This window comes from Nocardioides sp. SRI_004 (assembly GCF_057586415.1).
Map to the genome: position 1 here is coordinate 1 of NZ_JBYCZV010000019.1, position 56,250 is coordinate 56,250.

Here is a 56,250-nt window from a genome sequence, read left to right on the forward strand (position 1 = left end):
CGCTCGTCGGCTGCGGCGCGGACGGGGCGACCGGGACCGCCGGGACGCTGGTCGGCTCGTCGAGCTGGGATGGGCCCGGCATGGGCGGGGGCGGGGCCGGGGCGCTGGGCGTGGCCGACGCGTCGTCGTACTGCTCGGCGGGGACGACCATCAGCTCCGCGCCTGGCGCGGGCGGACCACAGCGGACGGCGATCCGGCGGTCCACGGCGTGCTCCGTGATCCGCTCGCCGTCGACGAAGGTGCCGAACTGGCTGCCGGCGTCGACCAGGACCCACGCCCCGTCGACGAGGCGGATCTCCGCGTGCTGCCGGGACACGGACCCGGCCGTCAGCACGACGTCGGCCTCGATGGCACGACCGATGCGGTACGACGACTTGCCGTCCAGTCGGAGGACGCGGCCGTCGACCTCGACCACGAGAGCAGACATGGCGGTCACCCTATGCGTTCGGTGCGGCGGCGGACGCGCTCGGGCGACGCACCTGCACGGTGGAATTCCGGATCTGGATGCGCGCGCCCTCGACCAGCTCGATCGTGCGGTCGGGCTCGAGCAGGAAGTTCTGTCCGCCGGGATAGGCGATGGGCCACGAGAAGTCGGAGGCGTTGTGCAGACCCCAGCGGTCCGGGGCGTCGGGGTGCTGCCGGACGCGGGCCAGGACGGTCGGGTGGTCGGTGCCCGAGGTGAGGTGGTCGGAGCGGATCGTGCTCTGCGGGCCGACCGCGATGGTGCGCCGCCCGACCTGCAGGAGGTACGGCGGCCGGAACTCCGTGCCGTCCTGCCAGCAGGTCACCGTGTCGTCGCCCGGCGCCCAGAAGTTCGTGGTGCCGCAGGTCGGGCAGGCGAGGATGCCGTCGCGCAGCCGGTCCATCGCCTTGATCCACTGGCCCTCGGTGACCCGCGCACCCGGCTGGTCGATGCCGTCGACGAACGCCTGCACGAACAGGTCGCGCAGGAACTGCGGGTAGATGTTCCAGTACTGCTGCACGATCTGCGCCGGCCGGTTGTCGGTGCGCGTCGGGTGCATGCAGAAGAGCGGGTCGGTGCCGAAGTGGGTCATCAGCCAGTGCGCGTCGCGCATGCCCGCGTCGGTGCGTGCTCCTTCGAGCGGGTGGCCGAGGAAGAGCGAGTAGAAGAGCAGGACGGCCAGCGAGTGCCGGTCGGTGTCGGTGTTGGGCAGCGTGCGGTAGGTCGTGTCGCGCACCACCTCCGGCGCCATGAAGTACGGCGTGCCGAGCACCCGCCCGGTCCCGTTGTCGATCCCGACGTTGTCGTTGTCGCAGATCAGCACGTCGCCGTTGCCGGGGTCGAAGAAGACGTTGCCGAAGGAGATGTCGCGGTAGCACAGGCCCCGCGCGTGCAGGCGCAGGAAGCTGTAGCTCAGCTGGCGGCACAGCTCGATGATCGACGAGAAGGACACGTCGAGCGGCTTGCCGTCGCGGTCGGCGTTGAGCAGCAGGTAGCTGAGCTCGAGGAAGCGCTGGTGCCGCAGGTGCATGACATAGCCGAAGCTGGGCTCGGTCGGGACCCGCGCCATGCTCAACGGCCACAGGAACCGCTGGTGCGGGGAGCCGATCTCGACCAGCTGCTGCATCTCGTCGTACTGCTGGGCGGTCGCGCTCTCGGGCTTGTACCACTTCAGCGCCAAGGGCTCACCGGAGTCGCGACGCACCTCGAAGACGTAGCCCTGGCCTCCCTGCCCGAGCAGCGACATCACCCGGGCTCGCCCCAACGGGCCGAGGTCGACCTCGACACCCTCTGCCAGCACCATCGGTGTGTCCGACCTCCGTTATCGCGTTCCTTGACCCGTGACAGGCTATAACCTCGACAGATCGGGGATAGTTGAAACCAACGACCCTGCCAACCCCGGCCGTCCGAAGGAGGCGCGATGAGTGACCGGCTCGGTGGCGCGCTCGCGCGCAAGCCCCTGCACTTCATCTTCGTGCTCGACGTGTCGGGCTCGATGCTGCGCGGCGGCCGCATCCAGGCGCTGAACAACGCCATCACCGAGGTGCTCCCCCACCTCAAGGACGAGGCGCGCGCCAACCCGCACGCCGAGCTCCTGGTCCGCGTCCTCGCGTTCGCCAACGAGCCGCAGTGGATCATCGAGGAGCCCACGCCGGTGGACCAGATCCACTGGAAGCGCCTCGAGGCGGTGCCGCGGGGCTTCACCGAGCTCGGCAGCGCGCTGCAGACGCTCGCCGAGGCGCTCGACCACCTCGACGAGAGCAACAGCGCCTTCCCGCCCGCGATCATCCTCGTCTCCGACGGCCGCCCGACGCAGAGCAGCGGCATCTCCTTCGCGGAGGGCCTCCAGACGCTGCTCAACAACCGCTGGGGCGCGACCGCGGTCCGTCTCGCGCTCGGCGTCGGCCGTGACGCGGACATGCACTCGATGCGCCGCTTCATCGGCGACGAGGACGTGCCGCTGCTGCGCGCGGACAACCCCGAGCAGCTCGTCGAGTACATCGTCTGGGCGTCCAAGGCCGCCAGCAAGGTCGCCTCCCGTCCCGTCGTCGGGCCGGGCAGCGGAGTCAATGCGGCACCCCCGAGCCCGATCGGTGACCCGATCTGGAGCACCCTCGGATGACCGTTCGCTGGACCACGCTGTCCGGCTCCTCGATCGGGTCCGTGCACGTCCGTGACGAGCTCCCCCTGCAGGACGCCGTCTTGACCTGGACCGACCCCGAGGGCGGCCACGCCGTCGTGGCGGTGGCCGACGGCCACGGCCACAAGCTCCACTTCCGCAGCGACACAGGCGCCGCGCTCGCCGTCGTCAGCGCCGTCGAGGAGCTGCGCCGGATCCTGCCCGACGTGGCGGCGAAGGCGGACCACGCCGCGGCCGAGGAGCTGCTCCGCACGGCGGCCGAGGGCCTGGTCGACACCTGGACCGCGAAGGTGCGCCACCACCTCGAGGCCAACCCGTACTCCGAGGCCGAGCTGGCGCTCGGCGCCGGGGAGGACCCCCTGCGCGCCTACGGTACGACGATCCTGGCCGCCGCCGCGGTCGCCGACCTCGTGCTCTTCCTCCAGATCGGCGACGGCGACTCGGTGCTGGTCTCGGCGCACGGCGAGGCCGTCCGGCCGCTGCCCGACGACCCCGACCTCGACGGCCTGCACACCAGCTCGCTGTGCCAGCCCCGCCCCCTGGAGGCGCTGCGGACGGCCGTGGTGGACGCCCAGGTCGACGACGTGGCGCTGGCGTTCCTGTGCACCGACGGCTTCGGCCGCCCCCGTGTCGACAGCGACGGCTGGTGGCGCCAGACTGGCGAGCAGCTGCTGGAGTTCAGCCGCAGCCGCGGCCTGAACTGGATCCGCGAGCAGCTGCCGGACTGGCTCGCCGAGCCGGCCCAGGTCGGCGGCGACGACACGACGATGGCGCTGCTGGTGCGCTCCGACATCGCCGGCGTCAGCCGCCCGGACCTCGCCGACACGGTGCCGGTGCCGGAGGGCTAGGAGCCCGGGCCGACGGTCACTCGCCCTCGCCGGGCCACCAGTCCTCGAGCTTCTTCAGCTTCCCCTCGAAGCTCCACGCGATGCCGTAGCAGTAGCAGTCGGACTTGTTCCAGTCCCAGTACAGCGCGGCCGTGCCGTCGTCGAGGTAGGCGTAGTAGGCGCCCTCGCCCTTGCCCTCGCCGAAGCGCCACGTGCCGCCGCCGCCCTGGGTCGCGGCCTCGTCGTACTTGCCCTTGTAGTACTTGCGGTCCTCGACCATGCCCTTGCGGGTGTTGTAGCGCCCGACGTTGACGACGATGCCCTCGACGTCGGCCTTGCAGGAGCTCTCCTCGGTCTCGCCCTCGAAGAAGGTGCGCTGCCGCTCGCATCCGGCCACGTCCATGTTGATGTCGATGAACTCCCGCAGCACCGGGTGGGCGGGAGCGGTCGGCACGGCGACGCGCGGCGAGGTGGCGTCGTACAGGGTGGTCAGGGCGTCGATCTTGGCGCTGCCCGAGGCGGTCAGCGTCGCCGACTGCAGGGCCGTCGTGCTGTCCCAGTAGACGACGGCGGGGTCGCTGGTCCCACCGCGCTCAGGGTCGAACTCGTAGAGCGCCGTCGAACCGTTGTCGGCCGTCATCGTGCCCGAGCGGTAGTCGAGCCGCGACGTGCGCGCCGCCTCGGCCGCGGCCTGGTCGGCGTAGGTGACCAGCCGCAGGGTCCCGGCGTTGACCGTGCACTCGACGACCTCCTTCTCGCCGGACGAGGCGGTCGCCGCCTTGCAGTCGCTCGCGCCCTCGGTGATCTTCGAGGCCAGCGCGTCGTAGCGGCCGTCGATGGCGGCCGGATCGACGTCGACCTCGGGGGACTTCGGGCCGGACTTCTCGTCCGACTTCTTCCCCGGGTCGTCGTCGCCGCTCGACGCCAGTACGACGCCGGCGATGACGCCGCCGACGACGACGATGCCCGCCACCGCGGCGGCGGCCCACACGACCGGGCCCTTGCCCTTGCGGGGCGGCGGGGAGCTGAAGCCCGGCGCCGCCGGATAGCCCGTGTACGGCGCCGGCGCGACCGGCTGCGGCGCGGAGCCGTAGCCCGGCGTGACCGACGGGGCAGGCTGCCCCTGCCCGGGCCACACCGTGGGCGGCGGCGACTGCACGGGCGGCGCCGGCGGGGTCGTGGGCGGCGTGCTCGGCGGCGGCAGGTGGCTCGGCGGGCGCTGCGAGCGGTAGCGCAGCACGATCGCCTCGGGCACCTTGCCGAGCGCGTAGCCGAGCACGGCTGCGGCCCAGCTCGCGGCGGCCGAGTCGTCCCCACCCCGCTCACGGGCCAGCCGCGCACCGGCCTCCTCGACGGCGCGGGAGACGTCGGCGCCGCTGTCGATCATGGCGACCAGCGGCGACATCACGTCGAAGCGGACGGCGTCGACGAGCAGGTTGATGTCACCCGTCGTCGCCTGGTCCTCCTCCAACACGTCGTCGAGGACACCCCGGAAGCCGGCGCCGTCCGACAGCATCGCGCTGCCGTGCTGGACGACGACGGAGCGGATCGCGTCGTGGAGCTCCATCACACCGTGGTGCCGAGCTCGGCGAGGATGCCCGAGATCCGGTCGGCGACCTCGGCGGCGGTGCGGGGACGGACGGCGACGTCGGTGGCCAGCGACGCCTCGACCAGTTCGCGCGCGCTCGCCGGCAGCTGGTCGGAGATGGTCGGCTGCGAGGCGAGGATCGAGCGGACCAGGAGCAGCGGCTCGGTGCCCTTCAGGTCGCCGTAGACCCCCTTGCCCGCGATCGCGAAGTGCAGCGAGGCGCCCAGCGACCAGATGTCGCTGGCCCGCGACGCCTGAGCGCCGAGCATGATCGCCGGATCGGTGAACTCCAGGCCGATCTGGCCCAGGCCCGTCGTCACCATGCCCGGCGAGAGCAGCTGCGAGAGGCCGAGGTCGGACAGCCGGCCGCCGTCCTCGGCGAGCAGGATGTTGGCCGGCTTGATGTCGCGGTGGGCGATGCCGCGCTCGTGCAGCGCGTGGGCGGCCAGGGCCGCGTCGCGGACGGCGGCCACGCGGGCCGCCGTACCGAACTCACCGTGGGGCTTCTCCAGCGAGCCGAGCGGGAGGAACTCCATCGCGTAGTAGAACGCGCCTCCGTGGCGGCCGGCGTCGTAGACCGCGACGAGGCGGTCCGAGTCGGCGACGCTGAAGTGCTTGAGCTCGCGCGTCGCGCGGCGGAAGGCGTCGTCGGACGTCGGGCCGGCGATCACCTTCACGACCACCTCGCCGGCACCGATCCCGAGCCGTGCGGGCGCCTTGGCGAGATAGTTGGTCCCGTAGTTCGACTCGCCCAGGGGGCGGACGAACTCGTAGTCAGCGATTCCCTGCACAGGGTCCTCCGTGGTGTCGGTCGGGCCGGTGGCCAAGTCCCAGCATGGCACGTTGCCACCCCTTCTCCACCCGGAAACCCTCCACTCGATCCGCTGGTGGTGCAAGGATTCATGGGGCGCGACCCCGGGTAGCCGGTGTAGCGTTCCGGACGCCATCAGCGACCCAGGAGGCACCGTTGATCGACCCCTCGGCGGCATCAGTCGTCCCCACCACCGATCCGTCCACGTACCTGCCGGCGCAGCCGATCACCGGCGACCTCACCGACCAGATGCTGCAGACGGACTTCTGGACCGACGAGCTCGTCGCGGCCGCGGGCATCCCTATCGTCGACGTCCCCTTCGTGACGGTCGGCGGCGGCATCGGCAGCTTCGTCACGGTCGACTACCTGCGCATCGCGGGCGTGCCGACCTCGCAGATGCGGGTCCTGAGCACCCTCGACTTCCCGTGGCAGACCTACGAGTACCTCACCCGGGTCTCGCAGGTGCCGCGCCCCGAGCGGATCCGCTCCGACTCGGCGTCGCGTCCCGACAACATCTGGGGCTTCCCGTCGTACGGCTTCGCCGAGGGCGTCAAGAAGTTCAACCTCAAGGTGCTCTGGGGCCTGTTCAGCGAGCCGATCTTCTCCGACTACTACACCCCGAAGGCCGGCAACGTCTTCGAGCAGCTCGAGCGCGAGTCCAAGCGGATCAACTACGACGAGATGCTCGTCAAGGGCCTGGTCCGGATCGTGCGCCGTCGGTACGGCGGCGGGTACTTCACGATCCTGACCCCGCCCGAGGGCGCGTCGGCCACCAAGCGCGTCGCGTTCCGCTCGCAGTACGTCCACCTCGCGGTGGGCTACCCGGGCCTTAAGTTCCTGCCGGAGCTGCAGCGCTACCGCACCGAGAACAACGACTACCAGCACATCGTCAACGCCTACGAGGCCCACGAGCACGTCTACGAGCGGCTCGTGCAGAAGCCCAGCACCGTGCTCGTGCGCGGCGGTGGCATCGTCGCCTCCCGCATCCTGCAGCGGCTGATGGACGACCGCGAGAAGTTCGGCGCGCAGACCAACATCGTCCACCTCTTCCGGACCTACATCAACGGCACCAACGACGGCTACGGCAACGAGTCCGACCCGCGTCCCGGTGGCGGCAGGACCCGGGTCACGATGCGCCGCCGCGGCGGCAACGGCTGGGCCTACCAGGGCTTCAACTACCCGAAGTCGGTGTGGGGCGGCCAGCTCAAGGCCCAGGTGCGCAACCTGGAGGGCGAGGAGCGCGCGGAGCTCTACAAGCGGATGGGTGGCACCAACACCCCGTGGCGCAAGAGCTGGCAGCGGCAGATGAACCAGGGCCGCCGCGAGGGCTGGTACAACTGCGTGGTGGGCACGGTCGATGCCATGGAGCCGAGCGGCTCGCGGATCCTCAACCAGGTCCGTACGGCGCAGGGCGTCGTGCCGCTCGAGGTCGACTTCGTGATCGACTGCACCGGCCTCGAGGCCGACATCGCCGAGCACCGGCTGCTCAAGGACCTGCTCGACCACGGCGGCGCCAGCCGCAACCCGGTCGGCCGGCTCAACGTGGACCGCAACTTCGAGCTGATCGGCACGGCCTCGGGCGGCGGCGCCATGTACGCCTCCGGCGCGACCACGCTGGGCGGCTACTTCCCCGGCGTCGACACCTTCCTCGGCCTGCAGGTCGCGGCGCAGGAGATCTACGGCGACCTCAACAAGCGCGGGTTCTGCAAGAGGATCGGACCGGTGCGCTCGACCGTGCAGTGGTGGAAGTGGCTCGCGGGGAGCAACCCGTGAGCGCCCGCCCCGTCCTGACCGCCTCGACCACCGGAGCGCGCTGATGCTGCCCACCCTCAACGGACGGATCCAGACCCGGATCTTCATGCTCGTCGTCTTCGGCGGGCTGATCACGCTGGCCCTGACGCCGATCCTGCCCGGCGACCCGGACTACCGGACGACGTACATCATCCTGGCGGCGGTGCTGGTGCTCGGCATCGTCTGGGAGCTGATCTACCACGTCATCCAGCAGTTCCGGTGGGAGAAGGACTGGCCGACGATGTTCGGCCTGATCACCGCGATCAACGAGGGCGCGCTGGTCTGGCTGCTGCTCGACCTCGAGCTCGTCCCCGGCATCGACTACCCCTCCGACGGCGTGCCCTTCTGGGCGTTCTTCATCGACTTCGCCGTCATCTGGTTCGTCATCTGGGTCTGGACCAACGGCCCGATGCGCGTTCCGTTCATTCGCTGGCGCTTCTTCGGTGGAAGGATCGTGTGACGCCATGGCTGCCACTACTGCTGACGACTGGTCCCGCGCGAGCATCGTGCCCGGCCCCGGCGAGGGCACCCTCGCCCGGATCGGGTCCGTGGTGCTCCTCGTCGGGTCGAGCGACCCGGAGGTCGTGAAGCCCTATCTCGAGCACGCCGAGATCGTCGCGGCCAACGGTGGCCAGGGCCGCCAGCTGGTCCGCGGCTACGCGCTGATGCTGTCGACCGCGGTCGACCAGTCCCCCGGCTTCGCCGCCATCGCGCCCCACACCACGGGCCTGGCGGTCTTCGTCGACGGCGACGTCACGGTCACCGTCGACGGCGACTCCTTCAGCGGCGCCGACTCGCTGGCCTGGGTCGAGCGGCTGATCCCCTGGCCGGTCGAGTCCGTCAGCGTGACGCTGGCGGGCGCTGCCGCGCCGGCCGACGGGTCGTCGTACCGACTCGACGGTGGGGTGATCCCCGCGGGCTCGTTCGCCCTCGGCTCCGGCACGGCCGCTGCCGTCATGGCGCCGGCCGAGCCGGCGATGGCGGAGGCGCCCGAGGCGGCGCCGGAGGCCGTGCACGACCACGAGCACGGGCACGACCACGGGCACGGGCACACCGCCCACCGGCCGCCCGCCGCCGAGCCCGAGGCTCCCGAGCCCGACACGGCGCCCGAGCCGGTCGTGGCCGCACCGCCGGCCCCGCCCGCTCCCCCGGCGCCGGTCCCGCCCGTGGCGGGACGCCCGCTGCCGCCGCAGCCCGCGGACGAGCAGGTCAGCTTCCAGTCCGTGCTCATCGACGACGTCGACGAGGACATGGACGACTTCGAGCCGCTCCCCATCGTCGAGGACGCCTCACAGGTCGTCGACGAGGCGGCGCAGGAGCAGGTCCGCGGCGTCTACTGCAAGAACCGCCACTTCAACGACCCGCGCGTGCTCTTCTGCGCAGTCTGCGGCATCAACATGGTCCAGCAGACGCCGGTGCTGGTGAACGGACCACGGCCGCCGCTGGGCGTGATCGTGCTCGACGACGGCGCGGTGTTCCAGCTGGACACCCCCTACCTCCTGGGCCGCGACCCGAACGCCGACCCGCGGATCGGGTCGGGCGAGTTCCGGCCGCTGCCGATCATCGACCAGTCCAACCAGGTCTCCCGCGTGCACGCACGCCTCGAGATGCGGGGCTGGGACGTCGTGCTGATCGACAACAACTCGACCAACGGCACCTTCGTGCACGTCCCGAAGACCCCGGACTGGGTGCGCATGCCGCCCGGCACCGAGCAGGTCCTCGTGCAGGGCACGCGGGTCCGGATCGGGCACCGCACGCTGGCGTTCAACACGCACGCCGGCGCTTCCAGCTGATGCATCGATGACCACGGCGGCTCGGTACGGCTGGGTCGTCGACGTCGTCGGCGACGTCGCCGCCTGCATCACGGTGGTCGGGGGGCTGCCGCCGGCCAGGCTCATGGAGCTGTTCGGCGCGGATCCCGACGAGCCGGTCGACGAGGACGAGCTCCAGGACATCGCTGCCTTCCACCGCCTGCTCGGCGGTGGATCGCTGACGGTCGAGCCCAACGGCTACCAGGGCAACCGCCCGGAGGTCCTGGTGCCGGCGTCGTTCGCCGCGCCGAACGGCCGCGCCGCGTCGGTCTACTGGAACGAGAACGTCGGCATCCGCTTCGCCTGCGCGGAGGCGGGCCGGATGGTGGCCTCGATGGAGCTCCCGCCGTACGACGACGAGGAGTTGGGCGACCTCCCACCCGACGTCCGGGCGCTCGTCCTTCCCCACGTGGACGACGAGGAGGTCGACCCGATCGCGCTCGGGTCGGCGATGGTCCACCTCTTCACCGGCGTGGCCTTCGGGCGGCACGACGTCGACAGGACGGACGTCGTGAGGATCAACCCGATGCCGGCGTCCGTGGAGGCCGACACCACCTCATCGACGGCGCTCGCCCGCGAGTACCCGGAGCTGGTCACCGCGCTCGCTGCGCTGCCCGCGCCGACCCAGCGCGAGGTGGTGGCGTGGTCGGTGGACCAGGTGCTCGCCGCGAGCGGGCTCGCCGACGATCCCGACTTCCGCTGCGTGGTCGAGCTACTCAGGTCCGCGTCGCCCGCTCCGCTGCCCGAGCAGGCTCGCAAGCGCTTCGGTGCGATCGATCGCGCGATCTCCGAGGAGAACCTCAAGGAGCACGAGGACGACTGGCAGGAGATCGTGGGCTACGGGGACGATGACGACGAGGACGGCGAGAGCTGGGCTGTGAACGTCAACGTCGTGGTGTCCAGCGACGCCGAGGGCGGGACCGCATCCGCGCGATCGGTCGGTCCCGGCGACCCGGAGTGGGACGAGATCGTCCGCCACCTCGAGGAGAGCCCCGAGTTCCGGGCCCTGCGCGACGGCAGCCTCGCCGAGGAGCTCGACGACTGGGACGCCCCGGACGACGAGACGGATCCGGACCACATGTTCTCGGAGAGCCGCTACCGGACCCTGAACGTCCAGCAGTGGGCATCGGGCACCTGCGAGGCTGCCGTGCATCCTGACGCCACCACCTCGGTCTGGCGGACGGTCCACGCGGCCTTCGGCACCATGGACGCGGTCAGCCGGCTGGAGGGCGGGACCCGACGCGAGCAGTTCTCCGCCGAGCTGGTCCGGCGCTTCCTCGCCGCCCATCCGTCGGGATCGGCCCTGATGGTGCCCAGGCTGGAGGCCCACGAGGCCGCCCGCACCCTCGCGCCGGCACGTCAACGGCAACTGGCGGAGTGGGTGGCCACCTTCCTCGCCCGCGCGGCCGGCGTCGACCAGGACCCCGACTTCGCCGTGACGTTGGGACAGTTCGGGCGGGGTGCGGTGGCCACCATGACGCCGGCCACCGCGGCTCGGCTCGCGCAGGCCGAGGCAGCGCTCGAGGCCGAGAGCCGACGACGGCAGCAGGACCACGAACCCGCTCCCCAGCAGGAGGTCGACCACCTCGTCATGCTGTCAACGGTGGCGAGCGCCATCGAGAACGCCTGCCATGCCGACCCCGGGCACGCCGCCGCCCGTGCCGTGCTCCGCGCCGACATGGACCTCGTCCACGTCGCCCTCGCCCGGCAGGCCGACGTCGACCAGTCGTTCTGGACCACGCTCTCCGAGCGCTTCGGCATCACCCGCTGACGGCGTCAGGCCGGGGCGGCGACCTCGCCGAGGGTGACCGTCGCGAAGTCGGTCGGCGCGGCGTCCAGCTCGGCCCGCACGGTGATCCCGCCCTGCCCCGCGGACGCGGCCGACAGGACGAGGGGCGCGGCGGCCAGTGGTCCGGCGTCCTCGGCGGCGTCGACCACCCGCACGCCCCGCGCGGCCAGCGCCGTGCGGGCTGCCGTGGTGCGGCGACCGTCGCCGCGGACCTCCAGGGTCGTCCCGCGCACGAGGGCCAGGCGCGCGCCGAGCACGATCGCAGCGTCGCCGTCCGTGTCATTGCTCCCGTGTACGACGACCGGCGCGTCCGCGTCCGGGACCGGGGTCCCCGCTGGAGCCACCACGACGGGCGACTCGTTGGCCGCGACGACGGCGTCGAGCGACGGGTCGTCGGACCAGGCCACCAGGCCCTGGGGCTGCAGCACCCCGACGAGCTCGACGAGGTCCTCCTGGACGTCCGCCGAGGGGTGGGCGATGACCCGCACCGGGACGCCCTGGCCCTCACCGTGGTGGACCAGGACCTGTTGGCGCTCCATGGCCGCGGCCATCTCGGCGAGGTCGAGCGACATGCCGCTGCCGACCTCGAGGGCGCGGCCCTGCGGGGTCAGGTCCGCGATCACGATCTCGGCCGGACGGGCGCCCCCGAGCGCGCCGATGGCCAGGTCGACGAGCAGCCGGTTGTCCTGGCCGTCGTGGGCGAGGACGAGGATCCGGTCGACGGCCTCCTCGCCGAGCGCGGCCCGCTCGGCCTCGGCGATGTCGCGCGCGACCCGGCGCTGCGGGTAGGTGAAGCCGAGCAACGGGCCGGTCATCACCGTGGTGACCAGGGCCATGATCACCATGAGCGTGAACAGCTCCGGCGACAGCAGGCCCTTCTCCAGGCCGACGTTGAGGATGATCAGCTCCGTCAGGCCGCGGGTGTTCATCAGCAGGCCGAGCGAGCTGGCCTGCCAGTGCGGGACCTTCTGCAACCGCGCACCGACGTAGGCGCCGACGTACTTGCCGACGATCGCCACGGCCAGGATCGCCAGCAGCGGCACGATGTGCTCGGTGCCGAGGCCCTGGATGTTGACCTTGAGGCCGGAGATCAGGAAGAACACGGGCAGGAGCAGGAGCACCGAGATCTGCTCGAGCCGGACCAGGATCTCGTGGCGGAGGGCGGCGGCCTGCTCGTGCGGGATGATCGCGCCGAAGAGGAACGCGCCGAAGATGTAGTGGATGCCGAGCACCTCGGTGGTGGCCGCGAACAGCAGCATCCCGACCAGCACGACCGAGAGGATCGTCGGCGTCAGCTCGCCGGCCCGGTGGTAGGCCCGGGTGAGCCAGGTGAGCGCGGGCCGGACCACGAAGATCGCCAGCAGCACGAACGGGATCGCGAGGTAGATCGCCCAGCTCGGGAGGTGTCCGTGGCCGCCGTCGACGCCTGCGATCGCGAGCACGACGGCCAGCAGGGTCCAGGCGATGATGTCGTCGGTCGCCGCGCAGGCCAGCGCGAGGCCTCCGGTCTCCGTGCGGTGCATCCGGCGGTCGGTGAGGATCCGGGCGAGGACGGGGAAGGCGGTGATGGACATCGCCGCGCCCATGAAGAGCGCGAACGGCCAGAAGTCCGCGCCCTCGGGCTTGAGCGCCTTGGTGGCGTCGCTGGTGACGAACAGGTGGGCCAGCCCGATGCCGAGCGAGAACGGCAGGATGATCGAGCAGACCGACACCGCCCCGGCGACCTTCTCGCGGCCCTTGATCAGCTTCAGGTCGAGCTCGAGCCCGACCACGAACATGAACAGCACCAGGCCGACGCGGGCGAGCACGTCGAGGAAGCCTCGCTGGTCGGTCGGGAAGAGGTCGTTGCTGAGCTCCATCCCGAGCAGGCTCGGGCCCAGCAGCACACCGGCGGCGATCTCCCCGACGACGGGCGGGATGCCGACCTTGGCGACCAGCGTGCCGGCGATCCGCGCGACGACGATGATCAGCGCCAGCAGGCCGAGCACGACGGCGATGTCGAGCACGGGTCCCGTCGCGGGCGGCGCCACGAGCACGGTGGGGGCGGGCATGGGTTCTCCTCGAGGACGACGTCGGTCGGAGCAACAGACACCCTAGGGCTTGCGCCTCACGCCGTCTCCCAACGGAACAATCTCGCCGCCAGCAGGGTCACCACGACCGCGAAGCCGGCCAGCACGACCAGCGGTACGACGGCCGCGGCCGGCCCCTCGCCGCGCACCATCACGTCGAGCATGCCCTCGTTGAGGTGCTTGAGCGGCAACAGGTCCGAGAGCCGCCGCAGCCACGTCGGGGCGCCGTCGAGCGGGAAGAAGGACCCGCTGAGGAAGGCCATCGGCAGCACGAGGAAGTTGGCGAGGTTGACCGCACCCTCGGTGGTCTTCGCGAGCGCACCGGCGAGCAGCCCGATGGCCATGAAGCACAGCGTGCCGACGACGACGAGCGGCACGGACATCCACCACGAACCGGTCAGCCGGAGGCCGAAGGCCGCGGCGCCCAGCCCGAGGAAGATCGCGAGCTGGCCGAGCGCGATCAGCAGGGTCACCGCGACCCGGGCGCCGACGATCGTGCCGGTGCCGACCGGTGCCAGCTGGAGGCGCCGGAGCAGCTTGGACTGCCGCCAGCCCTGCAGGGTCGCGGCCGACCCGAAGGCCGCGCTCATCGCGACCGCCCAGCCGAGCAGCCCGGGGGTGACGAACTGGATCACCGAGAGCGAGTCGTCCTCGACCCGCTCCGCGGTGAACGTGTACGTCGGCGGCTCGCCGGTCGCCGCCACGTTGGCCCCGTCCACGAAGGCCCGCAGCGTGCCCTGGGTGACCGCGGCCTTCACCTGGTCGGTCTGGGTGTAGTGCGCGACCAGCTCGTCGCCGCGCTGCTCGATCGCGACGTCGGCGTCGCCCTTGCGCACCTCCTCCAGCGCCGCGGCGAGGTCGTCCTCGTCGGTGACCTCGAAGGTGTGGTCGAAGGCCGCCCGCGCGTCGTCGGGGAGCTCGTCGACCAGCGGCACCGCGCCGACCTTGACCAGGTCGACCTTCGACTGGTCCTGGTTGCCGAGCAGGCCGCCGAAGAGCACGAGGAACATCAGGGGGAAGACGACGGCGAAGAACACGGCGGCGCGGTCGCGCAGGAAGCCGCGCAGGATCGCGACGGACAGGGCCAGGAAGGGCGAGCCCTCGAGGCGACGGCTCATGCCCGGTACTCCCGTCCGGTCAGCGACAGGAAGACGTCCTCGAGGGTGCCGGTGCGCACGCTCACCCCGGCCAGGTGGTCCCCGGCCGCGAGGGCGGTCAGCACGCCCGCCGGGTCGCGGGTCACCAGGACCACGCCGTCGAGGTCCTCGGCAGCATCGCTCACGCCGGGGATCGCCGCCGCCTGGTCCGCCGTCAGCGTGCCGGGGGCGACCGTGATCCGCGCGGGTGCGTCCAGGCCGCGCACCAGCGCCGCCGGGGTGTCGAACTGCAGGATCCGGCCGCGGTCCATGACCGCCACCCGGTCGCAGAGCACCTCCGCCTCGTCCATGTAGTGCGTCGTCAGTACGACCGTGCGCCCGCTCTCGTTGATCGACGACAGCAGGTCCCACAGGTTGCGCCGCGCCTGGGGGTCGAGTGCGGCCGTCGGCTCGTCGAGGAAGACCAGCTCCGGGTCGTGCACCAGCGCGCAGGCGATCGACAGCCGTTGGGCCTGGCCCCCGGAGAGGTCCTCCACCCGTGCGCCGGCCTTGTCGGTGAGCCCCACCCGCTCGAGCCACTCGTCCGCGGGACCGGCGCCGACGCCGTACAGGCTGGCGAAGGTGCGGATCTGCTCGCGCGCGGTGAGCCGCTCGAAGAACGACGAGGCCTGCAGCTGGACGCCGATGCGCGGCTGCAGCCGCGGGTTCCGCGGCCACACCGGCTCCCCCAGCAACCGCACCTCGCCGCCGTCGGGCTTCCGCAGCCCCTCGATCATCTCGAGCAGGGTCGTCTTGCCGGCGCCGTTCGGCCCCAGGACGCCGACGAACTCACCCTCGGCGACCTGGAGCGTCACGCCGTCGACGGCCGTGAGGTCGCCGTAGCGCTTGGTCAGGTCCTGCACGTCGATCGCGGACATCACCGCGACCCTAGGACAAGGTGGTGAGCCCTCTCAACGACATTCGGCTCAGGTGAGCAGGCCCCGCACCACGCGCAGACCGACCGAGACCTTGGCGATGTCGGTCGGCTCGTCGGCGCAGATGGCGTTCAGCGCGCCGATGGCGTGGTCGACGACACCGCCCGCGGCCTCCTCCCACACCGTGACGCGGCGCGACGCCAGCTCGAGCGGGTCCTCGTCCCCCTCCGGCTCCAGGCCGGCCGTCGCGGCGAGCACCTCGCCGGTCAGCTGGGCGTGGACGGCGTGCAGGTCGTCGCGGAGCGCGGCCCGGGCCATGGTCTGCCACTGGTCCTCGCGCGGCAGGTCGACGATCCGCTGCTGCAGCGCCGAGACGCCGAGCCGCTCGCCGAGCATGAAGTGCACCCGCGCGACCTCGGCCGGCGGGAGGCCGGCCCGGTCGGCGATCTCGACCACGTTGAGCAGCGTGTAGGCGACGTCGAAGGACGCGACCCGCGACGCCAGCTCGGGCGGCACGGACTGCGCCTCCAGCGACTTCCGGCGGCTCTCGTACGCGGCCAGCTCGGCGCCGGTCAGCAGCGACGGGAGCGCGAGCATCGTCTCCTGCACCGGCGTCGCGAAGAACTCCACATTGCCCTGGCTGTCCATGGGTGGGCGCCGGTTGGTGACGAGCCAGCGCGAGGCGCGCTCCACGAGCGTGCGCATCTCCACCCGCATCCGGGTCTGGAGGGCAGCGTCGAGCACGTTGTCGTACTGCTCGAGCTCACGCCGCAGGTCGAGCGAGCCGAAGATCTCGCGCGCCACGAAGTTCGCCCGGGTCAGCTCGGCCGGGCTGGCGCCCGTCTCGCCCGCCAGGCGGGGCCAGTAGGTGAAGCCCGCGCCGTTGACGAGGTCGTTGACGACCTGGGTCACGATGATCTCCCGGCGCAGCGGGTGGTCGCCGATCTGGTCGAGGAAGCCCTCCTGCACCGGGGCCGGGAAGTACGACTGCAGGTCCAGGGTGAGGTAGGGGTCCTCCGGCAGGTCGGAGGCCAGCAGCTCCTCGGCGAGCACGATCTTCGTGTACGCCATCAGCACCGCGAGCTCCGGCTGGGTGAGCGCTCCCCCGGCCTCGATCCGCCGCTTCACCTCGCGGGTCGGCGGCAGTGCCTCCAGGTCGCGGTCGAGCAGCCCACGCGACTCGAGGTCGTGCATCCACTGCTCGTGGACGTGCAGCAGCGACGGCGCGTTCTTCGCGGCGTTGGCCAGCGCGAGGTTCTGCTCGTAGTTGTCACGCAGCACCAGCTCGGCGACCTCGTCGGTCATGGAGGCGAGCAGCTCGTTGCGCTGCTTGCCGGTCAGGTCGCCGGCGAGGACGACCCGGTCGAGCAGGATCTTCAGGTTGACCTCGTGGTCGGAGGTGTCGACACCGGCCGAGTTGTCGATGAAGTCGGTGTTGATCCGGCCCCCGTCGACGGCGTACTCGATCCGGCCGCGCTGGGTGAAGCCCAGGTTGCCGCCCTCGCCGACGCACCGCACGCGCAGCTGGCCCCCGTCGACGCGGATCGCGTCGTTGGCCTTGTCGCCGGCGTCGGCGTTGGTCTCGGTCGACGCCTTCACGTAGGTGCCGATGCCGCCGTTCCAGAGCAGGTCGACGGGCGCGAGCAGGATCGCGCGCATCAGCTCGGCCGGCGTCATCCGCTCGACGTGGCCGGCGATCCCGAGCGCGGCCCGCACCTGGGCGTTGATCGGGATCGACTTGGCGCTGCGCGGGAAGATGCCGCCGCCCTCGGAGATGAGCGAGCGGTCGTAGTCCTGCCAGCTGGAGCGGGGCAGGTCGAAGAGCCGCCGGCGCTCGGCGTACGACGTCGCCGCGTCCGGCTCCGGGTCGATGAAGATGTCGCGGTGGTCGAAGGCGGCGACCAGCCGGATGTGCTCCGAGCAGAGCATCCCGTTGCCGAACACGTCGCCGGACATGTCGCCGATACCGACGACGGTGATGTCCTCGTTCTGGCAGTCGATGCCCATCTCGCGGAAGTGGCGGCGTACCGAGACCCAGGCGCCCTTGGCGGTGATGCCCATGGCCTTGTGGTCGTAGCCGACCGAGCCGCCGCTGGCGAACGCATCGCCCAGCCAGAAGCCGTAGTCGGCGGCGACGCCGTTGGCGATGTCGGAGAAGGTCGCCGTGCCCTTGTCGGCCGCGACGACCAGGTAGGAGTCGTCGGCGTCGTGGCGGACCACGAGCGGCGGCGGCACGGTCTCGCCACCGACGAGGTTGTCGGTGACGTCGAGCAGGCCGCGGATGAACGTCTTGTAGCAGGCGACGCCCTCGGCCAGCCAGGCCTCGCGACCGCCCTCACCGGCCGGGTCGGGCAGCTGCTTGGCGTAGAAGCCGCCCTTCGCGCCGACCGGCACGATGACGGTGTTCTTCACCATCTGCGCCTTCACCAGGCCCAGGATCTCGGTGCGGAAGTCGTCGCGCCGGTCCGACCAGCGCAGGCCGCCGCGGGCGACCGCACCGAAGCGCAGGTGCACGCCCTCGACCCGCGGCGAGTAGACGAAGATCTCGAACTTCGGCCGCGGCTCCGGCAGGTCCGGGATGGCCGACGGCTCGAGCTTGAGGGAGAGGTACGGCTTCGGGGCGCCGTCCTCGCCCTGGAAGTAGTTGGTCCGCAGGGTCGCCTGCACGTGCGTCAGGTAGGACCGCAGGATCCGGTCGTGGTCGAGGCTGACCACGTCGTCCAGCGCGGTGCTGATCTTGGCCACCAGACCGGCCTCGCGGTCGGCGCGGCCGTCCGCGGCTCCCGGGTCGAACCGGGTCTCGAAGAGCAGCACCAGCAGGCGGGCCAGCTCGACGTTGTCGACCAGGGCCTGCTCGATGGAGTCGAGCGCGAAGGGGCTGTTGCCCTGGCGCATGTACTTCGCGTAGGCACGCAGCACCATCGCCTGGCGCCAGGTCAGCTGGGCGCGCAGGACCAGGCGGTTGAAGCCGTCGATCTCGGTGAAGCCGTCCCACATCGCCCGCAGCGCATCGGCGAAGAGCTCGCGCGCGTGGTCCGGGAGGGCTTGGCCGTAGCGCAGGCCGAAGTCGTAGATGTGGGTACGACGTTCGAGGCCGGTCAGGCCGTAGGGCCGCTCGTCGACGACCTCGACCCCCATCGACGACAGCATCGGCAGCACGCCGCTCAGCGAGAGCGGCTCCCCCACCCGGAACACCTTGAGCCGGGCCTCGCCGTCGGCCGCGTCCAGGTCGGCGTAGAGCGACTGGTCGATCCCGCTCTCGCCGTGGATGGCCTCGATCCGGCCGAGGTCGACCGCGGCGGCCCGGGGGTTGAAGTCCTCCTTGTAGGCCTCCGGGAAGGCGTCGACGTAGCGCCGGCCGAGCAGCGCGCCGACCTCCTCGCCGTACTCGGCGATGACGGCCTGGAGGAAGTCCTCCTGCCACGAGCGCGACGCCTCGACCAGGCGGCGCTCCAGGTCGGCGGTGTCGATGTCGTCGGGGACCAGCTCGCCCTTGGGAAGGTGGACCACGAAGTGCACGCGCGCGGTCGTCGACTCGTTGATGCTGACGTTGAACTCGACGTCGTCAGGGCCGATCCGGCCCCGGCCGATCTGGTCGACCAGGATCTGCACGAACCGCTGGCGCACGCCGGTGTTGTAGCGGTCGCGCGGCAGGTAGACGAGGACCGAGAGGTAGCGGGCGTAGGTGTCGCGGCGGATGAACAGCCGGACCGCGCGGCGCTCGCGCGCCTGCATCGCCGCCTCCACGATCGGCGACAGCTCGTCGACCGGCGTGTGGAAGAGCTCGTCGCGCGGATAGGTCTCGAGGGTGTCGAGCAGCGCGGCGCCGTCGTGGCTGCGCGCGTCGTAGCCGCTGCGGTGCAGGACCTCGGCGACCTTCTCGCGCAGCAGCGGGATCTGCAGCAGCGACTCGGTGTAGGCCGCGCTGGAGAGCAGGCCGAGGAAGCGGCGCTCGCCGACGACCTCGCCGGCGTCGTCGAACGTCTTCACGCTGACGTAGTCGAGGTACGCCGGCCGGTGGACCGTCGAGCGCGAGTTGGCCTTCGCGAAGACCATCAGCGTCTTCTCGCGGGCCTTGGCCTTCACGGCGTCGGGCAGGCGGCTGAACGCGACCGAGGTGTCGCCCTCGCCCGGGTTGTCGCGCAGGATGCCCAGGCCGGAGCCGGGCACCGGCCGCAGCACGTCCTCGGCCTCCTCGCCACCGGGGAGCACGACGTGGTCCAGGACGTACTCGCGGTAGCCGAGGAAGGTGAAGTGCTCGTCGGCGAGCCAGCCCAGCAGCTCGCGGGCGCGGCGCACCTCCTCGGGGTCGAGCGGCGGCGGGTCGGCGGCGAGGCCGTCGACGATGTCGGTGACCTGGCCCTGCATGCCGGACCAGTCCTCGACCGCGGCGCGGATGTCGGCCAGCACGCGCTGGCACGCGGCCGCGACCTGCTCGGGGTGGTCGTCGCCGTCGCCGCCGAGGCGGCCGACCTCGATGTGCATCCAGGACTCGCGCACGGCGCCCTCGGCGGGCGTGACCGAGCCGGACGCGACCGGCTCGACCGACAGGAGGCGGCCGTCGGCGTCGCGGCGCACGTCGAAGGTGGGGTGGACGACGGTCCGGACGTCGTGGACCAGCCGCGCGAGCAGCATGGTCAGCGAGTCGACCAGGAAGGGCATGTCGTCGCCGACGACCTCCACGACCGAGTGCCCGGCGGCGGACCAGCCGTGCTCGGCGACCGTCGGGGTGAAGACCCGCACCTTCGCCTGGCCGGGCTTGCGGTCCAGCGCGAGGTGGTGGTGCGACGCGAAGGCGCCGTACACGTCGACGTCGCTGCGCGCGGCCAGCTCCTCCGTCGCGACGTGCCGGTAGTAGGCCGGAAGCAGCACGGGCAGCGCGTCACGCGGCGGCCCACCCGACCCCTTCGGTGTTCCGGCCGCGGCGGCGGCCTGCTCGAAGATGCGGTCACGGTCGGCCCCCGGTGCCGAGGGCGGCAGCGTCGTCATTGACACGTCTCGACACTAGGACCCCGGTGACCCGGGCCACAACCTGACGCGGCCGCATTCGTCTCGTATCCGAGACGGTCCGGCGGTCGCTGCGACAGGCCGTCGCCCGGCTGCCGTACACGGGCCACCGGGGTGCGACATGATGTCGCCATGAAGTTCCGACGTGAGCTCGCCTACGAGGCAGCCCCGGCCGAGGTGTTCGCCATGCTGGCGGACCCGGCGTTCCGGGAGAAGGTCGCCGCCGCCCAGGACGTCGTGTCGATCGACGTGACCATCACCCCGCAGGGTGAGGGCTTCACGATGGTCAGCGACCAGGTGCAGAGGACCGCAGGACTGCCGGCGATCGCCAAGAAGATCGCCGGCGACACCACCCGCGCGGTCATCCGCGAGGAGTGGTCCGACCCGGCCTCGGGGACGGTCGAGATCACGGCGCCGGGCAAGCCGACCACCATGGTCGGGACGATCCGGCTCACTGCCGACGGCAGCGGGACGACCTATGTCCAGGAGCTCGAGGTGGGCGTCAAGGTGCCGCTCATCGCGGGCAAGCTGGAGAAGATCATGGCCGACAACATCGACGAGGGCCTGTCCGTGGAGCACGCCACGGGCATCGCCTGGCTGAGGGGAGATCGCTGACATGGCAACACGTCTGGTGCACGAGATGGTGTACGACGCACCGCTGATCGAGGTCGCGGGCATGCTGTCGGACCCGGAGTTCCGGCAGGAGGTCTGCCGCAACCAGCGCGCGACGTCGTACACGGCGGAGATCGAGGGCGACGCCAACGAGAAGGCCGTCCGGATCGAGATGACCCAGCCGACCGACAAGGTCCCGGCCTTCGCGAAGAAGATCGTCGGCGACACGGTGACGATCGTGCAGACCGAGGCCTGGTCGAGCGCGTCGCACGCCGACGTCCACGTGACCATCCCCGGCAAGCCGGGCGAGATGAAGGGCACCGCGGTCCTCGTCGAGAAGGACGGCGTCACCCACGAGACGGTCACCCTCGACGTGACGGTCAAGATCCCGCTCGTGGCGGGGAAGATCGAGGACCTGCTGGCGAAGCTGCTCGGGAGCGCGCTGCGCGCCGAGGAGCGGACCGGGAAGGCGTGGCTGGCGCGCCAGCCGTAGCCGCCCGCCCCGGCACCACGCTCAGTCGTCGCGGCCCGGTTCCCCCTCGGGGAGCCGGGCCGTGTCGCTCTCCTGCTCGCGGCGCTCCTCCTCGAGCTCGGCACGACGCCGGACCATGATCACGATGCCGAGCACCACGAACGGCCCGAAGGCCAGGACGATCGTGGCGACCTGCTCGGCGGGATGCAGGGCGCCCATGTGCAGCGGGATCACGGACCCATCGTCCCACCACCCGCGCCGTCGCGACCCCTGCGGGTCAGGAACCGGGCTTGGGCCTCGGCTTGGCCTTCGGGTTGCGGCGTCCGCGCGGCGCGCGCTCCCGCGTCGCCGACGACAGCTCGAGCAGCTCCTCCAGCGCTTCCTGCACGCACGAGCCGAGGAGCTCGGCGTCGGGGATCCAGTCGCGGTCGGCGGTGATGCCGTAGAACACCCCGCCGTCGTACGACGTCACGCTGATCGCCAACGGGTGGCCGGGCGTCAACGGGGGCACCGGGTAGCTGGCCAGCATCCGCGCGCCGGCGGCGTACAGCGGGGTCTGCGGGCCCGGCACGTTGGTCACCGACAGCTGGTAGCCGCGTCGCAGCTCGGCATTGGCGACGCGGGAGCCGATGGCGTGGAAGGTCGTCGGCGCGAAGCCGGCGATGCCGGCGAGCCGGTTGGCGGCCACGCTGCGGCCGGTGTCCTTGTGCGCCTGGAAGGAGTACGAGACCTGGTGCAGCCGGACGACGGGGCTGGTCTCGCTGATCGGCAGGTCGACGAAGTGCGCCGCGATCTGGCTGCCCAGTGATGTGGCCTCGAGCTCCTCGTCGATGACCGAGACCGGCACGACGGCGCGGACCTGGCGCAGACCGCCCATCGACTCGGCCCGCGTCATCAGCCACGCCCGCAGGGCGCCGGTGACGGTCGCGAGGATCACGTCGTTGACCGTGCCGCCGTGCGCCTCGCGGACCTTGCGGTAGTCGGACAGGCGGGTCTCGACGGTCACGACGCGGCGCTGCTGCGAGAGCGGGCCGTTGATGACGCCGCGCCGCTTGGGCCGGCGCCCGGTGGCCGCGGCGGCGAAGGAGCGCACGCGGCTGCTGCGGCGGTCGGCCTCGCGGGCGACGGCCCGGGAGCCGGTGCGCACCGTGTCGAGCAGGACGCCGGGGTCGGTGAGGTTCTCCCGGACGGCGCTGCTGAGGAGGCGGGCCGGGTTGGGCGAGCGCCGCGGCACCCAGTCGTCGGGGTCGAGCTCGCGCGCCTCGGGCTGCAGGTCGAGCAGCAGCTGGCCGAGGTCGACGGTGTGGACCCCGTCGACGAGGGCCTGGTGGGTCTTGGAGAGCAGCGCGACGCGGCCGCCCTCGAGGCCCTCGACGAAGTAGATCTCCCACAGCGGGCGGGTCCGGTCGAGCGGGCGCGAGACGATCCGGGAGACGAGCTCGAGCAGCTGCGCCGACGTACCGGGCCGCGGAAGGGCCGAGCGCCGGACGTGGAAGCCGAGGTCGAAGTTCTCGTCGTCGACCCACACCGGGTTGGCCAGGTGGCCGGGAACGGTCTGGAGCCGCTGGCGGTAGCGCGGCACGAACGCGATCCGGTCGCGGATCAGGGCGACCAGGCGCGCGTGGTCGAAGGCACCCTCGCCCTCACCGGGATCGAAGATCTCGATGGTGGCGTTGTGCAGCGGCGTCTCCGGCGTCTCCTCAGCGAGGAACGTCAGGTCGCGCGGACGCACCCGATCCACCACGTCGTTCTCCAACCTCTTGGCGGACCCCCGGGGACCAACGGTGTCCGGCCCCATCCGGACGCCTTGGGGTCACCGTGAGATTCTGGCAGAGAACCTGGAGCCGGGCCGACACGGTCCACGAGTGTCGGCCGACGAGTGCCGGCTCCCCGACGAGGAGGACCACCCATGCGCTTGCGCGCTGTCGCCGCCGTGCTCACCGGCGTCGCCCTGCTGGCCACCGTCACCGCCTGCGGCGACGACGAGAAGGCCGGCTCCGACGACGTGGTGACGATCGACATCACCATCAAGGACGGCCAGGTGGACCCGAGCGGCGACCGGGTGAAGGTGGACGCCGGCCAGCCGGTCGACCTCGTCGTGACCGCCGACGAGCCCGGCGAGCTGCACATCCACTCCGACCCGGAGCAGCAGCTGGAGTACGACGCGGGCACCACCACGCTGCCGATCGCGATCGACCGGCCCGGCGTCGTCGCCGTCGAGTCGCACGAGCTGGACCAGGTGATCGTCCAGCTCGAGGTCCGTTGATCGGGGGCGCCGACGGCACGATCGAGGCGCACGGGATCGGCGGTCAGGCGGACCTGCCGATCTCCCTCGAGCTGGCCGTGTCGGGCGCGGTGGCCGCGCTCGTCGTCTCGTTCACCGTCCTCGTCGTCGCCTGGCGCAGGCCGCGCTACGACGGCCAGCCGGTCACCGGCCGCGTCATCTGGCCCCCGCTCGACGCCTTCGTGTCGTCGGTGGCCTTCCGGGTCGGCGCCCGCGTGGTCGGGCTCCTGCTGGCGGCGTACACGGTCGCGGTGGCGGTCGCCGGCCAGGACAACCTGACCAACCCGTTCTTCGGCATCTTCTACGTCTGGTGGTGGGTCGGGCTCGTCTTCGCTTCGGCCCTGCTGGGCCCGGTGTGGAGGGCGATCAGCCCGGTCCGCACCCTCAACGCCGGCATCGCGCGCCTCGCCGGCAGCGACCCCGACGCCGGGCTGGTCCCCTACCCCGAGCGCCTCGGCTACTGGCCGGCCGCGCTCGGCCTGTTCGCGTTCGTGTGGCTGGAGCTCGCCTACGAGTACCCGACCGAGCTGGGCTCCGTCCGGTTCTGGTGTGCCGTGTACGTCGGCGCGATGCTCGTCGGCGGAGCCGTGTTCGGCAACCGCTTCTACGAGCGGGCGGACCCCTTCGAGGTCTACTCCTCGCTCATCGCGAAGCTCTCGCCGTGGGCGCGCGACGAGGAGGAGCGCCTGGTGCTGCGCAGCCCGCTCGCCAACCTGGCGACGATCCCGCCGCTGCCCGGCCTGGTCGCGGTGGTCGCGGTGCTCTTCGGCAGCACGGCGTTCGACTCGTTCCGCGAGTCGACCTTCTGGGTGAAGTTCTACCAGGGCTCCAGCATCGACAAGGTCTACCTCGACAACGTCGCCCTGCTCTGCTTCGTGCTGCTCGCGGGCCTGCTGTTCAGCGGCGGCAGCGCGCTGACGCCCCCGGGTGCCGAGGTGTCGCGGCGCGACCTGCCGCGCCACTACGCGCACTCGATCGTGCCGATCATCCTCGGTTACATCGTGGCGCACTACCTCACGCTCTTCATCGACGTCGGGACGCAGACGCTCGCCCGGGCCAGCGACCCGTTCGGCAAGGGCTGGGACATCCTCGGCACGGCGGCCGTCGAGCCGTCGTACTGGTTCTCCTACCACCCGCAGACGCTCGCCACGATCAAGGTGCTCGCGGTCGTGGTCGGACACGTGGTGGCGGCGATCGCCGCCCACGACCGGGCGCTGGCCCTGCTGCCGCGGAAGGACCAGGTGACCGGTCAGCTGCCGCTGCTGGCCGTCATGGTGACCTTCACCGCGGGCGGTCTGATGCTGCTGTTCAGCGCCTGACGGACGGCCGGGTGCCGACGAGCAGGTGGAACACCGGCTCGCGGTCCCCGAGCGTGCGGTGCTCGACGTCGAGGCCGGCCGCGGCGAGCGCGGCCACCACGTCCGCGACCGGCCGCAACGTGAAGCCGTGGCGGGTGAACGGCTGGCGGCCCATCCACGCGGGGTCGGCGATGCCGATCACGCCCGTCCCGGCCGGGGCGAGCACGCGCGCCGTCTCGCGGAAGGCGACATCGAGGTCGTCGACGAAGTAGACGGTGTTCACGCTGATCCAGCCCGCCAGGGCACCGTCGGCGAAGGGCAGCGCGGCCATCGTCGCCTCGTGCAGCTCGAGCCGGCCGCTCGCCACGGCATCGCGATGGGACCGCCGAGCGCGGTCCAGCATGTCCGCCGAGGGCTCGACGCCGTGCACGCGGCCGGTGTCGCCGGATGCGTCGAGGAGCAGGTCGAGTCCGAGTCCGCCGCCGAAGCCGATGTCGGCGACCGTCTCGCCCCCGGTCAGCGCCAGCGCGTCGACCGCCGCGGCGACCGTGGTCGCGTTGCCCTTGTTGAGCATGCGCGCGACGAGCGCCCCGAGCGGCCCCGACGGACCGCCGAGCTGGCGGCCGAGGACGCGCAGGAGCACGTCGGGGACGGGGATCCGGGGCACCCCGCCACTATGGCAGTCGTGGGGACCCGCCGGCCATGGCGTCGATCAGGCGCCCGACCGCGCGGGTCAGCGGCGACTCGCCCGACTCGACGAGGAGCCGCCCGGCGACCAGGGCGCGGTCGACGGCCGGCTGGTCGTCGGGCAGGAAGTGGACACCACGGCTCGGGCCGAACCCGGCGAGCATCGCGGTGACGTCCGCCTCCCGCCAGCCGAGGCTCGGCCGCATCCGGTTGACGACGATGCGTGGCGCCAGGTCGGGCACCAGGTCGCGCAGGTCGGTGACGGCCCGGGCCAGGCGGGCCAGCCCGACGGGATCGGCGGCGCCGACGAGCACCACCTCGTCGGCCACCTCGAGGGCTTCGCGGGTCAGGTCGTTGCGGGCCGGCCGGCCGAGGTCGGCGGCCGGGTCGGGCTCGATGCTGAAGCCGGTGTCGAGGACCACCTGGCCGTCGAGGCGGGCCCGCTCGACCAGCGCGGTGAGCGTGCCGGGCCGCACCTCCGACCAGCGGTCGGGGCGCGGCAGGCCCGTGATGACCCGCAACCGGTCGGACAGCCGCCGCTGCACGGTCGCGAACCGCTGCTCGACCGTGCCCGCTGCGACCAGCCGCGCCGCGGCGAGCAGGCCGGACACCTCGTCCAGGATCCCCAGCTGCTGTGCGACCGCTCCGCCGTAGGGATCGGCGTCCACGAGCAGCGTGCTGAGTCCGCGGCGCGCCAGGTCGGCGGCGACAGCGCCGGCGAGGGTCGTGCGCCCCGGGGCGCCACCGGGCCCCCAGACCGCGATCACGCGGCCCGGTGCGCCCGCCTCCGGAGCCGCGGGAGGGCCCTCCCCCGCACCCCCGGGTACGACGCCGGGCAGCTCGGGTGGTCCCGGCGGCTCCGTCGGGTCCGCCGGGAGTGCGGCCACCAGGGCGGCGACCTCGTCGATCCGGGCGACCTCCAGCAGGGTGACGAGGCCGATCCGGGCCGCGCGGGGGCGGGTCAGCTCGGCGTCCGTGGCGATGCCGACCACCCGGACGCCGTACCGGCCGAGGTCGTCGACGACGGCGTGGTCGAGCCCGGCGAGGTCGGCGGCGAGCACCGCGACGTGCGCCTGGCCGGTGCTGGCGGTCGCGAGCAGGTCGGCGACGTCGACGCAGCGCTTGAGCACCACCGTGGCCGGGCTCGCCTGCAGGGCGGCCAGGGCGCGGGTCTCCCACGCCGCCCCCGTCGAGACCAGGAGGACGATCGTGACCGGGGAGCTCATCGCGCGCTCACGACCGCTGGAGGATCCGGATCACCGGGTCCTGCAGGCCGGCCAGCAGCCGTTCGAACGCGGCCGCCCGCTCGTCGTCGACGGCCACCACGACCTGGCGGGTGCCGGAGACCGCGAAGGTGTCGTCGTAGGCCGGGGCGGCGAGCACCGTCACCCCGCTCAGCGCCGGCGCGCCGACCGGGCCGGTCGCGTCGCTCGCGTCGTCCGCCGTCGCCCGCTCGGCGATGCCGTCCTTGACCCACACGTCGACGACGGAGCCGGTGGTGACGTCCGGGGAGACCTGCTGGGGATCCACCGCCAGCGGGACCTGGAGCACCTCGTCGCTCTCCGCGTCGGCCACCGCCGAGCGGGCCAGCAGCTCGCCGGCGCCGACCGCGCGGGTCAGCACCAGCCCGTCCGGCACGTCCCGGTCGGCTGGGAAGTAGCGTGCCAGCGCCTGGTCGTCGCCGAAGCGCACGCGCTGCACCTCGAGGTCGGCCGCCACCACGGGCGTGCCGCTCCCCCGGTCGTCGGCGAGCGCCCAGACCGCCACCGTGTCGTCAGCGGCTGCCAGCAGGCGGGCGCCGGCGACGACCGAGCCGGCGACGAGCAGCACGCCGATCCACAACCTGGGGTCACGCCAGCCGGGCCGGGCCACGCGGATGGCCGGGGGCGGGGCAGGCGTGCCCGGAGAGTTCCCGAGATCTCTGGACACCGGCACATCATGCAGGCCGTCGCCGCGGCGCGCCACCCGCTCCTCCACAGGCCGGCTGTCCACAAGCGGGGCGTGCCGCGTTCGGCGCGGAGGCGCTCGGGTGCGACGATGGACCCATGGCCGACACCCCGAGGTTCCTCACCCTCGCCGACGTCGCCGAGGTGCTGAACACGTCCAGCGCGCAGGTCTACGCCCTGGTCCGTCGCGGCGAGCTGCCCGCGATCAAGATCGGCGGCCGCGGCCAGTGGCGGGTCGAGGGCACGCGCCTGGAGGAGTACATCGCGAACCAGTACGAGGCGACCCGCGAGTACGTCGCCGAGCACCCGTTCGTGGAGAGCGACTCCGAAGTCTGAAGCCCCGCTTGTTGCGAGGGTTCGCCAAAACGGGTTGACCTCGTGTGGCGCCCATGATCTAGTGCCCTCTCGCACTCCTCACAACTCGGGACCAGGAGACATTCCATGCTCGACCGTCGTACTCGCGCGCTCTCATGGACGCGCAGCATCGCTCTTGTCACTGCCCTGCTGGTGGCATCCCTCGCGGCCCTCGTGGCCGCGCCGGCCCATGCCGCTCCCGCGGCTCCGTCCGGCCAGGCCGAGCGTGTGGCAGCTGCCGCGGCCCGCGACTGCCGCACGTCGGAGGTCCCCTGTCGTTACCGCACCGTCAAGTTCCGTAGCGGCAGCCGGATCTACTACGCCATCAAGCGGGAGATCAACCTGCGCCCCGCACGCAGCAACCCGCTCCCGCGCTGCCAGAACTACGTAGCCCGCATCTTTGAGGACGGTTCCTCTCGAGTGGTCTCCTGCACGGCGAACACCCGTGTCGTGGTCAGTCGCTGGGGCTGGGGCTGGTTCGGCGATCCGGGCTTCTGGTCGACGACGTGGAAGGTGACCAAGTGCGTGGCTTCGGTGACGCTCGCGATCGTGCCACTCGCCAAGGCCGGTTCGATCGTCAAGAGTCTCGGGGGCATCCGGAAGACGGCAGAGCTGTTGGTCAAGGCGGGGAACTGGTCCGACGTGCGCAAGGCGGCGCCCGCACTGGCCGGGGAGATCCTCGGCATCTCGGCCATCGCCACCAACTGCTTCTGAGGCGCTGCCTTGGCAAGGACGCCCGGTAGGGACGAGCTGGATCGCGCGTGGGCCGCGACGAGCCCCCTGCTTCCCACGGCGATCAGTTCGTTCCTGCTCACTTACGTCCTCGCCAGTCTGGCTCTGACCAGGTCACTGGCGCTCACGGACGGCACTTTCATCGTCGTGTTCGCGGCGGTGGTGCTGATGGCGGCCGTCCTGGAACGACGCGAACTGCTCAAGTCGGCGTCTGCGCGGCGCACGCTGATCGCGTGCGCCGCGCTGCTGGGAGCAATCCCCGCGGCAGTCTCAGCTCTGGCGCGCTGACGGCGCGACCAGACCGCGGGATGAATCAGCCGTCCTTGCCAGCCAGGACGATCTTGACCTGCTTGGTGTCGCCGTCGCGCACAACAGTGAACTCGACAGTTTCGCCGGGCTGATAGGTGCGAATGGCAACGACGAGGTCGACGCTGGCGAAGACGGGCTGGTTATTGACCGCGAGGATCACGTCCTCGGGCTTCAGGCCGGCCTTCTCGGCGGGCGTTGCCTTCATGATGGAGTCGAGGACCGCACCCTTGCCGTCGGGGCCCGAGCCGGGCTTCACGTTGGCTCCGATGAACGGGTACTGCGCCTTGCCCGACTTCAGGATCTGGTCGGCCGTGATCCGCACCTGCTCGACCGGGATCGCGAAGCCCACGCCGATGTTGCCGGCCTCCTTGTCGACCGAGCCGCCGCCCGCGGTGGCGATGGCCGAATTGACGCCGATCACCTCGCCCTTCTGGTTGACCAGCGGGCCGCCGGAGTTGCCGGGGTTGATGGCCGCATCGGTCTGCACCGCGTCGATGTACGACGAGTCGTCGGCCGTCGAGCCGGTGCTGACCGGACGGTGCAGGTAGCTCACGATCCCCGAGGTGACGGTGTCCGGCAGGCCCAGGGGCGAGCCGAGCGCGACGACGGGCTCCCCGACCTGCAGCTTGGCGGAGTAGCCGAGCTTGGCCGGCTTGAGGTCGTCGTGCTTCTTCACGAACAGGATCGCCAGGTCGTAGACGGGGCTGCGCCCGACCACCTCGGCGTCGTAGCGGTTGCGGTCGTGGTCGATGACGACGATCGGCCCGTTGTCCTTGGCCGCGTCGGCGACGACGTGGTTGTTGGTCACGATGTGGCCGTTGCCGTCGAGCACCCAGCCGGAGCCCGTCGCGCCGGCCTCCTGGCCGTCGTACTCGGCGAGGATCTGGACGGTGCTGGGCAGGACCGCCTTCGCCACGTCGGCGACGGAGCCGGGGGCCGCCAGCGGGGCGGCGTCCTCGAGGTCGACGTCGGAGAGCCCTCCGTCGGCGTACCCGGGGCCGGAGACGTCGTCGTCGGCCAGCTTGTCGTAGCCGAGGGCGCCGAGGAAGCCACCGCCGAGGCCGACGACCAGCGCCAGCAGCGCGACCAGGGGCCAGCGCATCCGGGCGCCGGTGGCGGCGACGGAGTCGGCCGACGGGCGCCGGACCGAGAGGTCGGCCGTCGTCGGCGGCGTGGTCGGGGCCGGCGGCATCAGCGAGGGAGCCATCGAGGGCGCAGGACCCGCGTGCGCGCCGATCGGGGCAGCGAGCGGCTCGGCCGGCAGGATCGCGGTCGGCTCGGGGGCGGCGTCGGGCGCCGCGGCGTCGGGGAGCCGGGGCGCGCCGGGCGCCGGGGGTGCCCACTGCGACACGGGCTGGGCCGGCACGGGCGCGGGCGACGGCTCGACGGGGCGCTCGGGCGCCGGCGCGGACGCGTCGTCCGCGGCGATCGGCTGGGTGGGCTCCCGGTCGGGGTCGAGCTCGTCGTTCACCTGTACATCATTGCCGATCCCCCCAGCGCCGGCTGCGGGCGGTCGGTCAGGGCAGCACCCGGCGCACCGGGATGGGCTGGCCGAGCCCGGCGCCCGGGGTCGTGCCGCCCGTGCCGCCGCCCGTGCTGGAGGACGGCGCCGGCGTGCTGGGCGCGGTCGGGACGGCGGTGTTGATCTGGGTGACGGGAGGGCGGCGGTCGGCGGGCGGTGCCGTGCCCGTCGCGAACCCGAGGGCGACCACACCGAGGATGGCGGCGCCGACGGCACTGCCACCGATCATCACCGCGCCGGAGGTACGACGACCGGGGCCGTGGTGCGTCGGCGCAGCCAGCAGCGCGTCGCCCGGCGGCATGCTCATCAACGAGCCCTTGAGCCCGGACGGGGCCTCCCCCTGGCCACCGCAGAGCCCGGCCAGCCGGGTCTTGACCCAGCCCTCGCGCTCGACGAGGTCACGACAGGCGTGGCAGGTGTAGACGTGCGCCCAGGCGTCCTCGGTGTCCTTCGGGGACAACTGGCCGTCGAGGAGGGCACTGACGCGGTTGCCGAGGTGGCCGATCACCGGGGTCCCCGATCGATTGTCCGCCGGAGGAGCGAAGCGGGGGAGGTGGGGAATCGAGTGGCGTGCTTCACGGCGCCCCCACGGGAGCCGGTCCGGCGTACTGCGTGCGGCCGGCGGTCGGGGCGCGGTGCGCCAGCGCGGTGCGCAGCAGCGCGCGGCCGCGGTGGATGCGGGAGCGCACCGTGCCGAGCTTGGCGCCGAGGATCTCGGCGATCTCCTCGTAGCTGAGGCCCTCGATGTCGCACAGCACCACGGCGGCGCGGAAGTCGGGCGGCAGCGCCGACAGGGCGGCCTCGACGTCGTCGTCGAAGGTCTGGTCGGCGTAGGCGAGCTCAGGGGCCGGCGAGGCGCTGGCGATCCGGGCGGCCCGCTCGTCGGAGAGGGCGTCGAAGCGGATCCGCTGCTTGCGACGGGCCTGGTCGAGGAACAGGTTGGTGGTGATCCGGTGCAGCCAGCCCTCGAAGGTGCCGGGCGTGTAGGTGTGCAGCGAGCGGAAGACCCGGACGAAGACCTCCTGGGTGAGGTCCTCCGCGTCGTGACGGTTGCCCGTCAGGCGCAGGGCAAGGCGGTAGACACGGTCGGAGTGCTCCTCGACGATGCTCTCCCAGCTCAGCTCCGGGGCGCCGGGCACATCGTGCTCGGGGCGGGCCTGCTGGGTATCGACGGGCTCCTTCATCGTGGCCTTCTTCCGCTGGATCAGTGCCAAGGTCTCCTGGCTCCTCTCACGGTAGGGGTCGGTCCTGAACGTTCCCTGTGAACTCGTTGATCATTGACCCCAACGAACGGCGGGAAGCCGCTGTTCCCGGTGCCCCGTGCCGCCTCCCCGCCTCGGCGGCCGCAACGCCCTAGGGTGGGACCGTGGCTCCGACACCCATCAACGCGACCAGCTGGACCTTCGCCGACACCTACGTCGACGAGGACGACGTCCTGGCGGCTGCCCGGGCGCGCGCCGAGGAGGTCGGCGTCGTCCCCATCGGCGCGGGCGCGGGCGCCACGCTGCGCCTGCTCGCCGCGGTCCTCGAGGCCCGAGCGGTCGTCGAGATCGGCACCGGCACGGGCGTCTCGGGCGTCTGGCTGCTGCGCGGCATGCGCCCCGACGGCGTGCTGACCACGGTCGACGTGGAGGCCGAGCACCAGCGGCTCGCCCGCGAGTCCTTCAAGGAGGCGGGCATCGCGCCGCAGCGGGTGCGCACCATCGCGGGCTCCGCCCTCGACGTGCTCCCCCGCCTCACCGACGGCCACTACGACATCGTCTTCGCCGACGGTGACAAGCGTGAGTACGGCGCCTACCTCGCCGAGGCGCTGCGCCTGCTCCGCCCGGGCGGGGTCGTGGCGTTCGACAACGCCCTGTGGCACGACCGGGTCGCCGACCCGTCCCAGCGCGACGAGGAGACCGTGGCGATCCGCGACCTCGTCCACCAGGTCGCCGCGACCGAGGGTCTCGTCCCCGCGCTGCTGCCCGTCGGCGACGGCCTGCTCGTCGCCAAGAAGGAATGGGTCCCCGAGTCGGACTGATGATGTGTCCGAGCGTGTCTCCGGCGCGATGACGGGAGGCAGCAAGCTGCCATCGCGCGCCTCCCGCCACGCTGCCGGCCTGGCTAGCTCGGCTGGTCCCCCACACCGGCGACCGGGTCGGGCCTGCCGAGCCAGGTGAGCAGGAGGCGCGCGCCGAAGCCCGAGGGTCCGACGGTCCACTCGTGCCACTCCTTCTCGACGTCGCCGACGGAGGCGATGTCGAGGTGCGCCCACGGTACGTCGCCCACGAAGTGCTGCAGGAACAGCGCGGCCGTGATCGCGCCGGCCCCGCCGGGGTCGTTGGAGGCGTCGGCGATCTTCGAGGCGAGCTTGTCCTCGTAGCCGGCGTACAGCGGGAACCGCCACAGCGGCTCGCCCGCACGCTCCCCCGCACCGGCGAGGGCGTCGGCGAGGGTGTCGTCGTTGGCGAACAGGCCGCCGACCTGCTGACCCAGCGCGACCTTCACCGCGCCGGTGAGCGTGGCGACGTCGACGACGACGGCCGGGTCGAGCTTCGCCACGGCGTACGCGAGTGCGTCGGCGAGGACCAGGCGGCCCTCGGCGTCGGTGTTGCCGACCTCGGTGGTGCGACCGCCCCAGTGGGTGATCACGTCGCCGGGCCGCAGCGCGCTGCCGGAGATGGCGTTCTCGGCGGCGGCGACCAGCCCCACCACGCGCACCGGGCAGTCGACGTCGGCCAGCGCCGCCATGGTCGCGAGGACGACGGCGCCACCCGTCATGTCGCGCTTCATCGAGCCCATCGAGGCGCTCGGCTTGATCGAGAGGCCGCCCGTGTCGAAGGTGATGCCCTTGCCGACGAGGACGACCAACGGGAGCTTCTTCGCCGCGCGGGCCGAGATGCCGCCCGGCGTGTAGTCGAGGCGGATCAGGCGCGGCGGCGTGGCCGAGGCGGCACCCACGGCGAGGATCCCGCCGAAGCCCTCCGCCGCGAGCCGCTGCTCGTCCCAGACGTCGACGTCGAGGCCGGCGACGGCCGCGAGGTCGCTCGCCTGCTCGGCCAGCCAGGCGGGGTTCTTCAGGTTGGAGGGCACCGTGGCGAGCAGCCGCGAGCGCCAGCCGGCTCCACCCAGCGCGACGGCCCGCTCGAGGACCGAGCGGTCGGCGCTCACCGTCGGGCCGGCGAGCACCACCCGGCGTACGGGCGTGTGCTCGGGTCCCTGGGAGCGCCAGTGGAAGACGAACGCGCCGAGCATCGTGCCGACCACGAACGCCTCGACCGCGTCGTCGGCGTCGAGGTGGACGGTCGGGATCGACGTCGCGACAGCGGCCCGGTCACGGGTCGCCCTCGCGAGCGCGGCGCCGGCCCGGCGCAGGTCGGTGGTCGTCGCGGCGCCGACGCCGACGAGCACCACGAGCTGCAGGTCCGGGTTGGCGGGCGAGCCACCGGGCACGGGCACCACGGCGACCTCGGCGGTGGCACCGGTCAGCCCGTGCACCTCGGCGATGCCGACCAGGTCGATGCCCAGCTCGTCGGCGAGCTCGGCCGCACCGGGCCCGAGCAGGACGGCACCGTCACCGTCGGCCGGGAGGACCGGGAGCGCGACGACGTCGACGCCCTTGATCGCTCCCGGAAGGAGGTCGCTGAGCGCGAACTCGGGAGGGTTGACCTGTCCGGGGAGGACGGGCCGGGTGCTGGCAGCGGGTGAGGTCACCCGACGACGTTCTTGAGCGCTTCGCCGAGCGCGGAAGCCTCCTCGGCGTTGAGCTCGACCACGAGACGGCCGCCGCCCTCGAGCGGGACGCGCATCACGATGCCGCGCCCCTCCTTGGTCACCTCGAGCGGACCGTCGCCGGTCCGAGGCTTCATCGCCGCCATGCGGCACCCCTCTTCCACTACCTCAGCGTGCTGTCGGGCGCCCTGTGCACCCGACTGTGCGCCGGACCATTATCGCCCATGCCACACAAACCATGCAGCGCCCCTCGCCGAACCCGGTCCGCGGACTGGAGGTCAGGCGCGCTGCTCGGCGGCGAGTGCCGCCTCCAGGTAGAACGCGATGCTGTCGCTCTCGTCACCCTCGTAGCGGTTCATCGCCTTGCCGATGGGGTTCTCGAACCGACCGGACGGCATCTCCACCACCGGCAGCGGCTCGAAGTCGGGGTGGTGCACCCACACCGCGCCGGGGACGGCGCGCACGAGGATCTCGCCGACATAGGCACCGGCCGCCCAGACGTCGTCGTTGTCCTCGGCGTCGGCCCGGTCCGGCCGCCGCGACCACTGGTCGAGGAAGGACTCCACCTGGTCGACGCTCTCCAGTGAGAAGTCGAGGATGTCCTCCCCGGCGGGGTGGGCGGCCGCCCACTCCTCGGCGGTCTCCCGCACCCTCGGCACGTGGACCACGCCCGCGGGATCGGGCGCGGCCGCCAGCTCCGCGTGCGGGGACCGACCCTCCATCTCGGACGCGAGGCGCGCCAGCAGGGCGTCGACCTCGGCCATCCGGTAGCCGCGCAGCGCCAGCGAGAAGCGGACCTTGCGCAGGTCGCCGGGGCCGACGGGACGGTGGGCGGGGACGAGCGCGTCCGGCCGGTCGTCGTACGTCGGGGTCATCGGCTCGCCGTAGCCGGCCGCGAGCATCGCGACGCCGCCCATGGCGAGCACGATCAGGACGGCGAAGATCCACATCATCGGATCGGACACGGCGACCTCAGGCGTGCCGCTCGCGGGCGGCCACCATCAGCTCGACCGCCTCGTCGACGTCGTCGGTCAGGGTGAGCATGTCGATGTCGGACTGCTTGATCCGGGCGTCCTCGAGCATCGAGCCCTGCATCCAGTCGATGAGGCCCCGCCAGTGCTCGACGCCCATCAGCACGATCGGGAACTGCGTGATCTTGAGCGTCTGCGACAGGGTCATCGCCTCGAACAGCTCGTCGAGGGTGCCCAGGCCGCCGGGCAGCACGACGTAGCCCTGGGAGTACTTCACGAACATCATCTTGCGGACGAAGAAGTAGCGGAAGTTGAGCCCGAACCCGACGTAGTCGTTGAGCTTGGCCTCCCAAGGCAGCTCGATGCCGAGGCCGACGCTCTCGCCGCCGGCCTCCATCGCGCCCTTGTTGGCCGCCTCCATGGCGCCCGGCCCGCCGCCCGTGATCACCGCGAAGCCCGCCTTCGCGAGCGCACTGCCGACCCGGACGCCGATGTCGTAGGCCGGGTGGGTGGCGGGGATCCGCGCGGACCCGAAGACCGAGATCGCCGGCCCGAGCTCGGCGAGGTCGTTGAAGCCCTCGACGAACTCGGCCTGGATCTTCAGCACGCGCCACGTGTCGGTGTGGACCCAGCCGCCGTCGCCGCGGCTGTCGAGCAGCCGCTGGTCGGTGGTCGAGCCCTCGGGACGGCCCTTGCTGGGCCGGGGTCCGGGTCCGTTGCGCCGGGTCATGGCTTCTCCTCGCGGTCGGTCGGCGCGGCCTCGCCCTGCAGCCACGCCCGCAGCTGCTGCTCGCAGCGCTCGATCTGGGCGGTCTCGACGTGCTCGTCCTGCTTGTGGGCCAGCATCGGGTCACCCGGGCCGTAGTTGACCGCGGGCACGCCGAGCGTGGTGAACCGGGCGACGTCGGTCCACCCGAACTTCGGGTTGACCTCGCCACCGACGGCATCGATGAACGCCCGCGCTGCCGGCCGGTCCAGCCCCGGCAGGGCCCCGGACGCACTGTCGGTCAGGGTGGTCTCGAAGCCGTCGAAGAAGTCCTCGACGAAGGCGAGCGCCTCGGCCTCCGAGCGGTCGGGGGCGAACCGGAAGTTCACGGTGACCACGCACTCGTCGGGAATCACGTTGCCGGCGACGCCGCCGCTGATGCCGACCGCGTTGAGGCCCTCGTGGTACTCCAGCCCGTCGATCACCGGGCGCCGCGCCTCGTAGGCGTTGAGCCGGGCCAGCACCTCGGCGGCGCCGTGGATCGCGTTGACGCCGCGCCAGCTGCGCGCGGAGTGCGCCCGCTCGCCGCGGGTGCGCACCTCGACGCGCAGGGTGCCCTGGCAGCCGGCCTCGACGACGGCGTTCGACGGCTCCATCAGGATCGCGAAGTCGGCCGCGAGCAGCTCCGGGTCCGACTCCCCCAGCAGCCGGAGGCCGTTGTAGGCCGAGTCGATCTCCTCCGCCTCGTAGAGCACGTAGGTCACGTCGTGCACCGGCTCGGTCACGGTCGCGGCGAGCCGGAGGATGACGGCGTCGCCGCCCTTCATGTCGCAGGTGCCCAGCCCGTGCAGGATCCCGGCCGCCTCGTCGAGCCGGCTGGGCATGTTGTCGTTGACCGGCACCGTGTCGAGGTGGCCGGCCACCACCACCCGGCTCGCCCGGCCGAGGGCCGTGCGCGCGACGACGGTGTGCCCGCGTCGTACGACCTCGAGGTGCGGGAGGGCTCGCAGCGCCGCCTCGACGGCATCGGCGATCGCCTGCTCGTCGCGGCTGACCGACTCGATGTCGACCAGCTGGCGGGTCAGGGTGACGACGTCGGCGGACAGGTCGAGGGCAGGCACGGTCACAGTCAACCAGCCCGCCCCCGACGTCCGTGCGCCTGACCCGCCGCAGTCCGGCGTCAGGCCAGGCTCAGGCTGATCGCGCCCTTCTCGCCGTCGCCGACGACGACCTCGGTGGCGCCCGCGGGCGCCTCCTCCCCCACCGTGTACGACGTCGCGAGGGTCTCGCCCGCGATCAGCGCCTCGTGGGCGCGGGCCGCGGCGAGCACCGCCGGCGTCCCGGTGACGACGAGCTCGATCCGGTCGGTCACCTGCAGGTCCGCGTCGCGGCGCGCCTGCTGGACAGCGCGCACCAGGTCGCGGGCGACGCCCTCCTCGGCGAGCTCGGGCGTGACGACGGTGTCGAGCACGACGAACCCACCGGCCGGCAGCATGCCGGTCGCGACGCCCTCGGTGGCGGCACCGACGACGGTCTCCAGCGTGAACTCGCCCTCGACGAGCGCGAGGCCACCGGCGGTGACCGTGCCGTCGGCGGCCACGGACCAGTCGCCGGACTTGGAGCCCTTGATGGCGAGCTGGACGTCCTTGCCCAGGCGCGGGCCCGCGGCGCGGGCGTTGACGGTGAGCTTCTGCTCGACGCCGTAGCCGGCCGCCTCGTCGGAGTCGGCCGCGACCAGGCGCACCGACTTCACGTTGAGCTCGTCGGCGATGATCGCCGCGAACGGCTCGAGCGCCGCCGGGTCGGAGATCACGACGGTCAGGCCCGCGAGCGGGAGCCGGTTGCGGAGCTTGCCGGCCTTGCGCAGCGCCGAGGTCGCCGAGCACACGTCACGGACCTCGTCCATCGCCGCGACCAGCTGGTCGTCGGCCGGCAGCGCGGAGGCGTCCGGCCAGTCGACGAGGTGGACCGAGCGACCACCGGTCAGGCCGCGCCAGATCTCCTCGGTCGTCAGCGGCAGCAGCGGCGCCACGACCCGGCACACGACGTCGAGGACGGCGGCCAGCGTCTCGAAGGCCTCCGGCTTGCCCTCCCAGAAGCGCTCGCGGGAACGGCGGACGTACCAGTTCGTCAGCACGTCGATGAACGCCCGCGTCGTCTCGCAGGCGTCGGCGATGGCGTAGTCGTCGAGCTCGGCGGTCATCTTCTCGACGTACTGGCGCGTCTTGGCGAGCAGGTAGCGGTCGAGCGGGTCCTTGCTGCCCAGCGACTCGGCGCGACCGACGCTGGCCTCGTAGTTCTCGGCGTTGGCGTAGAGCGCGAAGAAGTACCAGGTGTTCCAGAGCGGGATCATCACCTGGCGCACGGCGTCGCGGATGCCCTGCTCGGTCACGACGAGGTTGCCGCCGCGCAGGATCGGCGAGGCCATCAGGAACCAGCGCATGGCGTCGGCGCCGTCGCGGTCGAAGACCTCGGACACGTCGGGGTAGTTGCGCAGCGACTTCGACATCTTGTTGCCGTCGGAGCCGAGCACGATGCCGTGGCTGATGCAGGACGAGAACGCCGGCTTGTCGAAGAGCGCGGTCGCCAGGATGTGCAGCGTGTAGAACCAGCCGCGGGTCTGGCCGATGTACTCGACGATGAAGTCGGCGGGGAAGTGCCCCACGGCGGAGCCGTCATCAGTACCGGCGAACCAGTCCTGGTTCTCGAACGGGTAGTGGACTTGAGCGAAGCTCATCGAGCCCGAGTCGAACCACACGTCGAGGACGTCGCTGACGCGGCGCATGGTCGACTGGCCCGTCGGGTCGTCGGGGTTCGGGCGGGTCAGGTCGTCGACCCACGGGCGGTGCAGGTCCGGCAGGCCCTGGGCGTTGCGGGGCAGCCGGCCGAAGTCGCGCTCGATCTCCTCGAAGGAGCCGTAGACGTCGATGCGGGGGTACTCCTCGCTGTCCGACTTCCACACCGGCACCGGCGAGCCCCAGAACCGGTTGCGGGTGATCGACCAGTCGCGGGCGTTGTCGACCCACTTGCCGAACTGGCCGTCCTTGATGTGCTCGGGGACCCAGCGGATCTCCTGGTTGAGCTCGGCCATCCGCGCCTTGAACGCGGTGACCTCGACGAACCAGCTGCTCACGCCCTTGTAGATCAGGGGCTCGCGGCAGCGCCAGCAGTGCGGGTAGGAGTGGTCGTAGGTCTCGCGGCGCAGCAGCACCGTGCCCGGCGTCACCGAGCCGCCGACGCCGCCCTGGGTCACCGTCTTGAGGTCGTCGATGATCTGCAGGTTGGCGTCGAAGACCAGCATGCCGGCGTACTCGACGACGGGGTGGGTGAACCGGCCGTCCTTGCCCACCGGCATGACCGGCTCGATGCCCTCGCGGTCGGTGACCTCCTTGTCGACCTCACCGAACGCGCCGGCGCTGTGCACCAGGCCCGTGCCGTCGGTCGTCGTGACCGCCTCGTCGGCGGCGACGACGCGGAAGGCGTTGGCGTGGCCGGCGTAGTAGGAGAACGGCGGCGCGTAGGTCAGGCCGAGCAGGTCGGCGCCCGTGCCGCGCCACACGACGGTGGGCTCGTCGCCCAGCTCGCGGGAGTACGCCGCCAGCCGCGCCTCGGCGAGCACGAACCGCTGGCCCTCGTGCTCCACTGCGACGTAGTCGATGTCGGAGCCGACCATCACGGCGAGGTTGCTCGGCAGGGTCCACGGGGTCGTGGTCCAGATCAGCAGCTTCGCGCCCTGGAGCTCGCCGGGGGTCGTGACGTCGAAGCCGACGGTGACCGCGGGGTCCTGCCGCATCTGGTAGACGTCGTCGTCCATCCGCAGCTCGTGGTTGGACAGCGGCGTCTCGTCGTTCCAGCAGTAGGGCAGCACGCGGAAGCCCTCGTAGACCAGGCCCTTGTCGAACAGGCTCTTGAAGGCCCACAGCACCGACTCCATGAACTCGGGGTTCATGGTCTTGTAGTCGTTGTCGAAGTCGACCCAGCGCGCCTGGCGGGTGACGTAGTCGCGCCACTCACCGGTGTACTTGAGCACCGACGCGCGGCAGGCGTCGTTGAACTTGTCGATGCCCATCTCGACGATCTCGTCGGTGGTCTTGATGCCGTTGAGGCGCATCGCCTCGAGCTCGGCCGGCAGGCCGTGGGTGTCCCAGCCGAAGCGGCGCTCGACGCGCTTGCCGCGCATCGTCTGGTAGCGCGGCACGATGTCCTTGACGTAGCCGGTCAGCAGGTGGCCGTAGTGCGGCAGGCCGTTGGCGAACGGCGGGCCGTCGTAGAAGACGAACTCGTTCTCGCCGTGGGCGCCGGGGTCGCGCTGCTCGACCGACGCGCGGAAGGTGTCGTCCTCCGCCCAGTACGCGAGGACCCGCTCCTCGATCTCGGGGAAGCGCGGGGAGCCGGGAACGGCGCCGCGCCCGTTGTTCGCGTCACTGGTGGGGTCGGTGCTGACCTTCGGATAGGTCATCGGGCTTCGGTCTCCTGCGTCGTCTCTGCTGCGGCATCTGCACCGCAGGGACGATCCGTCAGGACCGCGGTACCACCCTGCTTGTCCCGCCGGACCTGCTGGCGGGACCCCTCCTTGGCGGCTGTCACGGGCCTGCCCGCCGGGTTCTAGTCACCCCCGGCTGGCTGCTGGGGGCTTTCTTCCCGGAGCTCGCCGCTGATGACGGCTCGAACGCTGTGCCCCAAGGGTACGGCGCCCGGGCGCCGTACGGGAAACCGGATTGCGCTGCCTCCTAGGTTGGGGCCCATGACCGGCGAGCTGGCGAACTACCGCGACTACCTCACCCACTACCGCGAGACGCTCGAGCGCAAGTGCGCCGGCCTCTCCCCCGAGCAGCTCGCGACGAAGTCCGTGCCGCCGAGCTCGATGAGCCTGCTCGGCCTGGTCCGCCACATGGCGCGGGTCGAGCACTTCTGGTTCCAGCGGGCGCTCGTGGAGGTCGAGGGCGAGCGCCTGTACGACGACGGGGACGCCGGCTTCGCCGAGGTCGAGCCGACCGAGGAGGCCGTGACCCTCGCGTGGGGGTCGTGGCGCGAGCAGGTGAGCCTCGCCGACGCCTGGCTCGACCGGCTGACCGACGAGGGCCTGGGCCAGGTGGTCACCTTCCGCCAGGGCACCGAGACCTCGAGCGTGCGCGACATCCTCGTGCACATGATCGAGGAGTACGCCCGCCACTGCGGGCACGCAGACCTGCTGCGCGAGTGCATCGACGGCACGACCGGCGAGTGAGGAGGGCCGGCGAGTGACGACTGCCACGTCGTCGTCGTCCGTGTACTCCGGCACGATGGACGGGTGAGCCACCTCCTCGACGACGCGGTCGCCACGGAGCCGCTGGGCGACGGCGTCCACCGGGTCCAGCTGACGACCGACTGGAACACCGCCAACCAGACGCCCAACGGCGGCTACGTCCTCGCGCTGCTGCAGCACGCGGTGCTCCTGGAGTCGGCCCACCCCGACGCGCTGAGCATCTCGATCACCTACTTCCGGCCCGCCACCGCCGGTCCCGCCGACATCCGGGTCCGCGAGGTGCGCAAGGGCCGCCGCGTCTCGACGTACGACGCCGTCCTCGTCCAGGACGGCAAGGAGATCGCGCACGCCGTGGTCAGCACCCACGACTGGGACGCGGTCGGCTCGGTCGAGCACACACCCCACGCCGCGCCCGACGTCCCGCGTCCGGAGGACTGCGCCGACGCCAGCGAGCTCATCCCGGAGGGGATGGTGCCGATCCTCGACCGCTACAGCTACCGCGCGCCGGTCGTCGTCGGCTGGCTGCAGGGCCAGCCCACCGGCGTCACCGAGTCGATCTGCTGGATCCGGGCCGTCGACGAGCGCCCCGTCGACGCACTCCTCGCCGGCGCGATGGTGGACGCCTTCCCGCCGGTGACGGCGGAGATCGGCCACCTCGCCTCGGCCACCATCCAGCTCACCGTGCACTACCGGCGGCGCCCGGACACGGTCTGGGCGCTCGGGCACGTCGTGACCCGGCACGTGATCTCGGGCTACCACGACGAGGACGTGGAGCTGTGGGACGAGCAGGGCCGGCTGATCGCGCAGGGGCGCCAGCTGGCGATCCTCGCCGAAGGCTGACCGGCCGCCCTCAGCCCTCGGCGACGGTCACCGTCGTACCTCCGTCGAGGCTGGGTGTCGTGAAAGCGACCGAGCCGTCGCGGTCGAGGGTGAACTCGTCGGTCAGGTCGTCGTGGTCGGCTCCGCCGCCGGGATCCTTGCGGGCGAGCTGCCTGCTCGTCTCCAGCTCGACCCCGTCGTCGTCGACACCGGTGAGGGTGACGGTGACCTCGTCGCCGAGCATCGTGACGGTGAAGCTCTCCCCCTCGGTGAGGGTGACCGACTGCGTGGTCGGCTCCGGCTGCTCGCGCGACCAGCCGGTCCAGTCCTGGGTGGTGACCTCGAGCGTCACCGGTCCGTCGTCGCCGGCGCACCCGGCCAGCGCGGGCGCGAGCAGGAGGAGCGGGACGGCTGCGCGGAGGATCATGCCCTTGGTCATGTCCGCTCCGACGGCGCCGACACCTGTCCGGTTCCGGAGACGACTAGGATCTCCTCACGTGACTGCTGCCTGGGGCTTCGGCCTGACCACGTACGCCGCCGACGGCGCGACCGTCCTCGACACCTGGTTCCCTGCCCCGTCGCTGGGCGAGAAGCCCGCCGACGCCGCAGCGCCAGCGGACCTGGTCGCCCTCGAGGGCGCCGACGACGCCCGCGGTGTCACCCGCAAGGTCAACCTCGTCGAGATCGCCGACCTCGACGCCGCGCCGGTCGACACCGTCGACGTGTGGCTGCGCCTGCACCTGCTCTCGCACCGCCTCGTGCAGCCCCACGGGCTCAGCCTGGACGGCCAGTTCGGCCTGCTGACCAATGTGGTCTGGACGTCCGCCGGCCCCTGCGCGATCGAGGGCTTCGAGCTCACCCGCGCGCGCCTCCAGGCCACGGGCCAGCACGTCACCGTCCACGGCATCGACAAGTTCCCCCGCCTCGTCGACTACGTGATCCCGGCCGGTGTCCGGATCGCCGACGCCGACCGGGTGCGGCTCGGCGCGCACCTCGCCGAGGGCACGACCGTCATGCACGAGGGCTTCGTGAACTTCAACGCCGGCACGCTCGGCACCTCGATGGTCGAGGGACGGATCTCGGCCGGCGTGGTCGTCGGCGACGGCTCCGACATCGGTGGTGGCGCGTCGATCATGGGCACCCTGTCCGGTGGCGGCAAGGAGGTCATCTCGGTCGGCCAGCGCTGCCTGCTCGGCGCCAACGCCGGCATCGGCATCTCCCTCGGCGACGACTGCGTCGTCGAGGCCGGCTGCTACGTCACCGCCGGCACCAAGGTCACCGTGCTCGAGCCGGGCAAGGAGCCGCGCGTCGTCAAGGCCGCCGAGCTCTCCGGCGCCAGCAACGTGCTCTTCCGCCGCAACTCCGTCTCGGGCGCCATCGAGGCCGTCCCGTGGCAGGGCGAGGGCATCGCCCTCAACGCGGCGCTGCACGCCAACTGACGCCGCTGGCACGGCTCCGCTTGTCCCGTCCCGGACACTGAAGGTCGTGAAGGGCAGGGTCACGGCGGTCGTCGTCGGTCTGGCGGTCGTGACGACCGTCGCGGCCGTCGGCATCGCCGTGCTCAAGGCGACCGACTCGCTCGTCGGCGGCCCCACGGGCGACTGCACGGTCACGGTCGGCGGGCACACCGTCGACGTCACCGGCGAGCAGGCCGAGAACGCCTCGCTGATCGCCGCCATCGCCGTACGACGGGGGCTGCCGGCGCGGGCCGCGTCGATCGCGCTCGCGACCGCCTACCAGGAGTCCAAGCTCGCCAACATCGACTACGGCGACCGCGACTCGCTCGGGCTCTTCCAGCAGCGGCCCTCGCAGGGCTGGGGCACCCGGGAGCAGATCCTCGACCCCGTCTACGCCACCAACGCGTTCTACGACGCCCTGGTGAAGGTCGACGGCTACGAGGGGCTGGAGATCACGGTGGCGGCGCAGCGGGTGCAACGCTCGGCGTACCCCGGCGCGTACGCCGACCACGAGGCCGACGGCCGGGCGCTGGCGTCCGCGCTGACCGGCTACTCCCCCGCCACCTTCAGCTGCGACCTCGACGGAGGCGCACCCGACGCGGAGACCGAGCTGACCCCGAGCGGGCTGACGCCGCGCGCGAACGCCGTCCGCAAGGAGCTCCTGGCGAGCTTCGGCCGGCTCTCGCTCGGCGGCTTCGACCCCGACGGGGTGAACAGCGGCCACATGGAGGGCTCCGCCCACTACGACGGCCGCGCGATCGACGTCTTCGTGCGCCCGGTCAACGCGCGCAACAACGCCCGCGGCTGGGCCATGGCGCACTGGGCGGTCGCCAACGCCGCCCGCCTCGACATCCGCACCGTCATCTTCGACGACCGGATCTGGACCGCCGGCCGCGACGGCTGGCGCGACTACGACCCGCCCTCCTCCTCCGGCGACATCGCGATCCTCGAGCACCGCGACCACGTCCACATCGACGTCTTCCGCTGACCCCCACTCGCCGACTTGCCACTTTCCGGGCGCGAGTTGCCACTTCTGGCGGTCGACTTGCCGATCCTGATCCGTGGCCTTGGCCATACCGGCAACTCGACGGCCAGAAGTGGCGAGTCGACCGGGGAAAGTGGCAACTCGGCGGGCGAGGGGGGCAGGTCAGGGGGTGACGTGCCAGTCGAGGGGGGCGGTGGGGTCGGGGACGTAGCTGCAGCAGGTGCCGGTACGGACGGCGCGGGACAGGTGTGCGCCGAGGTCGGGGTGGGCCTCGGCGACCCGGGCCAGGGCGTAGCGCAGCGAGCGGGTGACGCTGGTGCGGGCCCGCTCGGCGGTGCCGCCCGTCGTGCGCGAGCGGCCGCCGAGGCCGACCGCGCCGGAGAGCTCGGCGAGGAGGTACTCGCGGTCGCGCGAGGCCAGCTCGCGCCGCGCCTCGTCGTTGTCGCGCTCGGCCTCGGCGAGGTCGTCCTCGACCTCCCCCAACCTCCTCCGGTACGACGCCCGGGCCTCCTCGTCGAGCACCGGCAGCCCCGCTTCGACGACCGCGGCGCCGGCCAGGTCGACGGCGGGGAACTCCCGCCCCGGCGCGGCCAGCAGGGTGGCGAGGAGCTGGACGCCCTTGAGGTCGGGCAGCCACGCGTCGACACCGGAGTACCCGAGCCGCCACCGGTCCCCCTCGTGCGCCAGCGTCGCGCGTGCGCCGGGCACCGGCGACGCTGCCGGGGCCTCCAGCAGCGCGGCCACCTCCGCGACACGTCCCGCCGCCCCGAAGGCAACGAAGCCGGTCGACGCGGCCTGCCACTCCAGCCGCGCGAGGTCGTCGTTGCCGGCCGCCCGGTGGGCGTGGCCGAGGACGGTGCGGGCCACCGCGGCGTCGTACGGCGCCTCGAGCTCGGCCCACTCGGCGACCGCCTCCTGCGCGGTGTCGACCGCGGTCGCGGGGTCGCCGGTGAGCAGCGCGGCGCGGGCGCGGGCCAGCGCGGCCTCGGCACGGATGCCGGCGCTCGGGTAGTGCGCGAGGACGGTCGTCAGCTGGTCGGCGGCCGCGACCGCGGTCGCCGCGTCGCCGCGGTGGCAGGCGATCTCCGCCTCGGCGGCGAGGAGCGGCACCAGGCGCAGCTCCCCGAAGGGCGGCCGCTCCTTCCACGGCACGGCCATCGGGTGCTCGATCTCGGCGCGAACCATCGCCGCCGCGCCGGTCAGGTCGCCGCGCGCGAGCCGCGCCAGCGCCATGCCCGGCTGGGGGGACCACGCACGTGCGTGCGCCTCGCGGAAGGCCTCCTCGGCTCCGGCGAGGTCGCCGCGGCGCAGCCGGATGTTGCCGAGCTCGACGAGCGGCCAGCCGAGCTCGCGGCGCAGCCAGGGGCGCAGCTCGGCGCAGGCGGCCAGGGCCTCGTCCTCGGCGGCATCGGCCGGCCCGGAGATCCGCAGCAGCTCGGCGCGGTGGACGCGGCAGCGTCCATGGGTGGCCCCGAACGCCGGCCCCTGCCGCCAGCGGTCCATCACCTCGGTCCACTCCCGCGCGCGGTCGTGCCTGCCCAGCCACTGGGCAGCGCAGATGAGCTCGCAGTAGACGTTGCCGGTCGTCAGCGGGTCGAAGCGCCCCGCGCCCAGGTCCATCGCGAGCTCGTCGAGCAGCGCGATCCCCGCGTCGACGTCACCCGTGTGGATCGCCAGCCGACCGAGCGCCACGCGGCCCAGGCCGCGGGCGGGGTCGACGCCGAACCGCTCCCCCAGCTCCACCGCCTCCCGTGCCGGCTCCCACGCGGCGTCCGGGTCGCCGGACAGGAAGCGCTCGTAGGTCGTGGTGATCGCCAGCAGCGCGTGCACCGGGCCCGGCTCGGCGTCGGCGACCAGGCGACGGGCCCGCGCGACCCAGCCCCGCACGGGTGCCATCAGCCCGGTCTCGCAGAGCAGGTTGAGCGCCACGAGGGCGGCGGCGCGGGCGGCGGCGTCGGGACGTCCCGCGGCCAGCTCGGCGTCGTACACGCCTTCCCAGGCGGCCACGCAGCCGTCGAGATCGCCCGCGACGTAGCGCTCGAGGGCCAGCCGCTCGAGGTCCCCGGGGCTCGCCGCGGCGCTCACTGTCGCATTGTGACACCGGTTGTCACGCCTGAGGGGTGAACAGCTCCCGAGGAAAGGAAACCGCCATGCACGCCGCCACCACCGACCTCCCCGTCAAGATCAACGCCCTCGGCGCCCACGTCCGCCACCAGGGCGAGTTCGGCACCGCCTTCGGCACCCTCGCCGCCGAGCACCTCGTGCTCGCCGCCGGCGTCGACGTCGCGCCGCTGCTGGCCGGCCTCGACGACGGCCTGTGCTTCGCCCCGCACTGGGGGTACGTCGCCACCGGGCGCGTCGTCGTGACGTACGGCGACGGCAGCACCGAGACCTGCACCGCCGGCCAGGTCGTGCACTGGCCCGCCGGTCACACGGTGCGGGTCGAGGAGGATGCCGAGATCGTGATGTTCAGCCCCGCCGCCGAGCACAACGCCGTGATGAACCACATGCTCGAGGTGATGGCGACGATCCCCGCCTAGCGGCTGGCGCGTCAGGAGGAGAGGCGGGCGACGGCCGCATCGATGCGCTCGTCGCTCGCCGTCAGCGCGATCCGCACGTGGTGCGCGCCGGCCGCGCCGTAGAACGCGCCCGGCGCGACCAAGATGCCCTTCTCGGCGAGCTCGGCGACGAGCTGCCAGGCGTCCGGTCCGTCGGGGCCGCGGGTCGTCCAGAGGTAGAGCGACGCCTCGGAGTGCTCGATCGTGTAGCCCGCGGACTCGAGCGCGGCCCGCAGCTTCGTACGACGGGCGAGATAACGCTCGTGCTGCTCCTTGACGTGCGCCTCGTCGCCGAGGACGGCCGCCATCGCGTGCTGCGCCGGTCCGGGCATGATCAGGCCGAGGTTCTTGCGGACCGCGAGCAGCTCGGCGATGACGGCTGGGTCACCGGCGACGAACCCGCAGCGGTAGCCCGCGAGGTTGGAGCGCTTCGACAGCGAGTGGACGACGAGGATCCCGTCGGAGGAGCCGCCGGAGATGTCGGGGTGCAGGGCGGAGTACGCCTCGCCCTCCCACACGCAGTCGAGGTAGCACTCGTCGGAGACGAGCAGCACGCCGCGCTCGCGGCACCAGTCGACGACCTTCCTGAGGTGCTCCTTGGGGAGCACGCGGCCGGACGGGTTCGACGGCGAGTTGATCCACAGCAGGCTCGGCGTCTCGGGGCCGAAGGCGGTCAGCGAGTCGGTGGCGACGGCCTTGGCGCCGACCAGCGCGGCCCCGACCTCGTAGGTGGGGTAGGCCAGCTCGGGGTAGCCGATGACGTCGCCGGGGCCGAGACCCAGGAACGTCGGCAGCGAGGCGATGAACTCCTTGGAGCCGATGAGCGGCAGGACCTGGTCGAGGCCCAGGCCGGTCACACCGTGGGTGCCGGCGAGCCAGTCGACGACGGCCTGGCGGACCTCGGCCGTGCCGACCGTGAGCGGGTAGCCCGGCGAGTCGGCGGCCTCCGCCAGTGCGCGGCGGGCGACCTCCGGGGTGGGGTCGACCGGCGTACCGATCGACAGGTCCACGATCCCGTCAGGGTGTGCGCGCGCGGTGGCGGCGTACTGGGTCAGCTTGTCCCAGGGGAAGTCGGGAAGGCGGCCCGAGACGGGTTTCGAGGCTCGCTGCGCTCGCACCTCAACCATCGCAGAGCGGACTCAGTGGTCCTGGTTCTGCGGCTCGAGCGCGGCGACGAACTCGGCGTCCTTGTCGATCTCGCCCATCTTGGCGGCGCCACCGGGCGAGCCGAGGTCGTCGAAGAACTTCACGTTGGCGTCGTAGTAGTCCTTCCACTCCTCCGGCACGTCGTCCTCGTAGAAGATCGCCTCGACCGGGCAGACCGGCTCGCAGGCGCCGCAGTCGACGCACTCGTCGGGGTGGATGTAGAGCATCCGCTTGCCCTCGTAGATGCAGTCGACCGGGCACTCATCGACGCACGCACGGTCCTTAACATCGACGCACGGCTGCGAGATGATGTAGGTCATCGGTTCCTCCTGGACCAGGACTTCCACTACGGGGCTTCGGGCTCGACACGACGGATCCAATATGAAGGGGTTTCGTGTCGGGGAGCAGCCTAGTATCCCGACCGTGTCGGATGCGCGCAGACCCCCCGAAGATGGACATCCGTCCGGCCGGCACCTGCTCGGCCCGCACGTCATCGGCCAGCGGATCGTCGTACGCCGCCTCCTGCGGGGTCAGACCGGCCCGACCGGCGGTCCCGGGTTCACCGACCTGCTCGGCACCTGCCTGGCGTGGGGGGACGGTCGGTGCGTGGTCCAGCCGGAGTCCGGCGAGCCGGTCACCATCGCGATCGGCGACATCGTCTCCGGCAAGCCGGTGCCGCCGCGCCCCTCGACCCGGCTGCGGGTGAGCACCCGCGACGCCGAGGCACGCACCGGCGCACTGTGGCCCGACCTCGAGCGGATCCCTCTCGGCGAGTGGGAGCTGCGCTGCCAGCCCGATCCCGTGACCACCCTCCGCAAGCGGGCCAACTCGTGTCTCGCCATCGGCGACCCCGGCCGTCCCGTCGCCGAGGCGGCGCAGGAGGTCGTCGCGTTCTACGCCGCCCGCGGGCGCGACCCGCTCGCCCAGCTCGAGGCGGGCTCCCCCGTCGAGGACGAGCTGCGCGCGCTCGGCTGGCACGACCTCGGGTACGGCGAGTCGGAGCTCCGGCTCGCGGCGGTGTCGCGCGTTCGTCGTACCCTCGGGCGCCAGGGGAAGGCCGTCGAGCTCACCGCCGTCGACGGCCGCGCCGTCGCGAGCGTCGGCACCGGCTGCGACCCGCTCGCCGAGGCGCAGGCCCGGCTCGACGGCGACTGGCTCGGCATCTACGGCCTGACGGTCGACCCCGGCCACCGCCGGCGCGGCCTCGCGTCGGCGGTCCTCGCGGAGCTGCTCGACTGGGGCGCCGAGCAGGGCGCGCTGACGGCGTGGCTGCACGTCGAGACCGCCAACCCGGGCGGCCTCGCCTTCTGGGACGCCCTGGGCTTCGCGCCCCACCACACGTGCCGCTACTACGTCCCGCCGGCGGGAGCAGCGCTGGCATAGCCTCGCGCCATGAGGAGCAACCCGGCCGCGGAGTCGCGGCACAGCAGCGGCGGGCGGGCGTGGTTCGAGCGGTTCGTCGACCGCATCAACGACCACATCAGCCGGGCGCCCTTCTTCGGCGTCATCGTCGTCGCCCTCGCGGCATGGGCGCTCAGCAAGCCGTTGTGGGGAAGCACGACGAAGTGGGAGCTCGGGCTCCACACGGGATCCGCGATCCTCTCGCTGCTCCTGCTGGTCCTCCTCGAGAACGCCGGCCGGCGCGGCGAGGAGGCGTCGCAGGAGAAGCTCAACGTGATCGCCGAGGCGCTGTCCGACCTGATGTCCCACCAGGCCGGCGACTCCGAGGAGCTGCGCGCCTCGGTCCGCCGGCTCCGCGACGCCGTCGGGCTCGAGGAGCGGCACTGACCGACGCCGGCCTCACCCGCCGAGCGACTCCAGCGCGTCGCCGGTGAGCCGGTAGGTCGACCACTCCTGCATCGGCCGCGCACCGAGCGCCTCGTAGAACTCGATCGACGGCGTGTTCCAGTCGAGGACGGCCCACTCGACGCGGCGGTAGCCGCGGTCGACGGCGATCCGGGCGAGCGCGGTGAGCAGCGCCTTGCCCAGGCCGCTCCCCCGGGCTGCGGGATCGACGAACAGGTCCTCGAGGTAGATGCCCGGCACACCCGTCCAGGTCGAGTAGGTGCGGAACCACAGCGCCATCCCGACGACAACGCCATCGGCCTCTGCGACCAGCACGTTCGCCACCGGGTCGTCGCCGAACACCCAGCGGTGCAGGTCGGCCTCGGTGGTCTCGACCGCGTCCGGCTCGCGCTCGTAGTCCGCGAGGGCGCGGATCAGCCGGAGGACGTCGGGGACGTCCTCCGGCCGCGCGAACCGGACACCCTCGGGGAGGGCGGTCCCGGTCTCAACGTGCACGCACTCAGCCCTTGGCGAGGAAGTTCAGCAGGTCGTGGCGCGTGAGCACCCCGACCGGCTTGCCGTCCTCGTGCACCAGGACGGCGTCCGCCGACTCCAGCAGCGGGACCGCCGCCGTCGCGTCCTCGGTCGAGCCGATCGTCGGCAGGGCCGGCGACATGTGCTGCTCGACCGAGTCGTTGAGCCGGGCCTTGCCGGTGAAGAGCGCGTCGAGCAGGGCCCGCTCGGAGACCGAGCCCGCCACCTCGGCCGCCACGACCGGCGGCTCGGCGCGCACGACGGGCATCTGCGAGACGCCGTACTCCTGCAGGATGGCGACGGCCTCGGCGATCGTCTCGTTGGGGTGCGTGTGCACGAGGGCCGGCAGGCCGGCGGTCTTGCTGCGGAGGACCTCGCCGATCGTGCGGGCGGGCTGCGGCTGGCCGGTGCTGAAGCCGTACTGCGCCAGCCAGTCGTCGTTGAAGACCTTGCTGAGGTAGCCGCGGCCCGAGTCGGGCAGCAGCACGACGATCACGGCGTCCCTCTGGCCCGCGTCGGCGAGCTCCTGCGCCAGCTGGCGCGCGGCGAAGGCGGCCATGCCGGACGATCCGCCGACGAGCAGCGCCTCCTCGCGGGCGAGGCGGCGGGTGAATGCGAACGAGTCGGCGTCGGAGACCTCGATGATCCGGTCGGCGACCTCGCGGTCGTAGGTCTCGGGCCAGAAGTCCTCACCGACGCCCTCGACGAGGTACGGGCGGCCGGTGCCGCCGGAGTAGACCGAGCCGGCCGGGTCGGCGCCGACGACCTGGACGTCCTTGTTCTGCTCCTTGAGGTAGCGGCCGATGCCGGAGATGGTGCCGCCGGTGCCGACGCCCGCGACGAAGTGGGTGATCCGGCCCTCGGTCTGGCGCCAGAGCTCGGGCCCGGTCTCCTCGTAGTGGGAGCGCGGGTTGTGCGGGTTGGAGTACTGGTCGGGCTTCCACGCGCCCGGCTGCGCCGCGAGGCGGTCGCTGACGTTGTAGTAGGAGTCGGGGTGCTCGGGCGGGACGGCGGTCGGGCAGACGACCACCTCGGCGCCGTACGCCTTGAGGACGTTGCGCTTGTCCTCGCTCACCTTGTCGGGGCACACGAAGATGCAGTGGTAGCCCTTCTGCTGCGCCACCATCGCGAGGCCGACTCCGGTGTTGCCGGACGTCGGCTCGACGATCGTGCCGCCGGGCTTGAGGGCGCCGGACTCCTCGGCAGCCTCGATCATGCGGGTCGCGATCCGGTCCTTCACCGAACCGCCGGGGTTGAGGTACTCCACCTTGGCCAGCACCAACGGTCCGTCAGCGGGCAGGTCGAGGGAACGGTTGAGCCGGACCAGCGGGGTGTTGCCGATCAGCTCCAGCAGGGATTCGACGTACTCCATGCCATCACCGTATCGGTGGATCCGTAGAGTTGCCGCCGTGAGCAAGGCGTCCGCAGCCCGCAAGCTCGCCTCCGCCGCGTTGTACGGCGGCGGCGGGCTCTCCGCGCTGGGCGCCGGCCTCTACGGCGTACTCACCGCGGAGGCCCGGCTGGCGCGCAAGACGATCGGTCCCGCGCGCGAGGAGCCGCCCCCGGACGCGACCGGCTGGTACGGCCGCGGCCGCCCCGGTCCCGCCATCCGGATCGCCCTGCTGGGCGACTCCAGCGCCGCGGGCTACGGCGTCGACCGGGTCGAGGAGACGCCGGGCGCGCTGATCGCCTCCGCCGTGGCCGAGCACGCGAACCGCCGTGTCTACCTGCGGGAGTTCTGCGTCGTGGGCGCCAAGTCCTCCGACCTCGCCGCGCAGGTCGGCCGCGCGCTGCCGATCGAGCCCGACGCCGCCGTGATCCTCATCGGCGGCAACGACGTCACCCACACGATGCGGCCCTCGCACTCGGTGCGCTACCTCTCCGAGGGGGTGCGCCGGCTGATGGGCGCCGGCGCCAGCGTGGTCGTCGGCACCTGCCCGGACCTGGGCACGGTCCAGCCGATCGCGCCGCCGCTGCGCCAGGTGGCGCGCGCCTGGTCGCGCCGCCTCGCGGCGGCCCAGACGATCGCGGTCATCGAGGAGGGCGGCCGGACGGTGTCGCTCGGCGACGTGCTGGGTCCCGAGTTCGCCGCAGCCCCGGCGCTGCTGTTCGGCCCCGACCAGTTCCACCCGTCCGCCGAGGGTTACAAGGCCCTCGCCGGCGTCCTGGTCCCGTCGGTGCTCGCCGCTCTCGAGCAGGTCCCCGACGAGGAGGTCGCCCTCGAGGCCTACCGCGGCGAGGGCGTCCTGCCGATCACCCGCGCAGCCGTCCAGGCCGTCAACGAGCCGGGCACCGAGCTCGACGGCACCGAGATCGGCGGCCGCCGCGCCGGCGTCCGCGGCCTCTGGGTCGAGCTGCGCCACCGCCGCAGCCGCCAGCACGTCCCCGGCGAGGCCCCGGCCGAGCACGAGGGCGCACCCGTCGCCGACTGAGCGGCTCCTCACGTCCGCATCTGGTCGCGGTTCACCTACCGAATTTGTCGCGCTTCGGCGCTGTCGAGAGCGAATTCGGTAGGTGAACCGCACTTCCCGGCAGGCCTGTGGAGGACGACCGCCCGAGGCCGGCGATCTGGCCGAGGCTGGGCCGATGGAGCTGAACATCACCCGGCCGGACATTGTCGTCCCGGTGCCCGTCGACCCGTCGGGGCGCAACGGTCCGACTCCGGGCCAGGCACGCGGGCCGCGTTGGCGTGGGTCGTCCTGCGGCCTCTTCGTGCCTGCACATGTCGGTCAAGGCTCGGTCCTACAACGGATCGTGGAGGCGGTCGCGAGTGCCCCCGAGGGCAGCGGGGCCACGGGCTGGGCCGCCTTGCACTGGCAAGGAGCGCGATGGTTCCCCGGGTGCACAGCAGGCGGCGAGCCCCTCCCGGTGCCGGTCGCCATCGGCGACTCGGTGCACCTCGCACGCCGTCCGGGAGTCCAGCTGTGCCGGGACTGGCTCTTCGACGGCGACATCATGCGCGTTGACGGTCTTCCGATCACCCGTCCCGAGCGATCGATCTGCGTCGCGGCTCTACGCGCGCGATCCATGGAGGAAACCGTCCAGGTCATCTGCATGGCCATGGCAGACGACCTGGCCAGTCTCGACGAGCTCCGCGACTACGCCGCGCGGATCAAGGGTCGCCCGCACACTCGACGCCTCAACACTGCGCTCGAAGTGGCTGACGAGAACGTCTGGTCGCCGATGGAGGTCACCATGCTGATGCGCTGGCGGCAGCGCCACCCCGTCGCCACACTGCTGTGCAACGCACCCATCTTCGACCCGGCCGGCAGCCATCTCCTGACGCCCGACCTGTTCGACGCGGAGGCAGGCGTCGTCGGGCAGTACGACGGACTGATCCATGAGCGACGGACGGTACGACGCCGCGATCTCGAGACGGAGGAGCTGTGTCGGGAACTCGGCTTCGAGCTCGTCACGATGCTGTCCACCGATCTGCGGGACCTCGGCTCCTTCGAGCGCCGGCTCGATGCGGCGTACGCGCGCGCCCGGCGGCGCCACGCCGGGCAGGGCTGGACACTGGACCAGCCGCACTGGTGGGTCGACACCTCGTCCGTCCAGGCACGGCGCGCGCTGGACGAGGAGGACAGGCAGCGGTGGCTTCGACGGACCTCCGCGTGAGGTCGGGTGGTACGACGCACCTACCGAATTCGTCGCGCCCTGATCCCCTTGGCGACAAATTCGGTAGGTGAACCGCAAAACACAACGGCCCCGGCCCCACCGAGGTGGGACCGGGGCCGTCGTACGAAGCGGTCGGTCAGTCCTGCTGGAGGATCGCGAGGATCCGGAGCAGGTTGGTGTAGATCCAGACCAGGCTGACGAGCAGGCCGAACGAGGCCCGCCACGACTCGCGCTCCGGCAGGCCGTTGCGGACACCCTGCTCGACGAAGTCGAAGTCGAGGATCAGCATGAACACACCGAGCACGAGACCGGCGATGGCGAAGACCAGGCCGAGCGCGCCGTCCTCGAAGAGGCCCAGGTTGCTGCCGAAGAGGCCGAGCACGACCTCGAAGAGGCTCAGGGCCACCATGCCGAACATGGCCGCGATGACGAAGGTGCGGAACTTGTTGCCGACCTGGATGTCGAAGAACTTGTACGCCGCCAGCGTGCCACCGAAGGCCGCGAACGTCCCGATCACTGCCTGGACGACGATGCCGCCGCCGTAGACCGCGTTGAACAGCTCGCTGAGCGCGCCGAGCGCGACGCCCTCGGCGACCGCGAAGGCCATGACGAGGCCGGGGCTGATGATCCGCTTGAACGAGTTGACCAGCGACAGGATGAAGGCCGCGCCGCTACCGATGACCGAGGCCGCCAGCAGGCTGGACGGGATGCCCGTCTCGGGGCTGATCGCCGGCGTCACGAGCCACGTGACCGCGGCGGCGAGGACGGTGATGCCGATCGTGATCGACGTCGACTGGACGACCGAGTCGATGGTCATCCGGCCCGTTCCCGTGGTGGGGGTCGGGGCGGGCCGGCCGTAGCCCGGGTAGGGCTGGCCGGGCTGACCGTAGCCCGGCTGCTGGCCGAACCCCTGGTACGCGCCTGCACCGCTCCGGTTGAACTCCTCCGAGCGCCGGAACACCGGGTTGTTGCTCTGCATGATCTCCTCCGCAGGTCTGCGAATCGTCTCGAGGCCCCCAGTCTAGGGGCCTGATGTTGGTGGAACGCCTGACCGCGGCGTTTGGTTCCCGCGTCAACGTCCGGTGATCTGCACCGTGACCTCCTGCCCCGCGACGTCGGGACGCACCTCGATCCGACCGCCCGTGCCCGGCGCCCAGTGACCGCCGGTCACCCGGACGTCGTACCCGCGGGGATAGTGGAGCGGGCTGACGAAGATCTCCGTCGGGGCGTCGATCGCGTTGGAGCGGTAGCGGTAGGAGAAGGCGCCGGTCGCGGCGTCGAAGTCCATCGCGAGCGGGGTCCCGGCGGTCGCCTGCGCGTAGGTGCGCACCAGGACGCGCAGCTTGTCGGTCTTGACCGAGGAGAAGTCGGTGTCGTCGTGGAACATGCCCTGCGCGTCGTCGGCGGTCGTCGGGTCCTGCCACTGCTTGTAGGCCCAGTGGGTCCAGCCCATCAGGTTGCGGTCGGCGACGGCAGCGTCGATCTCGACGGCGCGGATGTTGTCCGTGGCGCCCCACTCGCTCATCAGCGGCGCCGCGTTGATCCGCTCCGCCTGCGCGAGCGCCGTGGTGGTGCGCTCCTGGCTGAACCTCCAGCAGTTCTCGACGTCGCCGAGCGGCAGGCCCTGCGACTCGAGGAAGACGTCCTGGCAGTAGTTGTGCCACGAGTAGCCCAGCTGGTCCTCCCCCGCCATCGGCTCGAGGAAGGTCGGCACCTTCTGGCCGGCAGCGAGCTGCTGCGGCTCCCACCAGACCACGTTGTCGCCGTCGACCTGCCGGATGGCGCGGGTGGCCTTCTCGTACGCCGGCTGGAGCTCCTTGGTGTAGCTCGCCTTGCACCCGAAGGAGATGCAGGTGAGCCACTCGAGTCCCATCCACGGCTCGTTGATGAGGTCGTAGCCCATCAGGTAGGGCTGGTCCTTCCACCAGCCCGCGGCCACCTGCCACGCCGCGGCCCAGTCGTCGATCCCGCGGTGCTTGTTGGCCCAGAACTCGTCGAAGACGAGCGAGTTCTCGGGCGTCCAGTAGCCGATCGGGAAGGGCAGGTTCAGCGGCGGCAGCAGGGAGAGCGCCGTCGGCCGGTGCAGCGCCCAGTCGGGGACCCCCTCGCCGCCGTACGTCTCGTGCCACTGGTCCTGGTGCATGTCGAGCTGCATCCAGATGCCGCGGTCGGCGAGCAGGTCCATGACC

Annotated in this window: 53 protein-coding genes (1 of these 53 only partly in view); 23 read left to right on the forward strand and 30 right to left on the reverse strand. The window is 72.2% G+C overall.

Annotation, left to right across the window (positions count from 1 at the left end; genetic code table 11):
* Both AC2YHB_RS21565 and AC2YHB_RS21570 read right to left on the reverse strand, forming a co-directional pair.
* Nucleotides 1-427: FHA domain-containing protein (locus tag AC2YHB_RS21565; RefSeq protein WP_487354604.1), on the reverse strand; the 427-nt coding region annotated here is incomplete at its 3' end.
* Nucleotides 428-437: 10 nt separating this feature from the next.
* Nucleotides 438-1,766, reverse strand: a complete 1,329-nt coding sequence (locus AC2YHB_RS21570; RefSeq protein ID WP_051931453.1) for a protein kinase domain-containing protein — start codon at nucleotides 1,764-1,766, stop codon at nucleotides 438-440.
* Nucleotides 1,767-1,883: 117 nt separating this feature from the next.
* Here AC2YHB_RS21570 and AC2YHB_RS21575 point away from each other — a divergent pair, with 117 nt between their 5' ends.
* A complete protein-coding gene (locus AC2YHB_RS21575; protein WP_051931451.1) occupies nucleotides 1,884-2,585 on the forward strand; it encodes a vWA domain-containing protein in 702 nt (233 codons plus the stop codon).
* Nucleotides 2,582-3,451: a protein phosphatase 2C domain-containing protein gene (locus tag AC2YHB_RS21580; RefSeq protein ID WP_179650389.1), complete on the forward strand. Its 870-nt coding sequence runs from the start codon at nucleotides 2,582-2,584 to the stop codon at nucleotides 3,449-3,451. The genes AC2YHB_RS21575 and AC2YHB_RS21580 overlap by 4 nt, the downstream gene beginning before the upstream one ends.
* Before the next feature lie 16 nt (nucleotides 3,452-3,467).
* On the opposite strand, the gene AC2YHB_RS21585 is transcribed toward AC2YHB_RS21580, so the two are convergent.
* Nucleotides 3,468-4,997, reverse strand: coding sequence for a hypothetical protein (locus AC2YHB_RS21585; RefSeq protein ID WP_179650388.1), 1,530 nt, complete (start codon nucleotides 4,995-4,997; stop codon nucleotides 3,468-3,470).
* Nucleotides 4,997-5,809 (reverse strand): protein kinase domain-containing protein, encoded by an 813-nt coding sequence (locus tag AC2YHB_RS21590; protein ID WP_036541195.1) that lies wholly within the window; start codon nucleotides 5,807-5,809, stop codon nucleotides 4,997-4,999. The genes AC2YHB_RS21585 and AC2YHB_RS21590 overlap by 1 nt, the downstream gene beginning before the upstream one ends.
* 176 nt (nucleotides 5,810-5,985) lie before the next feature.
* On the opposite strand from AC2YHB_RS21590, the gene AC2YHB_RS21595 reads away from it, so the two are divergent.
* The 4 genes from AC2YHB_RS21595 to AC2YHB_RS21610 are packed head-to-tail and all read left to right on the forward strand — an operon-like array spanning nucleotide 5,986 to nucleotide 11,202.
* Complete coding sequence (locus AC2YHB_RS21595; RefSeq protein ID WP_207009980.1) at nucleotides 5,986-7,602, forward strand: FAD/NAD(P)-binding protein; 1,617 nt, start codon at nucleotides 5,986-5,988, stop codon at nucleotides 7,600-7,602.
* Nucleotides 7,603-7,645: 43 nt separating this feature from the next.
* Nucleotides 7,646-8,080, forward strand: coding sequence for a hypothetical protein (locus AC2YHB_RS21600; protein ID WP_179650387.1), 435 nt, complete (start codon nucleotides 7,646-7,648; stop codon nucleotides 8,078-8,080).
* Between the two features lie 4 nt (nucleotides 8,081-8,084).
* A complete protein-coding gene (locus tag AC2YHB_RS21605) occupies nucleotides 8,085-9,413 on the forward strand; it encodes an FHA domain-containing protein (RefSeq protein ID WP_179650386.1) in 1,329 nt (442 codons plus the stop codon).
* Between the two features lie 7 nt (nucleotides 9,414-9,420).
* Nucleotides 9,421-11,202, forward strand: coding sequence for a hypothetical protein (locus AC2YHB_RS21610; protein ID WP_179650385.1), 1,782 nt, complete (start codon nucleotides 9,421-9,423; stop codon nucleotides 11,200-11,202).
* A gap of 5 nt (nucleotides 11,203-11,207) precedes the next feature.
* Here AC2YHB_RS21610 and AC2YHB_RS21615 read toward each other — a convergent pair whose 3' ends face one another.
* The 4 genes from AC2YHB_RS21615 to AC2YHB_RS21630 are packed head-to-tail and all read right to left on the reverse strand — an operon-like array spanning nucleotide 11,208 to nucleotide 20,289.
* A complete protein-coding gene (locus AC2YHB_RS21615; RefSeq protein ID WP_179650384.1) occupies nucleotides 11,208-13,271 on the reverse strand; it encodes a cation:proton antiporter in 2,064 nt (687 codons plus the stop codon).
* 56 nt (nucleotides 13,272-13,327) lie between these two features.
* A complete protein-coding gene (locus AC2YHB_RS21620; protein ID WP_179650382.1) occupies nucleotides 13,328-14,407 on the reverse strand; it encodes an ABC transporter permease in 1,080 nt (359 codons plus the stop codon).
* The gene (locus AC2YHB_RS21625) at nucleotides 14,404-15,303 is read right to left on the reverse strand and encodes an ABC transporter ATP-binding protein (RefSeq protein WP_179650380.1); all 900 of its coding nucleotides are present in this window, start codon (nucleotides 15,301-15,303) and stop codon (nucleotides 14,404-14,406) included. The genes AC2YHB_RS21620 and AC2YHB_RS21625 overlap by 4 nt, the downstream gene beginning before the upstream one ends.
* Nucleotides 15,304-15,351: 48 nt before the next feature.
* On the reverse strand, nucleotides 15,352-20,289 hold the full coding sequence (locus AC2YHB_RS21630; protein WP_179652426.1) for an NAD-glutamate dehydrogenase: 4,938 nt from the start codon (nucleotides 20,287-20,289) through the stop codon (nucleotides 15,352-15,354).
* 150 nt (nucleotides 20,290-20,439) lie between these two features.
* Here AC2YHB_RS21630 and AC2YHB_RS21635 point away from each other — a divergent pair, with 150 nt between their 5' ends.
* Nucleotides 20,440-20,922 (forward strand): DUF2505 domain-containing protein, encoded by a 483-nt coding sequence (locus tag AC2YHB_RS21635; RefSeq protein WP_179650378.1) that lies wholly within the window; start codon nucleotides 20,440-20,442, stop codon nucleotides 20,920-20,922.
* Nucleotide 20,923: 1 nt separating this feature from the next.
* Nucleotides 20,924-21,412 carry a DUF2505 domain-containing protein gene (locus tag AC2YHB_RS21640; RefSeq protein WP_179650376.1) on the forward strand — a complete coding sequence of 163 codons (489 nt, stop codon included), beginning with the start codon at nucleotides 20,924-20,926 and terminating at the stop codon, nucleotides 21,410-21,412.
* Between the two features lie 21 nt (nucleotides 21,413-21,433).
* Here AC2YHB_RS21640 and AC2YHB_RS21645 read toward each other — a convergent pair whose 3' ends face one another.
* Entirely contained in the window at nucleotides 21,434-21,625 is a 192-nt protein-coding gene (locus AC2YHB_RS21645) for a hypothetical protein (RefSeq protein ID WP_036541018.1), read from the reverse strand.
* 43 nt (nucleotides 21,626-21,668) lie between these two features.
* On the reverse strand, nucleotides 21,669-23,135 hold the full coding sequence (locus tag AC2YHB_RS21650) for a wax ester/triacylglycerol synthase family O-acyltransferase (protein WP_036541016.1): 1,467 nt from the start codon (nucleotides 23,133-23,135) through the stop codon (nucleotides 21,669-21,671).
* Nucleotides 23,136-23,300: 165 nt separating this feature from the next.
* Here AC2YHB_RS21650 and AC2YHB_RS21655 point away from each other — a divergent pair, with 165 nt between their 5' ends.
* Both AC2YHB_RS21655 and AC2YHB_RS21660 read left to right on the forward strand, forming a co-directional pair.
* Complete coding sequence (locus tag AC2YHB_RS21655; protein ID WP_179650374.1) at nucleotides 23,301-23,657, forward strand: cupredoxin domain-containing protein; 357 nt, start codon at nucleotides 23,301-23,303, stop codon at nucleotides 23,655-23,657.
* The gene (locus AC2YHB_RS21660; protein WP_487354605.1) at nucleotides 23,654-24,994 is read left to right on the forward strand and encodes a hypothetical protein; all 1,341 of its coding nucleotides are present in this window, start codon (nucleotides 23,654-23,656) and stop codon (nucleotides 24,992-24,994) included. The genes AC2YHB_RS21655 and AC2YHB_RS21660 overlap by 4 nt, the downstream gene beginning before the upstream one ends.
* Here AC2YHB_RS21660 and AC2YHB_RS21665 read toward each other — a convergent pair.
* Genes AC2YHB_RS21665 through AC2YHB_RS21675 form a run of 3 tightly spaced genes read right to left on the reverse strand, consistent with a single transcriptional unit; the run spans nucleotide 24,984 to nucleotide 27,490 of the window.
* The gene (locus AC2YHB_RS21665) at nucleotides 24,984-25,640 is read right to left on the reverse strand and encodes a class I SAM-dependent methyltransferase (RefSeq protein WP_308645620.1); all 657 of its coding nucleotides are present in this window, start codon (nucleotides 25,638-25,640) and stop codon (nucleotides 24,984-24,986) included. The two genes, AC2YHB_RS21660 and AC2YHB_RS21665, sit on opposite strands and share 11 nt — an antisense overlap.
* Before the next feature lie 7 nt (nucleotides 25,641-25,647).
* Nucleotides 25,648-26,886: a CpaE/TadZ family protein gene (locus tag AC2YHB_RS21670; protein ID WP_179650372.1), complete on the reverse strand. Its 1,239-nt coding sequence runs from the start codon at nucleotides 26,884-26,886 to the stop codon at nucleotides 25,648-25,650.
* 7 nt (nucleotides 26,887-26,893) lie between these two features.
* The gene (locus AC2YHB_RS21675; protein WP_179650370.1) at nucleotides 26,894-27,490 is read right to left on the reverse strand and encodes a hypothetical protein; all 597 of its coding nucleotides are present in this window, start codon (nucleotides 27,488-27,490) and stop codon (nucleotides 26,894-26,896) included.
* Between the two features lie 215 nt (nucleotides 27,491-27,705).
* On the opposite strand from AC2YHB_RS21675, the gene AC2YHB_RS21680 reads away from it, so the two are divergent.
* The 3 genes from AC2YHB_RS21680 (at nucleotide 27,706) to AC2YHB_RS21690 (ending at nucleotide 28,980) form a co-directional block, all read left to right on the forward strand.
* Entirely contained in the window at nucleotides 27,706-27,942 is a 237-nt protein-coding gene (locus AC2YHB_RS21680; protein ID WP_179650369.1) for a helix-turn-helix domain-containing protein, read from the forward strand.
* A 105-nt stretch (nucleotides 27,943-28,047) separates the two neighbouring features.
* Nucleotides 28,048-28,674 (forward strand): hypothetical protein, encoded by a 627-nt coding sequence (locus AC2YHB_RS21685; protein ID WP_179650368.1) that lies wholly within the window; start codon nucleotides 28,048-28,050, stop codon nucleotides 28,672-28,674.
* A 9-nt stretch (nucleotides 28,675-28,683) separates the two neighbouring features.
* On the forward strand, nucleotides 28,684-28,980 hold the full coding sequence (locus AC2YHB_RS21690; RefSeq protein ID WP_179650367.1) for a hypothetical protein: 297 nt from the start codon (nucleotides 28,684-28,686) through the stop codon (nucleotides 28,978-28,980).
* A gap of 25 nt (nucleotides 28,981-29,005) precedes the next feature.
* On the opposite strand, the gene AC2YHB_RS21695 is transcribed toward AC2YHB_RS21690, so the two are convergent.
* From AC2YHB_RS21695 to sigE, 3 genes are all read right to left on the reverse strand, one after another.
* A complete protein-coding gene (locus AC2YHB_RS21695) occupies nucleotides 29,006-30,472 on the reverse strand; it encodes a S1C family serine protease (RefSeq protein WP_179650366.1) in 1,467 nt (488 codons plus the stop codon).
* 46 nt (nucleotides 30,473-30,518) lie between these two features.
* On the reverse strand, nucleotides 30,519-31,031 hold the full coding sequence (locus tag AC2YHB_RS21700) for an anti-sigma factor family protein (protein ID WP_179650365.1): 513 nt from the start codon (nucleotides 31,029-31,031) through the stop codon (nucleotides 30,519-30,521).
* Between the two features lie 67 nt (nucleotides 31,032-31,098).
* Nucleotides 31,099-31,737, reverse strand: coding sequence for an RNA polymerase sigma factor SigE (gene sigE, locus AC2YHB_RS21705; RefSeq protein WP_257026912.1), 639 nt, complete (start codon nucleotides 31,735-31,737; stop codon nucleotides 31,099-31,101).
* Between the two features lie 152 nt (nucleotides 31,738-31,889).
* On the opposite strand from sigE, the gene AC2YHB_RS21710 reads away from it, so the two are divergent.
* Entirely contained in the window at nucleotides 31,890-32,546 is a 657-nt protein-coding gene (locus tag AC2YHB_RS21710) for an O-methyltransferase (protein ID WP_308645619.1), read from the forward strand.
* 83 nt (nucleotides 32,547-32,629) lie between these two features.
* Here AC2YHB_RS21710 and AC2YHB_RS21715 read toward each other — a convergent pair whose 3' ends face one another.
* From AC2YHB_RS21715 to ileS, 6 genes are all read right to left on the reverse strand, one after another.
* On the reverse strand, nucleotides 32,630-34,219 hold the full coding sequence (locus AC2YHB_RS21715; RefSeq protein ID WP_036541006.1) for a leucyl aminopeptidase family protein: 1,590 nt from the start codon (nucleotides 34,217-34,219) through the stop codon (nucleotides 32,630-32,632).
* Nucleotides 34,216-34,383, reverse strand: coding sequence for a DUF3117 domain-containing protein (locus AC2YHB_RS21720; RefSeq protein ID WP_082612288.1), 168 nt, complete (start codon nucleotides 34,381-34,383; stop codon nucleotides 34,216-34,218). The genes AC2YHB_RS21715 and AC2YHB_RS21720 overlap by 4 nt, the downstream gene beginning before the upstream one ends.
* A gap of 132 nt (nucleotides 34,384-34,515) precedes the next feature.
* Entirely contained in the window at nucleotides 34,516-35,202 is a 687-nt protein-coding gene (locus AC2YHB_RS21725; RefSeq protein WP_373366955.1) for a DUF6278 family protein, read from the reverse strand.
* Between the two features lie 7 nt (nucleotides 35,203-35,209).
* A complete protein-coding gene (locus tag AC2YHB_RS21730) occupies nucleotides 35,210-35,938 on the reverse strand; it encodes an LOG family protein (protein ID WP_036541003.1) in 729 nt (242 codons plus the stop codon).
* Nucleotides 35,935-37,035, reverse strand: a complete 1,101-nt coding sequence (dapE, locus tag AC2YHB_RS21735) for a succinyl-diaminopimelate desuccinylase (RefSeq protein WP_179650364.1) — start codon at nucleotides 37,033-37,035, stop codon at nucleotides 35,935-35,937. The genes AC2YHB_RS21730 and dapE overlap by 4 nt, the downstream gene beginning before the upstream one ends.
* 59 nt (nucleotides 37,036-37,094) lie before the next feature.
* Nucleotides 37,095-40,373 (reverse strand): isoleucine--tRNA ligase, encoded by a 3,279-nt coding sequence (ileS, locus tag AC2YHB_RS21740; RefSeq protein WP_487354606.1) that lies wholly within the window; start codon nucleotides 40,371-40,373, stop codon nucleotides 37,095-37,097.
* 285 nt (nucleotides 40,374-40,658) lie between these two features.
* Between ileS and AC2YHB_RS21745 the strand changes: the two genes are divergently transcribed.
* On the forward strand, nucleotides 40,659-41,141 hold the full coding sequence (locus tag AC2YHB_RS21745; RefSeq protein ID WP_487354607.1) for a DinB family protein: 483 nt from the start codon (nucleotides 40,659-40,661) through the stop codon (nucleotides 41,139-41,141).
* Nucleotides 41,142-41,204: 63 nt separating this feature from the next.
* Nucleotides 41,205-41,999, forward strand: coding sequence for an acyl-CoA thioesterase (locus AC2YHB_RS21750; RefSeq protein WP_487354608.1), 795 nt, complete (start codon nucleotides 41,205-41,207; stop codon nucleotides 41,997-41,999).
* Between the two features lie 10 nt (nucleotides 42,000-42,009).
* Here the strand turns inward: AC2YHB_RS21750 and AC2YHB_RS21755 are convergent, their stop codons facing one another.
* A complete protein-coding gene (locus tag AC2YHB_RS21755; protein WP_179650359.1) occupies nucleotides 42,010-42,417 on the reverse strand; it encodes a hypothetical protein in 408 nt (135 codons plus the stop codon).
* Between the two features lie 58 nt (nucleotides 42,418-42,475).
* Here AC2YHB_RS21755 and dapD point away from each other — a divergent pair, with 58 nt between their 5' ends.
* Both dapD and AC2YHB_RS21765 read left to right on the forward strand, forming a co-directional pair.
* Nucleotides 42,476-43,417: a 2,3,4,5-tetrahydropyridine-2,6-dicarboxylate N-succinyltransferase gene (gene dapD / locus AC2YHB_RS21760; protein WP_051931430.1), complete on the forward strand. Its 942-nt coding sequence runs from the start codon at nucleotides 42,476-42,478 to the stop codon at nucleotides 43,415-43,417.
* 46 nt (nucleotides 43,418-43,463) lie between these two features.
* Nucleotides 43,464-44,423 (forward strand): VldE C-terminal domain-containing protein, encoded by a 960-nt coding sequence (locus AC2YHB_RS21765; RefSeq protein WP_487354609.1) that lies wholly within the window; start codon nucleotides 43,464-43,466, stop codon nucleotides 44,421-44,423.
* Between the two features lie 159 nt (nucleotides 44,424-44,582).
* Here the strand turns inward: AC2YHB_RS21765 and AC2YHB_RS21770 are convergent, their stop codons facing one another.
* Complete coding sequence (locus AC2YHB_RS21770) at nucleotides 44,583-46,505, reverse strand: ATP-binding protein (protein WP_179650354.1); 1,923 nt, start codon at nucleotides 46,503-46,505, stop codon at nucleotides 44,583-44,585.
* Nucleotides 46,506-46,570: 65 nt separating this feature from the next.
* On the opposite strand from AC2YHB_RS21770, the gene AC2YHB_RS21775 reads away from it, so the two are divergent.
* Nucleotides 46,571-46,960 (forward strand): cupin domain-containing protein, encoded by a 390-nt coding sequence (locus AC2YHB_RS21775; protein ID WP_179650353.1) that lies wholly within the window; start codon nucleotides 46,571-46,573, stop codon nucleotides 46,958-46,960.
* Between the two features lie 11 nt (nucleotides 46,961-46,971).
* Here the strand turns inward: AC2YHB_RS21775 and dapC are convergent, their stop codons facing one another.
* Nucleotides 46,972-48,096, reverse strand: coding sequence for a succinyldiaminopimelate transaminase (gene dapC, locus AC2YHB_RS21780; protein ID WP_373366954.1), 1,125 nt, complete (start codon nucleotides 48,094-48,096; stop codon nucleotides 46,972-46,974).
* 21 nt (nucleotides 48,097-48,117) lie between these two features.
* Nucleotides 48,118-48,444, reverse strand: a complete 327-nt coding sequence (gene fdxA, locus AC2YHB_RS21785; protein WP_036540981.1) for a ferredoxin — start codon at nucleotides 48,442-48,444, stop codon at nucleotides 48,118-48,120.
* A gap of 103 nt (nucleotides 48,445-48,547) precedes the next feature.
* Between fdxA and AC2YHB_RS21790 the strand changes: the two genes are divergently transcribed.
* Together AC2YHB_RS21790 and AC2YHB_RS21795 are read left to right on the forward strand one after the other, a co-directional pair.
* The gene (locus tag AC2YHB_RS21790) at nucleotides 48,548-49,507 is read left to right on the forward strand and encodes a GNAT family N-acetyltransferase (RefSeq protein WP_179650351.1); all 960 of its coding nucleotides are present in this window, start codon (nucleotides 48,548-48,550) and stop codon (nucleotides 49,505-49,507) included.
* Between the two features lie 9 nt (nucleotides 49,508-49,516).
* Nucleotides 49,517-49,912: a low affinity iron permease family protein gene (locus tag AC2YHB_RS21795; RefSeq protein WP_179650350.1), complete on the forward strand. Its 396-nt coding sequence runs from the start codon at nucleotides 49,517-49,519 to the stop codon at nucleotides 49,910-49,912.
* A gap of 12 nt (nucleotides 49,913-49,924) precedes the next feature.
* Here AC2YHB_RS21795 and AC2YHB_RS21800 read toward each other — a convergent pair whose 3' ends face one another.
* Nucleotides 49,925-50,425, reverse strand: a complete 501-nt coding sequence (locus AC2YHB_RS21800) for a GNAT family N-acetyltransferase (protein WP_179650349.1) — start codon at nucleotides 50,423-50,425, stop codon at nucleotides 49,925-49,927.
* 4 nt (nucleotides 50,426-50,429) lie between these two features.
* The gene (locus AC2YHB_RS21805) at nucleotides 50,430-51,815 is read right to left on the reverse strand and encodes a cystathionine beta-synthase (RefSeq protein WP_179650347.1); all 1,386 of its coding nucleotides are present in this window, start codon (nucleotides 51,813-51,815) and stop codon (nucleotides 50,430-50,432) included.
* 37 nt (nucleotides 51,816-51,852) lie between these two features.
* Here AC2YHB_RS21805 and AC2YHB_RS21810 point away from each other — a divergent pair, with 37 nt between their 5' ends.
* Entirely contained in the window at nucleotides 51,853-52,875 is a 1,023-nt protein-coding gene (locus tag AC2YHB_RS21810) for an SGNH/GDSL hydrolase family protein (RefSeq protein ID WP_179650345.1), read from the forward strand.
* 154 nt (nucleotides 52,876-53,029) lie between these two features.
* Nucleotides 53,030-54,061: a hypothetical protein gene (locus tag AC2YHB_RS21815; RefSeq protein ID WP_218864739.1), complete on the forward strand. Its 1,032-nt coding sequence runs from the start codon at nucleotides 53,030-53,032 to the stop codon at nucleotides 54,059-54,061.
* 136 nt (nucleotides 54,062-54,197) lie between these two features.
* Here AC2YHB_RS21815 and AC2YHB_RS21820 read toward each other — a convergent pair whose 3' ends face one another.
* Both AC2YHB_RS21820 and AC2YHB_RS21825 read right to left on the reverse strand, forming a co-directional pair.
* Nucleotides 54,198-55,040 (reverse strand): Bax inhibitor-1/YccA family protein, encoded by an 843-nt coding sequence (locus AC2YHB_RS21820; protein WP_179650343.1) that lies wholly within the window; start codon nucleotides 55,038-55,040, stop codon nucleotides 54,198-54,200.
* Between the two features lie 93 nt (nucleotides 55,041-55,133).
* Nucleotides 55,134-56,250 carry the 3' portion of a cellulase family glycosylhydrolase gene (locus AC2YHB_RS21825; protein ID WP_179650341.1) on the reverse strand. The gene runs 371 nt beyond the window's last position, so only the last 1,117 of its 1,488 coding nucleotides appear in the window; its start codon lies off the right edge, out of view; the stop codon is at nucleotides 55,134-55,136.

Excerpts from the sequence above, each read along its gene's own strand:
- AC2YHB_RS21620 (WP_179650382.1), bottom strand. The coding sequence starts at position 14,407 with ATGAGCCGTCGCCTCGAGGGCTCGCCCTTCCTGGCCCTGTCCGTCGCG.
- AC2YHB_RS21795 (WP_179650350.1), top strand. The coding sequence starts at position 49,517 with ATGAGGAGCAACCCGGCCGCGGAGTCGCGGCACAGCAGCGGCGGGCGG.
- AC2YHB_RS21580 (WP_179650389.1), top strand. The coding sequence starts at position 2,582 with ATGACCGTTCGCTGGACCACGCTGTCCGGCTCCTCGATCGGGTCCGTG.
- AC2YHB_RS21805 (WP_179650347.1), bottom strand. The coding sequence starts at position 51,815 with ATGGAGTACGTCGAATCCCTGCTGGAGCTGATCGGCAACACCCCGCTG.
- AC2YHB_RS21635 (WP_179650378.1), top strand. The coding sequence starts at position 20,440 with ATGAAGTTCCGACGTGAGCTCGCCTACGAGGCAGCCCCGGCCGAGGTG.
- AC2YHB_RS21720 (WP_082612288.1), bottom strand. The coding sequence starts at position 34,383 with ATGGCGGCGATGAAGCCTCGGACCGGCGACGGTCCGCTCGAGGTGACC.
- AC2YHB_RS21730 (WP_036541003.1), bottom strand. The coding sequence starts at position 35,938 with ATGACCCGGCGCAACGGACCCGGACCCCGGCCCAGCAAGGGCCGTCCC.
- AC2YHB_RS21630 (WP_179652426.1), bottom strand. The coding sequence starts at position 20,289 with ATGACGACGCTGCCGCCCTCGGCACCGGGGGCCGACCGTGACCGCATC.
- AC2YHB_RS21585 (WP_179650388.1), bottom strand. The coding sequence starts at position 4,997 with ATGGAGCTCCACGACGCGATCCGCTCCGTCGTCGTCCAGCACGGCAGC.
- ileS (WP_487354606.1), bottom strand. The coding sequence starts at position 40,373 with ATGACCTATCCGAAGGTCAGCACCGACCCCACCAGTGACGCGAACAAC.
- AC2YHB_RS21755 (WP_179650359.1), bottom strand. The coding sequence starts at position 42,417 with ATGACCAAGGGCATGATCCTCCGCGCAGCCGTCCCGCTCCTCCTGCTC.
- AC2YHB_RS21615 (WP_179650384.1), bottom strand. The coding sequence starts at position 13,271 with ATGCCCGCCCCCACCGTGCTCGTGGCGCCGCCCGCGACGGGACCCGTG.
- AC2YHB_RS21575 (WP_051931451.1), top strand. The coding sequence starts at position 1,884 with ATGAGTGACCGGCTCGGTGGCGCGCTCGCGCGCAAGCCCCTGCACTTC.
- AC2YHB_RS21570 (WP_051931453.1), bottom strand. The coding sequence starts at position 1,766 with ATGGTGCTGGCAGAGGGTGTCGAGGTCGACCTCGGCCCGTTGGGGCGA.
- AC2YHB_RS21685 (WP_179650368.1), top strand. The coding sequence starts at position 28,048 with ATGCTCGACCGTCGTACTCGCGCGCTCTCATGGACGCGCAGCATCGCT.
- AC2YHB_RS21820 (WP_179650343.1), bottom strand. The coding sequence starts at position 55,040 with ATGCAGAGCAACAACCCGGTGTTCCGGCGCTCGGAGGAGTTCAACCGG.
- AC2YHB_RS21655 (WP_179650374.1), top strand. The coding sequence starts at position 23,301 with ATGCGCTTGCGCGCTGTCGCCGCCGTGCTCACCGGCGTCGCCCTGCTG.
- AC2YHB_RS21600 (WP_179650387.1), top strand. The coding sequence starts at position 7,646 with ATGCTGCCCACCCTCAACGGACGGATCCAGACCCGGATCTTCATGCTC.
- AC2YHB_RS21775 (WP_179650353.1), top strand. The coding sequence starts at position 46,571 with ATGCACGCCGCCACCACCGACCTCCCCGTCAAGATCAACGCCCTCGGC.
- AC2YHB_RS21605 (WP_179650386.1), top strand. The coding sequence starts at position 8,085 with ATGGCTGCCACTACTGCTGACGACTGGTCCCGCGCGAGCATCGTGCCC.
- AC2YHB_RS21745 (WP_487354607.1), top strand. The coding sequence starts at position 40,659 with ATGACCGGCGAGCTGGCGAACTACCGCGACTACCTCACCCACTACCGC.
- AC2YHB_RS21670 (WP_179650372.1), bottom strand. The coding sequence starts at position 26,886 with ATGAGCTCCCCGGTCACGATCGTCCTCCTGGTCTCGACGGGGGCGGCG.
- AC2YHB_RS21610 (WP_179650385.1), top strand. The coding sequence starts at position 9,421 with ATGACCACGGCGGCTCGGTACGGCTGGGTCGTCGACGTCGTCGGCGAC.
- fdxA (WP_036540981.1), bottom strand. The coding sequence starts at position 48,444 with ATGACCTACATCATCTCGCAGCCGTGCGTCGATGTTAAGGACCGTGCG.
- AC2YHB_RS21815 (WP_218864739.1), top strand. The coding sequence starts at position 53,030 with ATGGAGCTGAACATCACCCGGCCGGACATTGTCGTCCCGGTGCCCGTC.
- AC2YHB_RS21640 (WP_179650376.1), top strand. The coding sequence starts at position 20,924 with ATGGCAACACGTCTGGTGCACGAGATGGTGTACGACGCACCGCTGATC.
- AC2YHB_RS21625 (WP_179650380.1), bottom strand. The coding sequence starts at position 15,303 with ATGTCCGCGATCGACGTGCAGGACCTGACCAAGCGCTACGGCGACCTC.
- AC2YHB_RS21680 (WP_179650369.1), top strand. The coding sequence starts at position 27,706 with ATGGCCGACACCCCGAGGTTCCTCACCCTCGCCGACGTCGCCGAGGTG.